The sequence below is a fragment of the Streptomyces sp. NPDC050658 genome (assembly GCF_044457025.1).
Taxonomy (GTDB): domain Bacteria; phylum Actinomycetota; class Actinomycetes; order Streptomycetales; family Streptomycetaceae; genus Streptomyces.
On record NZ_JBITGM010000016.1, the window covers coordinates 114167 to 170407 of the forward strand.

The 56241-nt window shown below is 71.4% G+C and carries 50 protein-coding genes (2 of these 50 only partly in view); 24 read left to right on the forward strand and 26 right to left on the reverse strand.

Annotation, left to right across the window (positions count from 1 at the left end; genetic code table 11):
• A protein-coding gene (locus ACIBKX_RS38090) for a PDZ domain-containing protein (protein WP_363272200.1) crosses the window boundary here: on the forward strand, positions 1 to 635 show its 3' portion. Its footprint begins 109 nt before the window's first position; only the last 635 of its 744 coding nucleotides appear in the window; its start codon lies beyond the left edge, outside the window; it ends in the stop codon at positions 633 to 635.
• A gap of 134 nt (positions 636 to 769) precedes the next feature.
• On the forward strand, positions 770 to 1903 hold the full coding sequence (locus ACIBKX_RS38095) for an aminopeptidase P family protein (RefSeq protein WP_363272199.1): 1134 nt from the start codon (positions 770 to 772) through the stop codon (positions 1901 to 1903).
• A 17-nt stretch (positions 1904 to 1920) separates the two neighbouring features.
• On the opposite strand, the gene treZ is transcribed toward ACIBKX_RS38095, so the two are convergent.
• Entirely contained in the window at positions 1921 to 3666 is a 1746-nt protein-coding gene (gene treZ / locus ACIBKX_RS38100; RefSeq protein ID WP_363272198.1) for a malto-oligosyltrehalose trehalohydrolase, read from the reverse strand.
• Positions 3667 to 3863: 197 nt separating this feature from the next.
• On the opposite strand from treZ, the gene ACIBKX_RS38105 reads away from it, so the two are divergent.
• Positions 3864 to 4415, forward strand: coding sequence for a DUF1707 and FHA domain-containing protein (locus tag ACIBKX_RS38105; RefSeq protein ID WP_363272197.1), 552 nt, complete (start codon positions 3864 to 3866; stop codon positions 4413 to 4415).
• Positions 4416 to 4489: 74 nt separating this feature from the next.
• Here ACIBKX_RS38105 and ACIBKX_RS38110 read toward each other — a convergent pair whose 3' ends face one another.
• Complete coding sequence (locus ACIBKX_RS38110; protein WP_363272196.1) at positions 4490 to 5737, reverse strand: M14 family zinc carboxypeptidase; 1248 nt, start codon at positions 5735 to 5737, stop codon at positions 4490 to 4492.
• Between the two features lie 205 nt (positions 5738 to 5942).
• On the opposite strand from ACIBKX_RS38110, the gene ACIBKX_RS38115 reads away from it, so the two are divergent.
• Positions 5943 to 7034, forward strand: coding sequence for a cytochrome P450 (locus tag ACIBKX_RS38115; protein WP_363272195.1), 1092 nt, complete (start codon positions 5943 to 5945; stop codon positions 7032 to 7034).
• Here the strand turns inward: ACIBKX_RS38115 and treY are convergent.
• The gene (gene treY, locus ACIBKX_RS38120; protein WP_363272194.1) at positions 6970 to 9462 is read right to left on the reverse strand and encodes a malto-oligosyltrehalose synthase; all 2493 of its coding nucleotides are present in this window, start codon (positions 9460 to 9462) and stop codon (positions 6970 to 6972) included. The two genes, ACIBKX_RS38115 and treY, sit on opposite strands and share 65 nt — an antisense overlap.
• 81 nt (positions 9463 to 9543) lie before the next feature.
• On the opposite strand from treY, the gene ACIBKX_RS38125 reads away from it, so the two are divergent.
• Entirely contained in the window at positions 9544 to 10809 is a 1266-nt protein-coding gene (locus tag ACIBKX_RS38125) for an MFS transporter (protein WP_363272193.1), read from the forward strand.
• On the opposite strand, the gene glgX is transcribed toward ACIBKX_RS38125, so the two are convergent.
• Positions 10763 to 12871, reverse strand: a complete 2109-nt coding sequence (gene glgX, locus ACIBKX_RS38130) for a glycogen debranching protein GlgX (protein ID WP_363272192.1) — start codon at positions 12869 to 12871, stop codon at positions 10763 to 10765. The two genes, ACIBKX_RS38125 and glgX, sit on opposite strands and share 47 nt — an antisense overlap.
• Before the next feature lie 195 nt (positions 12872 to 13066).
• Here glgX and ACIBKX_RS38135 point away from each other — a divergent pair, with 195 nt between their 5' ends.
• The 4 genes from ACIBKX_RS38135 (at position 13067) to ACIBKX_RS38150 (ending at position 17404) form a co-directional block, all read left to right on the forward strand.
• The gene (locus ACIBKX_RS38135; protein WP_363272191.1) at positions 13067 to 13834 is read left to right on the forward strand and encodes a Tat pathway signal sequence domain protein; all 768 of its coding nucleotides are present in this window, start codon (positions 13067 to 13069) and stop codon (positions 13832 to 13834) included.
• Between the two features lie 61 nt (positions 13835 to 13895).
• Positions 13896 to 15221, forward strand: coding sequence for a copper amine oxidase (locus tag ACIBKX_RS38140; RefSeq protein WP_363272190.1), 1326 nt, complete (start codon positions 13896 to 13898; stop codon positions 15219 to 15221).
• Positions 15222 to 15324: 103 nt separating this feature from the next.
• Entirely contained in the window at positions 15325 to 16566 is a 1242-nt protein-coding gene (locus tag ACIBKX_RS38145; protein ID WP_363272189.1) for an SAV2148 family HEPN domain-containing protein, read from the forward strand.
• 112 nt (positions 16567 to 16678) lie between these two features.
• Positions 16679 to 17404 (forward strand): 3'-5' exonuclease, encoded by a 726-nt coding sequence (locus tag ACIBKX_RS38150; RefSeq protein ID WP_363272188.1) that lies wholly within the window; start codon positions 16679 to 16681, stop codon positions 17402 to 17404.
• Positions 17405 to 17411: 7 nt separating this feature from the next.
• On the opposite strand, the gene ACIBKX_RS38155 is transcribed toward ACIBKX_RS38150, so the two are convergent.
• The gene (locus ACIBKX_RS38155) at positions 17412 to 18266 is read right to left on the reverse strand and encodes an aminoglycoside phosphotransferase family protein (protein ID WP_363272187.1); all 855 of its coding nucleotides are present in this window, start codon (positions 18264 to 18266) and stop codon (positions 17412 to 17414) included.
• A 190-nt stretch (positions 18267 to 18456) separates the two neighbouring features.
• On the opposite strand from ACIBKX_RS38155, the gene ACIBKX_RS38160 reads away from it, so the two are divergent.
• The 5 genes from ACIBKX_RS38160 (at position 18457) to ACIBKX_RS38180 (ending at position 23993) form a co-directional block, all read left to right on the forward strand.
• Positions 18457 to 19377 (forward strand): sugar ABC transporter permease, encoded by a 921-nt coding sequence (locus ACIBKX_RS38160; protein ID WP_363272301.1) that lies wholly within the window; start codon positions 18457 to 18459, stop codon positions 19375 to 19377.
• On the forward strand, positions 19374 to 20216 hold the full coding sequence (locus ACIBKX_RS38165; RefSeq protein ID WP_363272186.1) for a carbohydrate ABC transporter permease: 843 nt from the start codon (positions 19374 to 19376) through the stop codon (positions 20214 to 20216). The genes ACIBKX_RS38160 and ACIBKX_RS38165 overlap by 4 nt, the downstream gene beginning before the upstream one ends.
• Positions 20216 to 21505: a sugar ABC transporter substrate-binding protein gene (locus ACIBKX_RS38170; RefSeq protein ID WP_363272185.1), complete on the forward strand. Its 1290-nt coding sequence runs from the start codon at positions 20216 to 20218 to the stop codon at positions 21503 to 21505. The genes ACIBKX_RS38165 and ACIBKX_RS38170 overlap by 1 nt, the downstream gene beginning before the upstream one ends.
• A 77-nt stretch (positions 21506 to 21582) precedes the next feature.
• On the forward strand, positions 21583 to 22806 hold the full coding sequence (mgt, locus tag ACIBKX_RS38175) for a macrolide-inactivating glycosyltransferase (RefSeq protein WP_363272184.1): 1224 nt from the start codon (positions 21583 to 21585) through the stop codon (positions 22804 to 22806).
• A 224-nt stretch (positions 22807 to 23030) separates the two neighbouring features.
• Positions 23031 to 23993 (forward strand): CDP-alcohol phosphatidyltransferase family protein, encoded by a 963-nt coding sequence (locus tag ACIBKX_RS38180; RefSeq protein WP_363272183.1) that lies wholly within the window; start codon positions 23031 to 23033, stop codon positions 23991 to 23993.
• On the opposite strand, the gene ACIBKX_RS38185 is transcribed toward ACIBKX_RS38180, so the two are convergent.
• The 3 genes from ACIBKX_RS38185 to ACIBKX_RS38195 form a co-directional block, all read right to left on the reverse strand.
• A complete protein-coding gene (locus ACIBKX_RS38185) occupies positions 23941 to 25086 on the reverse strand; it encodes a hypothetical protein (protein WP_363272182.1) in 1146 nt (381 codons plus the stop codon). The two genes, ACIBKX_RS38180 and ACIBKX_RS38185, sit on opposite strands and share 53 nt — an antisense overlap.
• A gap of 64 nt (positions 25087 to 25150) precedes the next feature.
• A complete protein-coding gene (locus tag ACIBKX_RS38190; protein ID WP_363272181.1) occupies positions 25151 to 26191 on the reverse strand; it encodes a hypothetical protein in 1041 nt (346 codons plus the stop codon).
• A gap of 81 nt (positions 26192 to 26272) precedes the next feature.
• Positions 26273 to 28528 carry an MMPL family transporter gene (locus ACIBKX_RS38195; protein WP_363272180.1) on the reverse strand — a complete coding sequence of 752 codons (2256 nt, stop codon included), beginning with the start codon at positions 28526 to 28528 and terminating at the stop codon, positions 26273 to 26275.
• A 394-nt stretch (positions 28529 to 28922) separates the two neighbouring features.
• On the opposite strand from ACIBKX_RS38195, the gene ACIBKX_RS38200 reads away from it, so the two are divergent.
• The 5 genes from ACIBKX_RS38200 (at position 28923) to ACIBKX_RS38220 (ending at position 32992) form a co-directional block, all read left to right on the forward strand.
• Positions 28923 to 30131, forward strand: coding sequence for a S8 family peptidase (locus ACIBKX_RS38200; RefSeq protein ID WP_363272179.1), 1209 nt, complete (start codon positions 28923 to 28925; stop codon positions 30129 to 30131).
• A gap of 116 nt (positions 30132 to 30247) precedes the next feature.
• A complete protein-coding gene (locus tag ACIBKX_RS38205) occupies positions 30248 to 30811 on the forward strand; it encodes a DUF1697 domain-containing protein (protein ID WP_363272178.1) in 564 nt (187 codons plus the stop codon).
• The gene (locus tag ACIBKX_RS38210; protein WP_363272177.1) at positions 30804 to 31187 is read left to right on the forward strand and encodes a nuclear transport factor 2 family protein; all 384 of its coding nucleotides are present in this window, start codon (positions 30804 to 30806) and stop codon (positions 31185 to 31187) included. Before ACIBKX_RS38205 ends, ACIBKX_RS38210 begins: the two co-directional genes overlap by 8 nt.
• Positions 31188 to 31261: 74 nt before the next feature.
• Complete coding sequence (locus tag ACIBKX_RS38215) at positions 31262 to 32290, forward strand: 2-dehydropantoate 2-reductase N-terminal domain-containing protein (RefSeq protein ID WP_363272176.1); 1029 nt, start codon at positions 31262 to 31264, stop codon at positions 32288 to 32290.
• A gap of 96 nt (positions 32291 to 32386) precedes the next feature.
• On the forward strand, positions 32387 to 32992 hold the full coding sequence (locus ACIBKX_RS38220; protein WP_363272175.1) for a DsbA family protein: 606 nt from the start codon (positions 32387 to 32389) through the stop codon (positions 32990 to 32992).
• Here the strand turns inward: ACIBKX_RS38220 and ACIBKX_RS38225 are convergent.
• The 13 genes from ACIBKX_RS38225 to ACIBKX_RS38285 form a co-directional block, all read right to left on the reverse strand.
• Complete coding sequence (locus ACIBKX_RS38225) at positions 32985 to 33515, reverse strand: GNAT family N-acetyltransferase (protein ID WP_363272174.1); 531 nt, start codon at positions 33513 to 33515, stop codon at positions 32985 to 32987. The genes ACIBKX_RS38220 and ACIBKX_RS38225 overlap by 8 nt on opposite strands.
• A gap of 179 nt (positions 33516 to 33694) precedes the next feature.
• Positions 33695 to 34552, reverse strand: a complete 858-nt coding sequence (locus ACIBKX_RS38230; RefSeq protein ID WP_363272173.1) for a hypothetical protein — start codon at positions 34550 to 34552, stop codon at positions 33695 to 33697.
• A gap of 11 nt (positions 34553 to 34563) precedes the next feature.
• Positions 34564 to 35310, reverse strand: coding sequence for a sirohydrochlorin chelatase (locus ACIBKX_RS38235; protein ID WP_363272172.1), 747 nt, complete (start codon positions 35308 to 35310; stop codon positions 34564 to 34566).
• 5 nt (positions 35311 to 35315) lie between these two features.
• Positions 35316 to 36227 carry an ABC transporter permease gene (locus ACIBKX_RS38240; protein ID WP_363272171.1) on the reverse strand — a complete coding sequence of 304 codons (912 nt, stop codon included), beginning with the start codon at positions 36225 to 36227 and terminating at the stop codon, positions 35316 to 35318.
• Entirely contained in the window at positions 36214 to 37011 is a 798-nt protein-coding gene (locus tag ACIBKX_RS38245; protein ID WP_363272170.1) for an ABC transporter ATP-binding protein, read from the reverse strand. The genes ACIBKX_RS38240 and ACIBKX_RS38245 overlap by 14 nt, the downstream gene beginning before the upstream one ends.
• Positions 37012 to 37047: 36 nt before the next feature.
• The gene (locus ACIBKX_RS38250) at positions 37048 to 38178 is read right to left on the reverse strand and encodes an aliphatic sulfonate ABC transporter substrate-binding protein (RefSeq protein WP_363272169.1); all 1131 of its coding nucleotides are present in this window, start codon (positions 38176 to 38178) and stop codon (positions 37048 to 37050) included.
• A gap of 234 nt (positions 38179 to 38412) precedes the next feature.
• Entirely contained in the window at positions 38413 to 39786 is a 1374-nt protein-coding gene (locus ACIBKX_RS38255) for a GTP-binding protein (RefSeq protein ID WP_363272168.1), read from the reverse strand.
• Positions 39787 to 39788: 2 nt separating this feature from the next.
• A complete protein-coding gene (gene cysD / locus ACIBKX_RS38260) occupies positions 39789 to 40727 on the reverse strand; it encodes a sulfate adenylyltransferase subunit CysD (RefSeq protein ID WP_363272167.1) in 939 nt (312 codons plus the stop codon).
• A gap of 91 nt (positions 40728 to 40818) precedes the next feature.
• The gene (gene cysC, locus ACIBKX_RS38265) at positions 40819 to 41391 is read right to left on the reverse strand and encodes an adenylyl-sulfate kinase (RefSeq protein WP_363272166.1); all 573 of its coding nucleotides are present in this window, start codon (positions 41389 to 41391) and stop codon (positions 40819 to 40821) included.
• On the reverse strand, positions 41391 to 42104 hold the full coding sequence (locus ACIBKX_RS38270; protein WP_363272165.1) for a phosphoadenylyl-sulfate reductase: 714 nt from the start codon (positions 42102 to 42104) through the stop codon (positions 41391 to 41393). Before ACIBKX_RS38270 ends, cysC begins: the two co-directional genes overlap by 1 nt.
• Positions 42101 to 42280 (reverse strand): hypothetical protein, encoded by a 180-nt coding sequence (locus ACIBKX_RS38275; RefSeq protein ID WP_344518628.1) that lies wholly within the window; start codon positions 42278 to 42280, stop codon positions 42101 to 42103. The genes ACIBKX_RS38270 and ACIBKX_RS38275 overlap by 4 nt, the downstream gene beginning before the upstream one ends.
• On the reverse strand, positions 42277 to 43974 hold the full coding sequence (locus ACIBKX_RS38280; protein WP_363272164.1) for a nitrite/sulfite reductase: 1698 nt from the start codon (positions 43972 to 43974) through the stop codon (positions 42277 to 42279). The genes ACIBKX_RS38275 and ACIBKX_RS38280 overlap by 4 nt, the downstream gene beginning before the upstream one ends.
• 136 nt (positions 43975 to 44110) lie before the next feature.
• Positions 44111 to 44194, reverse strand: a complete 84-nt coding sequence (locus ACIBKX_RS38285) for a putative leader peptide (RefSeq protein WP_323178717.1) — start codon at positions 44192 to 44194, stop codon at positions 44111 to 44113.
• Positions 44195 to 44425: 231 nt separating this feature from the next.
• Here ACIBKX_RS38285 and ACIBKX_RS38290 point away from each other — a divergent pair, with 231 nt between their 5' ends.
• Entirely contained in the window at positions 44426 to 47512 is a 3087-nt protein-coding gene (locus ACIBKX_RS38290) for an NACHT domain-containing protein (protein WP_363272163.1), read from the forward strand.
• Here ACIBKX_RS38290 and ACIBKX_RS38295 read toward each other — a convergent pair.
• From ACIBKX_RS38295 to ACIBKX_RS38305, 3 genes are all read right to left on the reverse strand, one after another.
• Entirely contained in the window at positions 47472 to 48047 is a 576-nt protein-coding gene (locus tag ACIBKX_RS38295; RefSeq protein WP_363272162.1) for a GNAT family N-acetyltransferase, read from the reverse strand. The genes ACIBKX_RS38290 and ACIBKX_RS38295 overlap by 41 nt on opposite strands.
• Before the next feature lie 228 nt (positions 48048 to 48275).
• Positions 48276 to 49568 (reverse strand): GAF domain-containing protein, encoded by a 1293-nt coding sequence (locus ACIBKX_RS38300; protein WP_363272161.1) that lies wholly within the window; start codon positions 49566 to 49568, stop codon positions 48276 to 48278.
• A gap of 244 nt (positions 49569 to 49812) precedes the next feature.
• The gene (locus ACIBKX_RS38305; protein ID WP_363272160.1) at positions 49813 to 51450 is read right to left on the reverse strand and encodes an acyl-CoA dehydrogenase family protein; all 1638 of its coding nucleotides are present in this window, start codon (positions 51448 to 51450) and stop codon (positions 49813 to 49815) included.
• A 17-nt stretch (positions 51451 to 51467) separates the two neighbouring features.
• Between ACIBKX_RS38305 and ACIBKX_RS38310 the strand changes: the two genes are divergently transcribed.
• Positions 51468 to 52613, forward strand: a complete 1146-nt coding sequence (locus tag ACIBKX_RS38310; protein ID WP_363272159.1) for a YihY/virulence factor BrkB family protein — start codon at positions 51468 to 51470, stop codon at positions 52611 to 52613.
• 165 nt (positions 52614 to 52778) lie between these two features.
• Here ACIBKX_RS38310 and ACIBKX_RS38315 read toward each other — a convergent pair whose 3' ends face one another.
• Positions 52779 to 53645, reverse strand: coding sequence for an NAD(P)H-binding protein (locus ACIBKX_RS38315; protein ID WP_363272158.1), 867 nt, complete (start codon positions 53643 to 53645; stop codon positions 52779 to 52781).
• A gap of 80 nt (positions 53646 to 53725) precedes the next feature.
• On the opposite strand from ACIBKX_RS38315, the gene ACIBKX_RS38320 reads away from it, so the two are divergent.
• From ACIBKX_RS38320 to ACIBKX_RS38330, 3 genes are read left to right on the forward strand one after another with little or no spacing between them, the layout of a single operon-like run.
• Positions 53726 to 54664, forward strand: a complete 939-nt coding sequence (locus ACIBKX_RS38320) for an AraC family transcriptional regulator (RefSeq protein WP_363272157.1) — start codon at positions 53726 to 53728, stop codon at positions 54662 to 54664.
• A gap of 10 nt (positions 54665 to 54674) precedes the next feature.
• Complete coding sequence (locus ACIBKX_RS38325; RefSeq protein ID WP_363272156.1) at positions 54675 to 55394, forward strand: helix-turn-helix domain-containing protein; 720 nt, start codon at positions 54675 to 54677, stop codon at positions 55392 to 55394.
• A gap of 38 nt (positions 55395 to 55432) precedes the next feature.
• Positions 55433 to 55975: a DUF1707 domain-containing protein gene (locus ACIBKX_RS38330; RefSeq protein ID WP_363272155.1), complete on the forward strand. Its 543-nt coding sequence runs from the start codon at positions 55433 to 55435 to the stop codon at positions 55973 to 55975.
• A gap of 6 nt (positions 55976 to 55981) precedes the next feature.
• Here ACIBKX_RS38330 and ACIBKX_RS38335 read toward each other — a convergent pair whose 3' ends face one another.
• Positions 55982 to 56241 carry the 3' portion of a VOC family protein gene (locus tag ACIBKX_RS38335; protein ID WP_363272154.1) on the reverse strand. The gene runs 172 nt beyond the window's last position, so only the last 260 of its 432 coding nucleotides appear in the window; the start codon falls outside the window, past its right edge; the stop codon is at positions 55982 to 55984.

The following is a 56241-nucleotide window of genomic DNA, read 5'->3' on the forward strand; positions in this document are numbered from 1 at the left end:
GCCGTGGCTCCGGGCCGAGCGGCGGCTCCGGGGCAGGTGGCGGTCCCGGAGCGGGTCGGCGGCCGCACGCCGCGCGCAAGCGCGGACGGCGGCTGCGGACCCTGCTCTTCGGGCTGCTGGTCTCGACGGTCCTCGTCCTCTCGGGCGTGGGCCTCGGCACCGTCAGCGCCACCGTGATCGGCATGAGCAAGCTCGCCGAGCTGCAGAAGGCTGCGGGCCCGCCGGGCGCGGGGCCAGGAGCGCCAGGAGCGCCAGAAGCACCCGGCGGCCCCTCGGCACCGACCGCGCCCAAGCCCAGCCCTCCGGCGAAGCCGCCACAGCCCGACACGGGCAGCACGGGCGGCACGGGCAAGGGACAGTCCACCGCGCGCCCCACCCTCGGCGTGGAGGCCGTCGACGCCCCAGGAGGCCCCGGCGCGCTGCTCGTCGGCGTGCACAGCCCCGGACCGGGCTTCACGGCCGGTCTCGTCCGCGGTGACGTGCTGCTCGCCTTCGGCAGGACCCGCATCGGCTCGGCGAAGGCCCTCGCCGGCGCCGTGGCCGACGCGCGTCCGGGACGGAACGTCACACTCACCGTCCGCCACGAGAACGGCGACCGGCAGATCCTGTCGGTCACGCCCGGCTTCGTGACGTGAGCGCGGCGGCGGTGGAGGGCACGGACAGCGGTTGAGGGCACGGACAAACGCCTCGCGGACGCGCGCCGGTGCGGGCAGGATCGGCGGGAGCAGCACGCCGTACGCACGCAGCGAGCCCGCCCTGGAGGCGTCCCATGACCGGCACCACCGCCACCCCCGCGCCCTTCACCGCCGACGACTACCGGGCCCGCATGGACCGCGCCGCGGCCGACGCGGCGGACGCGGGGCTCGCGGGGGTGCTTGTCGCACCGGGCCCGGACCTCACCTGGCTCACCGGCTACCGGCCCACCGCGGCGACCGAGCGGCTCACCGTCCTCGTGCTCGCCGCCGGGCAGGACCCGGTGCTCGTGGTGCCCACCCTGGAGGCACCGGACGCGGCACGGTCCGCCGGCGCGGGTGCGCTCACCCTGCGCGACTGGACCGACGGCAAGGACCCCTACGCCGTCACCGCGCCGCTGCTCGACGTCGACGGCCGCTTCGGGATCAGCGACAACGCCTGGGCGATGCATCTCATCGGCTTCCAGAAGGAGCTGCCGGGCACCTCGTACGTCTCCCTCACCGAGGCCCTGCCGATGCTCCGCGCGGTCAAGGACGCGGCGGAACTGGAGCGCCTCACGGCCGCGGGCGCCGCCGCCGACGCGACGTACGAAGAGATCCTGAAGGTGGCCTTCGCGGGCCGCAGGGAGACCGACGTCGCCGCCGATCTCGCCGATCTCCTCCAGCAGTTCGGGCACTCCCAGGTCGACTTCACCGTCGTCGGCTCGGGGCCCAACGGCGCCAATCCGCACCACGAGGCCGGCGACCGCGTCATCGAGCGCGGCGACATGGTCGTACTCGACTTCGGCGGTCTCCTCGACGGCTACGGCTCGGACACCTCGCGCACGGTGCACGTCGGCGGGCCCACCGCGGAGGAGCAGCGCGTCCACGACCTCGTGCGGGCCGCGCAGGAGGCTGGCTGCGCGGCCGTGCGGCCCGGCGCCGCCTGCCAGGACGTCGACCGGGCGGCCCGCGCGGTGATCGCCGACGCCGGGTACGGCGAGTACTTCATCCACCGCACCGGGCACGGCATCGGCGTCACCACACATGAACCGCCGTACATGATCGAGGGTGAGGAACTGCCCCTCGTACCGGGAATGTGCTTCTCCGTAGAGCCCGGCATCTATCTGCCGGGCCGCTTCGGAGTGCGCATCGAGGACATCGTGACGGTCACCGAGGACGGCGGCCGACGGCTCAACACCACGGCGCGCGAGCTGGCGATCGTCGACTGACCCGGGCTTCGGGCGAGCTACGACACCGCGAGGACCGCGCACGACTCGGCGGGCAGCCGCAGGATGCCGTCCGCGCCCGGCGCCTCCACAGGGCGCCACGCGGCGAGCACCCGCGCTCCCCGGCCGCCCACCGGGACGTCGGCCTCCTCCTTGCCGATGTTCACGGCGATCCGCAGATCGCCGCGCCGGACCGCGAACCAGCGCGCCTCCTCGTCGTACGCGACCCGCAGCGCCGCCAGATCGGGGTCAATGAGGTCGCCGCGCGTGCGCCGCAGGGCGATCAGCTCGCGGTACCAGGAGAGCACGCGCGCGTGCGGGTCGGTCAGCGGCTCGGCCCAGTCGAGACAGGAGCGCTTGCGGGTGGCCGGGTCCTGCGGATCCGGTACGTCCGACTCGGCCCAGCCGTGCGCCGCGAACTCCCGGCGCCTGCCCCGGCGTACGGCATCCGCCAGGTCGGGGTCGGTGTGGTCGGTGAAGAACTGCCAGGGCGTCGCGGCGCCCCACTCCTCGCCCATGAACAGCATCGGCGTGAACGGCCCGGTGAGGGTGAGCGCGGCCGCGCAGGCGAGCAGACCGGGCGAGAGCGACGCGGAGAGCCGGTCGCCCTGGGCGCGGTTGCCGATCTGGTCGTGGGTCTGCGCATAGCCGAGGAAGCGGTGGCCGGGGGTCTTCGCGCGGTCCACGGGGCGGCCGTGCCGGCGGCCCCGGAACGTCGAGTACGTGCCGTCGTGGAAGAAGCCGCCCGTCAGGGTCTTGGCGAGCGCGGCGAAGGGCGCCTGCGCGAAGTCCGCGTAGTAGCCGTGCGATTCACCGGTGAGCGCGCAGTGCAGCGCATGGTGGAAGTCGTCGTTCCACTGCGCGTGCAGACCGAGTCCGCCCTGCCCGCGCGGGGTGACGAGCCGCGGGTCGGCCTGGTCCGACTCGGCGATCAGCGCGAGCGGCCTGCCGAGTTCGACGGCCAGTTCGTCCACGGCCGTGGACAGCTCCTCCAGGAAGTGGCACGCGCGCGTGTCCCGCAGCGCGTGCACCGCGTCGAGCCGCAGCCCGTCCAGGCGGTAGTCGCGCAGCCAGGCGAGCGCGCTGCCGATGAAGTAGGCGCGCACCTCGTCCGAGCCGGGGGCGTCCAGGTTCACCGCGGCGCCCCACGGGGTGTGGTGGGTGTCGGTGAAGTAGGGCCCGAACGCGGGCAGATGGTTGCCCGAGGGGCCGAGGTGGTTGTGCACCACGTCGAGCACGACGCCGATGCCGTGCGCGTGCGCGGCGTCGACAAATCGTTTCAGCGCCTCCGGGCCGCCGTAGGGCTCGTGCACGGCCCACGGTGACACGCCCTCGTACCCCCAGCCGTGCCGCCCCGGGAACGGGCACAGTGGCATCAACTCCACATGAGTGACGCCCAGTTCAGCGAGGTGGCCGAGCCGCCCGGCGGCCGAGTCCAGGGTGCCGTCCGGCGTGTACGTCCCCACGTGCAGCTCGTACAGGACGGCGTCCCGCACCCCGCGCCCCGCCCAGGGCGCGCGCCACGCGTACCGCTCGTGGTCGACGACCGCGCTCAGCCCGTCGGGCCCGTCCGGCTGCCGCCGCGAGCGGGGATCGGGCAGGACGGGGCCCCCGTCGAGCGAGAAGCCGTAGCGTGTCCCGTCGGCCGCGTCAACCTCCGCCGTCCACCAGCCGCCTTGGCCCTCGGCGCGCTCCATCGCGTGCGTGGCGTCCGCGCACCGCAGCGTGACCCGCTCGGCCTCCGGCGCCCACACCTCGAACTGCATTGACGTTCCCCCTCGTCCGTCTCGTCCGTCTCATCCGTCTCGTCCGGCCGGCTGTCGTCCGGCGTCCTGCGCCGCCGGCCCGCCCGTCCGTTCGTTCGTTCGTTCACACGCTCGACCATCGTGCTCCAGAAGTGATCGGCCCGCGGTCGTTCCGCGTTTTCTGGACACCCCGGCCGACCTGCCCGACAATCACCAGGGTGACGTCGTCCTTCGAGATCCACACGTACCCCGCGCGGCTGACCGACGCCGAGCGCGACAGGGCGCTTGAGGTGCTCAGGGAAGGCGCCGCCCTCGGCAAGCTGTCGCACGACACGTTCGTACGGCGCATGGAGCTCGCGCTCGCCGCCCGGCAGCCCGACGAACTCGCCGCGCTCACCGCCGACCTGCGGACCGAGGGACGCTTCTCGCGCCTCGTGTTCGGCACCGTCGGCGCGGTCTCCGGGTTCACCGTCAGGCTGCGCAGGGCCTGGCAGGCCGAGCGGCTCCCGAAGCTGCTGCTCCCGGTGCCCGGCAATCCGTACCCGCTGCGGATCGGCCGTGACCCCGCCAACGGCCTGCGGCTCAGCCACGAGACGGTCTCCAGGGTGCACGCCGAGCTGAGCCGCCAGGGCGGCACATGGGTCCTGCGAGACCTCGGCTCGACCAACGGCACGTCCGTGAACGGCCGTCGGGTGATCGGCGCCGCGGTCGTCCAGGACGGCGATCAGGTCAGTTTCGGGACGATGGCGTTCCGGCTGTCGGCGGAATAGGCCGTCAGCTGTCAGCCGTTGTCATCTGTCATCTGTCATCTGTCATCTGTCATCTGTCTGTCCGTCTGCCCGTTTCAGCCCGCCACGCGCGCGTGCCGGGCCGCCGCGACCGTAGTACGCGACTGGTGCTCGACCTGATGCTCCAGCGGCACCCAGCGGGCCTTGAACCGCTCGGCGAAGGTGTCGCTCCAGTGCGCCACCAGCCGTTCGAGCCGGGGTGCCGCCCGGTCGCCCGCCGCGTCGAGGACCCGGAGCGCCATCGCGGCCGCGCGCAGCGGCAGCCGCCGCCCGAACGCGTCGACGCTGCCCACGTACGCCATCGACGTCCCCGCGGGCGGCCGTCCCGCCCAGTCGTCGGCGAGGCCCGGCACCAGGTCGAGCGCCCAGCGCGCCGCGCGCAGCAGCGGACCGTCGAGGTCCGGCAGCCGGGGCAGCGCCTCGCCGAGTATCTCCTCGACGAGCAGCGCGTCGCGGCGCAGCCGCCGGGCCACCCCGCGCAGCGCGAGCGCGGGGGCGGGATGCGGGGCGGGGTCGTCGACCAGGTCGCTCGCCCACATCGGCACCTCCACGATCGCCGTCAGGCCGCCGTACCGGTGGGCGTGGTGCCAGGTGGTGTGCCGGGCGTCCTCGGGGAGGCTCGGATAGGCCGCCGCCGAGCCGGGGCCCGGCAGCACATGCACCCCGGGACCCGACACCGGCCAGCCCGCGGCGTCCGACGCCCCCGTCTCGACCGGGATGTGCAGCTCCGCCGCGGACTTCGCGAAGGGCTCGGCGAGTCCCGGGATGTCCCGCGTCAGCTGCACCCAGCTGCCGCCCAGGTCGGTGCCGTGCAGGGACACCTGCAAGTAGGGCCGCAGTTCGTCGATGACGCCGGTCAGGGCGCGCGTCTCGGGCGGCAGCCGGTCCGGCGGCAGTACCGAGGGCGACCACTCCGGCTGCTCGGGGCCCGCAGGCCGGAAGAAGTGCCGGTGGTAGTCGAACAGGGAGCGCGGCGCGGGCGTGCGGTGCAGGGCCGCGCCGTCCGGGTCGGCGCAGAGCAGGAAGTGCCAGGAGGTGTCGGCGCGCAGCTCCGCGTCCCGCAGCGTCCACTCCGCCAGGTGCAGCAGTGTCGAGCCGCCCGCCGGTTCATTGGCGTGTGCGCCCGCGACGACCAGGACGGCGTGCGGGGAGCGGCCCACGGAGAGCAGGTGCAGGGGGCGTCCCGCGCGGGAGGAGCCGACCTGGCGCAGCGTGCTGAGGGCCGGTCGGTGAGCCGCCAACTTCCTTGCGGACAGCACCAGTTCGGCCACATTGGGATAGCGCTGATCCGCCAGTTGACTCACCCCCGTCTTGTCCGCTGACGCATTCCGCAGTACGCCACGCTGCAGGGCGGGTGTCAAGCGTGCGGCGCAGGCCCTTCTCGTCGCCTCACCGCCTCACCGCCTCACCGCCTCACCTGAACGGACGTACGGAACTGCGTGCGGCGGCCCGCGATGGTCCCCTGAAGCGGTGCGAAGCCTTCCAGGCCGGAGCGGGATGCCCCCGGCGGTGCGTTCCCTGCCCGGTTCAGGCGGCCCGGCGGTGATTCCGCTGCCCAGTCTCCTGGCCCCCGGCGTCGAACGCGATCCCTATCCGCTCTACCGCGTCCTGCGCGCGGACTTCCCGCTCGTCCGGGACGAGCTCTTCGGGGCCTGGCTCGTCAGCCGGTACGTGGATGTGCGCGCCGTCATGGGCGACGTGCGGTTCGGTGCGCGCGCCCCGGGGGCCGGCCCTGTCGTGGGCCGGTGTGCCGTCGCGGTGGTCGGCGCAGCCGTCGAGCGCACCGCGTACGTCCTGGCGCGGCGCATATCCGGGCGGCGCGAGGTCGACCTCGTCGCCGAGTTCTGCGGGTGGCTGCCGGCCGCGGCGGCCGTCGCCGCGCTGGGGCTGCCCTACGGAGACGCCGCCCGTGTCCAGGAGTGGTGCCGTACGGGCCGCACCCGCGTCGGCGACGTGGACGGCCACCCGGACCTCGCGGACCTGCTGCGGCCGCTCGTCGCGCGGCGTCGCGCCCACCCCGGAGCGGACCTGCTGTCCGAGCTGTGCCGCGCGCGGGTGGACGGCCGCCCGCTGTCCGACGCGGCCGTCATTCGCCTGGCCGCGGCGCTGCTCGGTGGCGGCGGCGAGGCCACCGCCCTCGCTCTCGCCTCGTTCCTCGCCAACCTCCTGGACCATCCCGCGCAGCTCGACCTCGTACGCGCGAGGCCGGAACTGATACCGGGCGCCTGGACGGAGTCCCTGCGCCGCGATCCGCCCACACCCGTCGTGCTGCGCCGCGCGAGCGCGCCGATCGCCGTCGGCGGCAGCACGCTCCCCGCGGGCGCCGTGGTGGCCGCGCTGGTCGGAGCGGCGGGCCGCGACCCCTACCGCTTCGCCGACCCCGACCGCTACGACATCTTCCGCGCGGACCCCGGACACCTCGCCCTCGGCGGGAGCGCACGGCCGTGCCTGGGCACCGTCCTGGCCGGGCTCACCGCCGAGCTGGGTCTGCGGGCCCTGCTCGACGCGATGCCGGGACTGCGCTGGGCCCCCGGCTTCAGGCCGGTTCCCCGGGGGCTGACGACGCGGGCTCCTCGGGTTCTTCTGGTACGTCCCCGCTGACCGCCGCCGCTTCCTCGCCGCGCACCCGCTCCAGGAGCACCACCGGCAGCTCCTCGAAAAGCTCCGCCACGCGCGCGTGCCCCGTGAACTCCCGCCCCGGAGTGAGCAGATCCGCCCACCGCCCCTCCGGAAGCGGCAGCTCCGTGGCGCGCCAGCCGCCCGCGTCCATGAGCCGCAGGGAGAGCCGGGTCACCGCCGACACGACCTCTCCGGAGCGTGCGAAGGCGACACAGTGCGCCGCACCGGGGCCGCGTACCGCCAGCGGCTCGTACGTCGCGGCGCCCCCGAAGACCTCGGGCCGCCGCCCGCGCAGCCGCAGCGCCGCCGCCGTCACGGCCAGCTTCTCGTCGGAGAGGTCCCAGAGGTCACGGTGCGCCGCCAGATGCTCCAGGACGTGCGGCTCGAACCGCACCGGGCTCCGGTTGTCCGGGTCCACCAGGGCCCGGTACTCGCGCTCCGTTCCCTGGTACAGGTCCGGCACTCCCGGCATCGTCAGCTGGAGCAGCGTCGCCCCGAGGACGTCCGCGCGCACATGGGGCCGCAGGCCGGCCGCGAACTCCGCCACGGTGTAGAGCGGCGGCCCGCACGGGCCCGCCTCCACGAACGCCGTCACGGCCTTCTCGTACGCCTCGTTGGGCTCGGTCCAGCTCGTGTGCAGGCCCGCCTCGCGCACATGCTTGAGCAGCGCCTGCTGCAGCCGGTCGTCGTAGGGGAAGCCGAAGCCGACGGCCGTCTGCCAGGCGGCCCACGCCAGTTGGGGGTCGGGCGCGCGGGCCCCGCCCACGCGCGCGGTCTGCTCGGTGAGCGTGACCAGGAGGTCGGCCCAGCGCTGCGGGACCTGCGTGAGCACGGTGATGCCCGCCCGCACGTCGGCGCTGCGCTTGGTGTCGTGGGTGGTGAGCACCGTGCCCGTGTAGGGCCAGTCGCGCTGCACGCGCGCGCAGTACGCGTGAAAGGCCTCCGGAGCCACCGCGGGACGCTCCGGGGAGCCGCCCACCTCCGCCGCCGAGAGCAGCGGCGCGTGCCGGTAGAACGCGGTGTCCTCGACCGCCTTGGCGCGCAGCGCCGACGCGGTCTGCGCGCATCGCGCCCGGAAGGCGGCCACCTCCGGCCCCGTGCCGAGCCGGCCGAGCAGCAGATCCCGTACGACGTCGACGGCCTCCGCCTCCTCCCGGACGGCGAACGAGGCCTTGGCGTCGTCGGCGGCGGCGACGGTGAGCACCGAGGCGGGATCGGCGCCCCCGGAGACGTAGGGCCGGTACACGGGGAGCCGCACGAGGAGTTCCTGGAGCGCGGTGCGCAGCGCCCACGGGGCGTGGTCGCGCAACACGGGGTCCGGGGCGCACAGCGCGGCCGCCTCGCGGGTCAGCCGGTCGGTCTCGGCGGCCAGTTCATGCGTGACGACCTTGTACGCGGCCCGCCGCACCGTGGCCTCCCAGTCGCCGCCCCGGTCGGGCGGCGGCGCCGTGAACCTGCGGTACTGGCCGAGGAGTTCACCGGCGCCCGCCGGGTCCGTGAACAGGCCGTCCAGGTGGCGCAGCGCGTCGTACCCCGTGGTGCCCGCGACGGGCCACGCGGCGGGCAGCCGCTCCCCGTCGGCGAGGATCTTCTCCACGACCGTCCAGCGCCCGCCGGTGGCCTCGTGCAGCCGCTGGAGATACGCGCCGGGGTCCGCGAGTCCGTCGGGGTGGTCGACGCGCAGCCCCTCCACGACGCCCTCCCGAAGGAGCGCGAGCACCTTCCCGTGGGTGGCGTCGAAGACCTCCGGGTCCTCCACCCGCACCCCGATGAGGTCCGAAATGGTGAAGAACCGCCGGTAGTTGAGCTCGGTGCGGGCGAGCCGCCACCATCCGAGCCGGTACCACTGCGCGTCCAGGAGCCGCGGCAGCGGCAGCTGTGCGGTGCCTTCCCGGAGCGGGAACGCGTGCTCGTGGTAGCGCAGTACGTCCCCGTCGACGCGCAGCCGCTCCAGCTCGTCCCCGATGCCGCGCCCGAGGACCGGAAGCAGCACCCGGCCGCCGCCCGCCTCCCAGTCGATGTCGAACCACCGCGCGTAGGGCGAGGAGGGCCCCTCCCGGAGCGTCTCCCACAGGGCGTGGTTGTGCCGGGGCACCGCCGCCATGTGGTTCGGCACGATGTCCACGACCAGGCCGAGACCGTGCGACCGCGCGGTGCGCGACAGCGACCGCAGCCCCTCCTCGCCGCCCAGCTCCCCGCGCACGCGCGCGTGGTCCACGACGTCGTAGCCGTGCGTGGACCCCGGAACGGCTTCGAGGACCGGCGACAGATGCAGATGCGAGACACCCAGGGAGGCCAGATACGGCACGGCCGCCTCGGCGGCGGAGAAGGGGAACTCCGGCTGGAGCTGCAGCCGGTAGGTGGCGGTCGGCGGCGGCGGAACCACGGGCTCGGAGCGCTCTGGCGTCATGCGAACGTACGTACCCGCCTGACGGGCTTTCGTGCCATCGACTCATGCGCGTGTCCGGCGGGGCGTGGCTAGCTTCGGACGATGGTTACGAAGGCGCAGGCCACACCGGACACACAGGGCGCACGAGGACTCCTGGACACCTACCGGGAAGTGATCGGGCACACCGGAGCGGCCCTTCCGGTGATCTCGTTCCTCGGCAGGCTCCCCGTGGCCATGATCCAGTTCGGCAGCGTCCTGCTCGTCACGGAGACCAGCGGATCGCTCGCCACCGGCGGCATCGTGGCCTGTGCGCTCGCCCTCGGCCAGGTGACCATGGGCCCGTTCGTCGGCCGTCTCGCCGACCGGCGCGGTCAGCGCCCGGTGGTGCTCGCGTTCTCGCTGCTCAACGCCGTCGCGATCGCGGCGTACACACTGGGTGCCCTCATGGACCTGCCCACCCCAGCGCTGATGGTGCTCGCGGTCCTGGCCGGTGCGAGCATCCCGGGGATCGGCCCGCTGGCCCGCGCGCGTGCCGTGCCGCTGGTCCGCCGCGCGGGCGGCGACGACCGCCTGGTGAACACCGTGCTCTCCCTGGAGAGCACCATGGACGAGCTGTCCTTCGTGCTCGGCCCCGCCCTGGTGGGCCTCGCCGCCGTCGCCGCCCACCCGGCGTACGCCTTCGGGACGGCCGCGCTCCTGGTCGCCGTCTGCGGCACGGGATTCGCGCTGCACCCCACCGGCCGGACGGTGCGGGCAGCCGCGGAGCCGGCGCCACGCGCGCGTGGGGAGCGTTCGCGGCTGCCGCGCGAGGTCTACGTCGTACGCGTCGGACTGGTCTTCCTGGGGGTGCTCCTGGGCGCCTGTGGAGCCGGGATCACGGCCCTCACGCAGGAGTTGGGGCAGCCGGGCCAGGCCGGGCTCGTCTACGCCGCCATGGGCGTCATGAGCGCCGTCGTGGGGCTCTCCATGGCGGCGCTGCCCGAACGCTTCGGCCTGCACGCCCGCTGGAAGGCCGCCACGGCCGCCGCTGCGCTGCTCTCGCTGCCGCTGGTGTGGACGGACAGCCTGACCGGCCTCTACCTCGTGGTGACCGTGTTCGGCGCCGTCTACGCCCCAAATCTCATCACCGGCTTCGCGCTGACCGAGCGGTCCTGCCCGCAGGAGCGGCTCGCCGAGGGCATGACGTTCGCCGCGAGCGCCTTCGTCGGCGGGCAGGCGGTCACGCTGGCCGTGGCGGGACGCCTGGCCGAGTCGCACGGACCCGGCGCGGCGTTCGCCCTCGGCAGCGCGGCCGCCGCCCTCGCGTTCCTCGTCGCTTTCGTCACGCCGGCCGTCGCAGGACCGTCAGGCTCCGGTCCGCGAGCGTGAGACGCTCACCGGCGCCCGCCTTGGGCCCGGTGTCCGGCGGGATGCCGTCCGCGCACGCGGTGTCGACGACGACCTGCCACTGCCGGCCGTGATTGACGGGCACGACGAACTCCAGGGGCTCGGCCGACGCGTTGAACATGAGCAGGAACGAGTCGTCGGCGATCCGCTCGCCGCGCGTGCCCGGCTCCGAGATCGCGTTGCCGTTCAGGAACACCGTCAGCGCCCGCGCCTGCGAGGCGTCCCAGTCCCGCTGCGTCATCTCCTCGCCCTCCGGGGTGAACCAGGAGATGTCGGACAGCTCGTCGTGCGTGCCCTCGACCGGCCGCCCGTGGAAGAACCGCCTGCGGCGGAAGACGGGATGGTCGCGGCGCAGCCACGCCATCGCGCGCGTGAACTCCAGCTGGGTGCAGCCGTCCTGCGGCCAGCGCACCCAGGCGACCTCGTTGTCCTGGCAGTACGCGTTGTTGTTGCCGCCCTGGGTACGCGCGAACTCGTCGCCGTGGCTGAGCATCGGCACGCCCTGGGAGAGCATCAGCGTCGCGATGAAGTTGCGCATCTGCCGCTCGCGCAGCTCCAGGACCGCAGTGTCGTCCGTCGCGCCCTCGGTGCCGCAGTTCCAGGAGCGGTTGTGGCTCTCGCCGTCCCGATTGCCCTCTCCGTTGGCGTCGTTGTGCTTGTCGTTGTACGCGACCAGGTCGTGCAGGGTGAAACCGTCGTGGCAGGTGGTGAAGTTGATCGACGCGAGCGGGCGCCGCCCGTCGTCCTGGTAGAGGTCCGACGAACCGGTGAGCCGGGACGCGAACTCCGCGAGCGTGCGCGGCTCGCCGCGCCACAGGTCGCGCACCGTGTCGCGGTACTTGCCGTTCCACTCCGTCCACATCGGCGGGAAGTTGCCCACCTGATAGCCGCCCTCGCCGACGTCCCACGGCTCGGCGATCAGCTTCACCTGGCTCACCACCGGGTCCTGCTGCACCAGGTCGAAGAAGGACGAGAGCCGGTCCACCTCGTGGAACTGCCGCGCCAGTGTGGCCGCGAGGTCGAACCGGAAGCCGTCCACATGCATCTCCGTGACCCAGTACCGCAGCGAATCCATGATCAGTTGCAGTACGTGCGGGGAGCGCATCAGGAGCGAATTGCCCGTCCCCGTGGTGTCCGTGTAATAGCGCTGGTCGTCCGCGAGCCGGTAGTACGACGCGTTGTCCAGGCCCCGGAAGGAGAACGTCGGACCCAGGTGGTTGCCCTCCGCCGTGTGGTTGTAGACGACGTCCAGGATCACCTCGATGTCCGCCTCGTGCAGCGCCTTCACGGCCTGCTTGAACTCCAGGACCTGCTCGCCGCGGTCGCCCCAGGAGGCGTACGTGTTGTGCGGGGCGAAGAAGCCGATCGTGTTGTAGCCCCAGTAGTTGTTCAGGCCCATGTCGACGAGCCGGTGGTCGTTCACGAACTGGTGCACCGGCATCAACTCAAGCGCTGTGACGCCAAGTTGCGTGAGGTGGTCGATGACCGCCGGATGCGCGAGCGCCGCGTACGTCCCGCGCAGCTCGTCGGGCAGCTCCGGGTGGAGCATCGTCAGGCCCTTCACATGCGCTTCGTAGATCACCGTTTCGTTGTACGGCGTGCGGGGCGGCCGGTCGTCGCCCCAGTCGAAGTACGGGTTGACCACCACGGAGGTCATCGTGTGCGGCGCCGAGTCCATGTCGTTGCGCTTGTCGGGGGTGCCGAACCGGTAGCCGTACACCTCCTCGCCCCAGTTGACCCGGCCGCTGACCGCGCGCGCGTACGGATCGAGCAGCAGCTTGGCGGAGTTGCAGCGCTCCCCGCGCGCGGGCGCGTAGGGACCGTGCACCCGGAAGCCGTACCGCCGGCCAGGCATCACGCCCGGCAGATAGGCGTGCCGCACGAACGCGTCGGACTCGCGCAGCTCGACGGCGGTCTCCGAGCCGTCGTCGTGCAGCAAACAGAGCTCGACGCGGTCGGCGGCCTCGGAGAACACCGCGAAATTCGTGCCGGCGCCGTCGTACGTGGCACCCAGTGGATACGCCTGCCCTGGCCACACCTGCATGCATACGACTCTTCCACTACCGCCCCCTCGGCCCGGGGTCACTTTGGCCAGAGTCTCCCCGAAAGTGGGGCAACCACCCAGGAGTTGAGCCCGTCTAACGGATCGACCACATACTCGGTATGCCCATCAGTGGGGCATCAGGGGAAGTAGGGGGAGGATGTGCGCGAACTAGTCAGACGCCATCTCGGGAAAGTGATGGCGGGTGCCGCGGTCGCCGCAGCGGCCACCGCCGTGATGGTGGGGATCACGCTGCCGGGCGAGGCGGGCGCGGGGGACTCCGCCGACCAGGGCCGCAGCGCGGCCGCGGGAGCGGCGCAGCAGAACGCCATTCCGAAGGACGCCGTCGTGGAGGAGGCGCCCCAGGAAGGCGAGAAGGGCATCGGCAGCGACCCGCTGACCGACGCCGAGACGGAGCGCGCCGAGAAGATAGCCATGGGCGGCGGCGCCCGGCTGTCGGCCCGTGATGTCGAGGGAGACCGCGGCCCGCAGCTGCTGAGCAGCAACCTCAGCGAGGCCGACCCGACCGAGGCCGTCGACGCCGACCGGCCGCGCCGCGCGGAGATCGTCTACTACGACTACAAGGACGACGCGCTGGTCACCAAGACGGTGAACCTCGACACCGGAAAGGTCGAGGACACCGACACCTCGCACGGGGTACAGCCGCCACCCGCGCGGGACGAACTCACCGAGGCCGCCCAGCTGTTGATCGCCGACCCGCTCGGCGCGGACCTCAAGAGCGACTACAAGCGCGCGATGGGCAAGGAGCTCACCTCGCCCGACCAGCTGACGCTCAGCGCCTTCGTCTTCCACAAGGAGACCGTCGAGCAACTGCCCGACGCGCTCGCCAAGTGCGGCGAACACCGGTGCCTCAGCGTCGTCAGCAAGGTCGTCAACGGCCCCTGGATCGACACCCGTGACCTGATCGTCGACCTGAGCGCCCGCACCGTCACCCGACTCCGCTGAGCGGCCCACAGGGGCCTCTGCCAGCGTCATCTCACTTCCCGCACGAGGGAGTTCCTTGTCCATGCACGTGAACAGATTCACGCGCGCCCGCAAGCGCGCCTCCATCGGCCTTGCGGTCACCGCGCTCCTGGGCACCGCCGTGGCCGCGGCTGGACCGGCCGGTGCCACCCAGAACAGCCCGAAGGCCGCCCCGGCGGCCGCACCCGCCTGCAGCGCCGACTACCGCATCGAGCAGACCGTCGACGGCGGCACCACCTGGCGCATGTGCTGGCACTACAACACCAACGCGGGCCTCGTCCTCGACAACATCTCGTACCAGCCGAAGAACGAGCCCAAGCCCATCCCCGTCCTGACCAGCGCCCGGCTCGCGCAGGTCCACGTCCCCTACGACGACGGCGAGGACGAGTACCAGGACATCACCGGCGCCTCCTTCGGCACCGACCTGCTGCCCCTCAAGCCCTCCGAGTGCCCCGGCGGCACCGTCAAGACCGTCAAGGTCGAGGGCTCGCCCATCCCCGGCGGCAAGGTGAAGGGCCTGTGCACCACCACGCGCGCGCGTGGGCACGCGTACCGGATGACCCCGGACATCTACCAGAACCCGGAGAAGATCTACCAGGCCCAGGGCAAGGACCTGCTGATCTACACCGTCAACCAGGCGTCCTGGTACGAGTACATCACCGAGTGGCGCTTCTCCTCGGACGGCACCATCACCTCGAACGTCGGCGCCACCGGCAGCCTCTCGCCCAGCGACTTCGACGGCACCGACGGCAAGGGCTGGCCCATCGGCAAGGGCGCGAGCGACTACGCGGAGAGCCACAGCCACAACGTCTCCTGGCGGCTCAACTTCGGCCTGGACGGCTCCCCGAAGGCCAAGGTCGAGCAGTACGACTCCAAGGTCACGCCGCCCGCGGGCAACGGCAAGCCCAAGACGAAGACGACGCGTACGCCCGTCACCAAGGAACTCATCGGAGACGTCAAGGGCATGCGCTGGTGGCGCGTGGTGAGCACGGCCGGCAAGAACAAGGACGGCCACCCGCGCTCGTACGAGATCGTGCCGGGCCACACCGTCAAGCACCCCGGCCGCAACTACAGCAACCACGACGTGTACTTCACCGAGTACAAGAAGTGCGAGAAGTACACCAGCGACAATCTGTCCGAGAACTGCGGCCCCAGGAGCGTCGACAAGTGGGTCAACGGGCAGACGCTCAAGCACCCCGTCACCTGGGTCAACATCGGCTTCCACCACATCGCGCGGGACGAGGACCAGCAGCCCATGCCGGTCCACTGGCAGGGCTTCTCGCTCGCCCCGCGCGACGTGACCGCTATGAATCCGCTCACGCCCGGAGACCTCGCCGACCAGAACGGCAATACGGAAGGCGGTAGTTGAGAAAGCCACCTGTCCATCCGGCTGCACCGCCCGCCGCTCCCGGAGTACCCTTCCTTGATCGTTGAACGGGGGAGTGCTCGGGGGAGCGGAAGGGGTGCGCTGGGTGAGCTCGGGAGGGCGGGAGCTGCCCCCTGGTGACGAGGGTCACGAGGGGGGTTCCGCGGACGGCCCGCCCGGAGCGGTGTCCCTGGCGCGGCCGATGGAGATGGGATCTCAGATCGGACCCGAACTGGACTGGGGCGCCGACGCCTGGCGCGAGGTGCGTACGCGCGCGCAGCGCGCCGGGCGGGCCTACATCTGGCTGAACCTCGTGGAGCAGCGGCTGCGTGCCGTCGTGGCCGCTGTGCTCCGTCCCGTCTACGAACCGGTCCACGCCGACGACTGGGTGGTGGCCGCCGCCGGTCCGGCCGGCCAGGAGTGGGTCCAGCGGGCCGTCGCCGTACGCGAAGTGAGCCGCCGCAAGGGTTACTTGCTCGACCCGGCCGACGACAACGTCCTCAGCTTCCTCACGCTGCCCCAGCTGCGTGAGCTGATGGTGCAGCACTGGCCCTGCTTCGAGCCCTACTTCGACGACCGGCGCGACGTCGAACTGGCCCTGGACGAGCTGGAGGTCACCCGCAACGTGGTCTCCCGCAACCGGGCGCTCTCCGAAACGGTGCTCGCGCAGGCGGAGCGCGCCTCGGCCAGGCTCCTGGAGATACTCGGCGCGGGCACCGACGCGCCGTCCGCGCGCCGGCTGCCCGTGGACGCCGTCGAGTCCCTGGTCGGCGACCGGTACGCGGATGTGGTGGGCGTGCACTCGGACCGGGTGCGGCTGCTCACCCAGTTCCCCGCCGAGGACATCTTCGGCGGGGCCCGCCGGCTCGACGCGATCGGGATAGGCCTGAATCTGCTGGTGCAGAACTTCTCGGGGCGCCGTCTGGTGCGGCTCGCCGAGTCGGGCTGCCGGGTCCGGCTGCTCTTCCTCAACCCGGCGAGCAGCGCGGTGCGGCGCAGGGAGCGCGAACTGGGTCTGAAGAAGGGCGAGCTGAGCCGCAGCGTCGAGATGAACATCCTGCACATGCGCCGGGTGCGGGCCCGCCTGCGTGATCCGGGGGCCTTCGAGATCCAGGTCTTCGACGAGACGCCCCGCTTCACCGCGTACATGGTCGACGGGGACGGCGCGGACGGTGTCGCGGTCGTCCAGTCGTATCTGCGCAGGACGCGCGGGATGGAGGCGCCGGTGCTCGTGCTGCGCGGCGGACGCCGGGTGGTGAAGGCGGGTGAACCGGGCGAGAGCGGGCTCTTCGAGACGTATCGGGAGGAGTTCGAGCTGGCGTGGGCGGATTCGCGGCCGGTGTCGTGAGCTGCCCGGCAGGCCTTCCGGCGGGCTAAGCGGAACGCGCGCCTCGGATTGTCAGTGGCGCGTGGGATCGTGGTGGTCATTGGGGGAACGCACCACAGAGAAGGGGGCGGCCATGGGCTGGCACCGGGAGCTGCTGATCGGTTTCGACCTGGAGACGACAGGGACGGATCCGAGTGAGGCACGCATCGTCACGGGGGCGGTGATCGAGGTCAGGGCCTCAGAGGTCCTCGGCCGCAAGGAATGGCTGGCCGATCCGGGGGTCGAGATCCCCGAGGAGGCGGTCGCGGTCCACGGGATCTCGACCGAGCGGGCGGCCGCGGACGGCAGACCCGCCCCGGAGGTCGCCGACGCCATCGCGGGCGTCCTCACCTCGTACTGGCAGTCGGGCGTGCCGGTCGTGGCCTACAACGCGACGTTCGACCTGAGCCTGCTCTCCGCGGAGCTGCGGCGGCACGGCCTGCCGTCCCTGCGCGAGCGCCTCGGCGGCGCCGAGCCCGCCCCGGTCGTCGACCCGTACACCATCGACCGCTCGGTGGACCGCTACCGCAAGGGCAAGCGGAACCTGGAAGCGGTCTGCGGGGAGTACGGCGTGATCCTGGAGTCGGCCCACGACGCCATGTCGGACGCGCTGGCCGCGGCGCGCCTCGCGACCGCGATAGCCGACCGCCACCCCAAGGTCGCCGCCCTCGGCCCGGCGGAGCTGCACCGCCGCCAGATCGAGTGGTACGCGCAGTGGGCGGCGGACTTCCAGGACTTCCTGCGCCGCAAGGGCAACGCTGACGCGGTGGTGGACGGCGCGTGGCCGCTGCGGGAGGAGTTCAGCACGTCCGGCGTCTGAGGGCCGCTCAGAACGGATACCACCGCACGGCCGGATCCCCGTCACGCAGCGAGGCGACGCGGCGGCGGAACTCGGCGAGGGCCTTGGGGTTGGCCGGCGCGTGCTGTGCGACCCACGCGCAGCTGGCCGTCTCCCGGGCGCCCCGCAGCACCGCACAGCCCTCCCACTCCCGTACGTCCCAGCCGTACTCGGCGACGAACCCGTCGTACGCCTCGGCCGCGAGTCCGTACCGGTCCCGCGACAGCGCCATCACCACCAGATCGTGCTCGCGCAGATCGGAGGAGAACGTCTCCAGGTCCACGAGGACGGGACCGTCCGGGCCCACCAGGACATTGCGGGGCAGCGCGTCGCCGTGGACGGGGCCGGGCGGCAGCTGCGGGGTGAGCGCGGCGGCCGCCGCGGCGAAGCCGTCCCGGCGCTCGCGCAGATAGTCCGCGTCCTCGCGGTCGATCGCGTCGCCGGCGAGCCGCAGCCACCGCTCGACGCCACCGAGCAGCTCGCGCGGCGGCAGGTCGAAGTCGGGGGAGGGCAGCGCGTGCACCAGACGCAGCAGCGCGGCGAGATCGCGCGGCTCGGCGGGGCGCGCAGCCTCCGGGAGCCGGTGCCAGAGCGTCACCGGATGCCCTTCCACCGCCCGCGCCCCGGGCTCCGCCGCACGCACGGCGGGCACGCCGGACTCCTCAAGCCACCGGGCCACGCGCAGTTCACGCCGGGCCCGGTCGAGCAGCTCGGGGGCGTCCCGGCCGACCTTGACGACCAACTCGCCGCTGCCGAACACCGCGTTCTCGCCGAGCGCGAGCAGCGTCGCGTCCCGGTCGAGCCCCGCCGCGTCCAGTACGTCCCGCGCCCGTGCCTCGTCCATCCGTCGCCTCCCGCGCCCCATGCCTCGTTAGCCGACACAGTCTCGCATTCGCACAGGCCAACGGCGTGCGAGGGCGGCCCGCGAGGTGTGCGCAGCTGCTTGACGTATCAAGATCCCATCAGCACGATGACGGGGGCCGCGTGGGCGGCCAAACCCCGATGAGCCGCCCAAAGGAGCCGATTCCGTGACATTGGCGACCGCAACGACGCGGTCAGCGAAGAAGGGCGCGCCCGACCGCAGACGGGCCGACCACGGCGCCTGGTTCCTGGTGCTGCCCGCGCTGATCCCCATCCTGATCCTGAGCGTGGGCCCGCTCCTCTACGGCATCACCCTCGCGTTCACCGACTCCCAGTCGGGCCGCACCGAGCCCACCGAGTGGATCGGGCTCCTCAACTTCCAGGACCTGCTGCACGACACGCTGTTCTGGGACTCGTTCCGGATCGGCCTGCTGTGGGCGATCGGCGTGACGGTGCCCCAGTTCCTCCTGGCACTGGGCCTCGCACTCCTGCTCAACCAGAACCTGCGCTTCCGCTGGCTGGCCCGGTCGCTCGCGATCATCCCCTGGGCGATGCCCGAGGTGGTCGTCGGCATCATGTGGCGCCTGGTCTACAACCCGGACGCGGGTGTCCTGAACGAGACCTTGCGCAACCTCGGTTTCGGCGACGGTCGCGACTGGCTCACGGGCCTGGGCACCGCACTGCCCGCGGTGATCGTCGTGGGCATCTGGGCGGGCATGCCGCAGACCACCGTCGCGCTGCTCGCCGGACTCCAGAACACCCCGCGCGAACTGCACGAGGCCGCCGAGATGGACGGCGCCGGCGCCTGGCGCCGCTTCCGCACGGTCACCTGGCCGGCCCTGAAGCCGGTCGCCCTCGCCATCACGGCGCTCAACTTCATCTGGAACTTCAACTCCTTCGCCCTGGTCTACGTCCTGACCAACGGCGGCCCCGGCGGCCGCACCCGCCTCCCCATGCTCTTCGCGTACGAAGAGGCTTTCCGCTACGGCCAGTTCGGCTACGCGGCGGCGATGGGCTGCGTCATGGTCGCGGTCATCTCGGTGATCCTCGCGTTCTACCTCGTGGGCCGGCTGAAGGGGGGCGACGAGAAGTGAGTACGACACGCACCAGCAAGCCCGCACGCGCGGGGCAGTACCTCGCGCTCCTCTGCTATCTGATCTTCCTCGCCTTCCCCTTCCTCTGGCTGATCTCCACGGCCTTCAAGCCGCCGCGCGAACTGGCCAGCCTGCACCCCACCTGGATCCCCGAGGACCCGACCCTCGCCAACTTCCGCCAGGCCTTTGACGAACAGCCGCTCCTGCGCGCCGCGGGCAACTCGCTGATCGCCGCGGTCTGCGCGGCCCTCATCGCCGTACTCATCGCGACCCCCATGGCGTACGTCATGGCGCGGCACCGCACACTGCTCGCGCGGGCCGCCACCGGCTGGGTCGTGGTCAGTCAGGCGTTCCCGTTCGTCCTGGTGATCATCCCGCTCTTCCTGGTCCTGAAGAACCTCGGCCAGATCAACTCGCTGCCCGGCCTGATCATGGTGTACGTGGTGTGGGCGCTGCCCTTCGCGCTGTGGATGCTGGTCGGCTATGTGCGCGCCGTACCCACGGAGTTGGAGGAGGCGGCGGCCGTCGACGGCGCGGGCAAGCTCCGCACGCTCGTCTCGATCACCGCGCCGCTGCTCGCGCCCGGCATCGTCGCCACGGTCCTGTTCGCCTTCATCACCGCGTGGAACGAGTTCTTCTTCGCGCTCGTCCTGCTCAAGACCCCGGAGAAACAGACGTTGCCGGTCGTCCTCACGCACTTCATCGGCGCGGAGGGCGCGGCCGACCTCGGCCCGCTCGCCGCCGCCGCGTTCCTCGCGACGCTGCCCTCGCTCGTCATCTTCGCCGTAATCCAGAAGCGGATCACGGGCGGCATGCTGGCCGGGGCGGTGAAGAGCTGATGCGCGCACGCCTGGTCACCGCGGTCGCGGCCTCCCTCACCCTGCTGCTCGCCGGGTGCAGCGGCGACTCCGGCGAGTCCGACGACGGCAGGATCACCCTCCGCTTCCAGTCGCTGGCCTGGCAGAAGGAGTCGGTCGACGCCAACAAGGAACTCGTCGACGAGTGGAACGCGAGCCATCCGGACGTCAAGGTCGAGTACGTCCAGGGCAGTTGGGACAGCGTCCACGACCAGCTGCTCACCTCCTTCGAGGGCGGCGAGGCGCCCGACATCATCCATGACGCCTCGGACGACCTCGCGGACTTCGCGTACGGCGGCTATCTCGCGGATCTGGGCGAGCTGCTGCCCGAGCGGCTCAAGTCCGACATCCCGAAGCGGAGCTGGGAGACGACGACCTTCGGGGACGGCGTCTATGGAGTGCCGTTCCTCCAGGAGCCGCGCGTCCTGATCGCCAACGCGAAATGGCTCAAGGAGTCCGGGGTCAGGATCCCGACCCCCGAGAAGCCCTGGTCCTGGGACGAGTTCCGCTCGGTCACCAAAGAGCTGAGTGACGGCAAGGGCAAGTACGGAGTCGCCTGGCCGCTCAAGGAGCCGGTCTCCGCGACGCTCAACCTCTCGCTCTCGACCGGCGGCAAGATGTTCCACCGGGGCGCCGACGGCAAGGTCGACATCCGCTTCGAGAAGGCCGACGAGATCATGCCGCGCACGGTGCACGACCAGGTGAACGTGGACAAGAGCGCGTCGAGCACGACCCTCGGCATGGGCGGCTCCGACACCCTGCCCGGCTTCTTCGGCGGCAAGTACGCGATGGTGCCGCTCGGCTTCTCCTACCGCCAGCAGATCGTCCAGCAGGCGCCGAAGGGCTTCGACTGGCAGGTGCTGCCCGCCCCGGCGGGCGCGGAGGGGCTCGCGCAAGGCGTCAGCCCGCAGACCCTTTCCGTGTCGGAGGACACCGAACACAAGAAGGAGGCGGTCGAGTTCATCGACTTCCTCCTCAAGCCGCAGAACATGGTGCGGCTCGCGCGGGGCGACTGGATGCTGCCGACCGGCTCGGCGGCCCTGAAGGATCCGGCCCTGCGGACGGAGAAGAACGACTGGGCCGTGGGCACGGCCCTGGCCGCCGACCTCCGGTCGGCGCCGGCCCAGTCGGTGCGGGGCTATGCGGAGTGGAAGGACAAGGTGGCGACGCCCGCGCTGCAGGAGTACTACAGCGGGGCGATCGATCTGGACGAGCTGAGGCATCGACTGGTGGAGGACGGCAACTTGGTGCTCGCGAGGTACCAGAGGTAGGGGAGGGGCGGCGAGGGGCGGGGAGACACGAAGAAGGCGGGTTGCACGAGACGTCTCGTCTCGTCTATGGTCTCTCCATGACCACACGCCAGCGTGCCCATATCGCCATGTTCTCCATCGCCGCCCACGGGCACGTCAACCCGAGCCTCGAAGTGATCCGCGAGCTCGTCGCCCGCGGGCACCGCGTCACGTACGCGATCCCGCCGCTCTTCGCCGAGAAGGTCGCCGAGACGGGCGCCGAGGTCGTTCCCTTCACGACGACGCTGCCGGGCCCGGACGCCGACCCCGAGGCCTGGGGGACCGAGCTCATCGACAACATCGAGCCGTTCCTCGCCGAGGCGATCAGCACGCTGCCCCAGCTGGCGGCGGCGTACGAAGGAGACGAGCCCGACCTCGTCCTGCACGACATCACCTCCTACGCGGCACGTGTCCTCGCCCGCCGCTGGGGCGTGCCCGAGGTCTCGCTCTCGCCGAACCTGGTGGCCTGGGACGGCTACGAGGAAGAGGTCTCCGAGCCCATGTACGCCGACCTGAAGGCGTCCGAGCGGGGCCAGGCCTACTACGCGCGCTTCCACGCCTGGCTGGAGGAGAACGGGATCACCCAGCACCCCGACCCCTTCGTCGGCCGTCCGTTCCGCTCGCTCGTGCTCATCCCCAAGGCGCTGCAGCCGAACGCCGACCGGGTCGACGAGGGCGTGCACACCTTCGTCGGCGCCTGCCAGGGGGACCGCTCGGCGCAGGGTGACTGGCAGCGTCCCGCCGACGCGGAGAAGGTGCTGCTCGTCTCGCTGGGCTCGTCGTTCACCAAGCAGCCGGAGTTCTACCGGGAGTGCATCAAGGCGTTCGGGGATCTGCCCGGCTGGCATGTGGTCCTCCAGGTCGGCGGGCACGTCGACGTGAGCGAGTTGGGGGACGTGCCCGCGAACGTGGAGGTGCGCTCCTGGGTGCCGCAGCTCGCGATCCTCGAGCAGGCCGACGCGTTCATCACGCACGCCGGGGCCGGCGGCAGCCAGGAAGGACTCGCCACCCAGACCCCGATGGTCGCGGTGCCGCAGGCCGTCGACCAGTTCGGCAACGCCGACATGCTCCAGGCCCTCGGCGTCGCCCGGCACATTCCCATGGCGGAGGCCACCGCCGGGACGCTGCGCGAGGCGGTGCTCGCGCTGACCGGAGACCCGGAAGTGGCACGCAAGTTGAGCGAGGTGCGGGCCGGGATGGCGGGGGAGGGCGGCACGAAGATGGCGGCCGATCTCATCGAGGCGGAGCTGGCGAAGGCTGCCGGGCGGGCCGGCGGGGCGTAAGGCTCCGGGCCGCTGGAGGGTAACGCTCTGTGAAGCGTTTCGGTAACGTCCCGGTCATTCGATAACGCTCCGGTAACGCAGCCCAGTTCTGGTGAGGCCATTGACTCGCCCTGAAAGGTTGACCGTTACCCCCGGTCAAAGGTTGCACGGCCAGGTTCTTGTTCCTTGAACCAATCGGTTCTTAGCGTGAGGTGAACTTTCCACGAACGCCAGGAAGTTGACCCATGCGACGAGACATACCGCCCCTCGCCGAGGTGCGCCGCATCACCCAGAAGAAGCGTGACGCGTGGTGGACCGTGTTGCTTGTCGACCCGGTCGCCACGCCGCTCGTGCGGTTGACGGCCATGCGGACGCGGATCACCCCGAACCAGATCACGTGGGGCGCGTTCCTCCTCGGTCTCGCGTCCGCGGCGTGTTTCGCGCTCGGTGACTGGCAGTGGCTGGTGGCCGGTGCCGTGATCTATCACGTCAGCTTCATCTTCGACTGCATGGACGGCAAGATCGCGCGGCTCACCGGCACCGGTTCGGTGTTCGGGGCGTGGCTCGACTTCGTCTTCGACCGGATCCGCGTGATGGCGTGTGCGGTGGCGCTGATGTGGGGTCAGTACGACCGCACCGGCGAGTCCATCTACATCTGGGCCGCGGTCGCCGTCGTCGGACTCGACACGCTGCGCTACATCAACTCCCTGGAGATCTTCAAGATCCGGCACTCCATGCGCAAGCAGATCAAGGTGCGGATGAAGGCGGCCCGCCGGGCGGAGAACCAGGCCGAGCTCGCCTTCATGGAGGACCTGCTGCGGGACAACCCCGAGGCGGACGTCGAGCAGGACCTGCAGAAGGCGCGCTCCGAGGCGGGGATCCCTCAGGCTCCGGCCGCCGCGGCGCCCAAGGCTCAGGTCATCGACCTGCACCAGGAGTTCCGGCACAAGTTCCCCGCGTATCTGCGGGCGCGGTCGTTCCTGCTGCGGCACCGGATCCGTACGCATCTGGTGAGCGGCATCGAGTTCCAGATGGGCGTCTTCATGATCGGCCCGCTGTTCGACGTGGTGCTGCCGGCGACGATCGTCTCCGGTGCGCTGCTGCTGGTCTTCGAACTGGCCATCATCTACAAGCTGCTGCTGTCGACGCGTGACTTCACGCGGACGATCGACTCGTTCGAGGAGCGGAAGGTGGTGGCTGCGGCGTAGCCGCGGACGCCACACCGTGCAGCCGCTCCAACCGACGCTGCACCGCCTCGAGCGCACCCTGCCGCCGCCCCGGCACATGGCGGCGCAGGGCGATGAGCGTCGGGGCGAGGGCACGGGCCCGTTCCAGGTCGCCGACCTGCTCCCACTGGTGGTGGGCGCGGTCGACCGCGGCTTCGACCTCGGGGTCGTCCACGGGCTGCTGCCGGATCAGCCGGGCCTCGGCCGCCGCCGCCCACAACTCGCTGGAGCGGGCCGGGTCGTCGGCGAGACGGGCGAGGTCGGCCCTGACCTCGAGCCAGTGGAGGGCCTCGGCCGAGCCGGTGCCGTGGGTGCGCAGCGCCTCGCTCTCCCACATGGCCGCGATCGAGGCGGCCTCCCCGTGCCGGCCGTCGTGCGCCGCGGCCAGGATCGCCGGATGGGGGTCCCCGGCCACGGCAGGGCCGGGGGCCTCGACGGCCAGGAGCAGCGCGTCGCCGCCCCCGGCCTCCGCCACCGCCCGCTCGTGGAGCTGGGCCAGCGGCGGCTGCGCCCCGCTGCGCCAGATCGCCGCGCAGGCCTTCAGATAGTCGGGGGCGACGGTCGTACGGCGGGCCGGTGGCGGAACGATCCTCCCGTACAGCCGGACCCCGTGGCCGAGCGCGAGGCCGTCGGCGGTGAGCCGCTCCCAGGCACCGGCGTCGGCGACCAGGTCGACCACCACCGTCGTCGCCGCGCCCGGCCTGCGCAGCCTGAGCTCGGCGGCCAGCCAGTGCCAGGGCAGCCCGGTGTAGCGCAGGGTGGCGGGCGTGGTGCGGGCGAGCGCGAGATGGAGCAGGCGCTGTTTGTGGTCGAGGTGGAGCTGGCCGGTGACGTAGAGGGAGAGCGGGCCGGGTGTCGCGGCGGCGGCGCGGATGCGCGTGAGCACGGTCTGCGGGTCGAGCGGATCGGCGAGTTCGACCACCGTCGCCGCCGCCGTCCCGGTCAGGGCCGGCGGCGGCACCGCCGCGAGCGAGGGCAGCACCGAAGTCGCCTCGATCAGTTGCCCCTTGCCGGCCGGGGCGGCAGCGATCAGCAACGCGGTACCGGGCGCCGTCCCCTCCTCTGTGATCAGCATTCAAGAACCGTAACCGCTGCCCGGGGGTGGGACCGCCCCCGGACTGCCCCCGGACCGCCCCCGCTCAGTCCTCCCAGTCCTCCTCGTCACCGCCCCGCATGGTGCGCCAGCCGTCGAGGTCTTCCAGGGACTCCCGCGCCAACTCGGCGTAGTGCACCGGGCATTCCCACAACTCACGGGCCGCCAGCTCGGCGGGCACGGGGGTCTCTGGGTGCTCGTCCGGCGCGTACAGATGGAGCACCGCGCGATAGCGGCTCTCCGTGCTGGACTTGGCGGTGGGCCAGGGATGGCGCGGATGGTCGCACGAGACGTCCAGGTCGATGGTGCCGACCGCGGCGGCCATGTCTCGCGCGTAGGAGGGCGGCAGACCCGCGTACGTCTGGGCTATGCCCATCCACAGACAGAGGAACAGGCCGATCCGCTCCTCGTCCCGCACCTGCCCGGAGAGCCACCGGCGGGCGGACCAGAGGCCGACCGGGCCGGTGTTGTTCTCCCAGCTGCGGCGGATCGCCCCCTGCATGGCGGCGATGTCGATGCCGCCGTCCTCCCGGACGAACAGCTCGTCCAGATGGGAGACGTCGATGCCGCCGAATATCTCCTGGTACGCCTCGCGCATCCGGTCAGCGGCCTGCTCGGCGAGCTCCACGAGGTGGCTCTCGCAGTCGAACCGGGTCAACTCCTCGGGGCCCAGGCCGTAGTCCTCGGCGAACGCCGTGCGCCCGGCCTCGGTCAGCAGGTTCACTCCCACCTCGACCGCGTATTCCGAGTCCAGGTTCCCGGGATGGGCGCCGTCCGGGCAGTCGCAGGAGTCGTCGTCCAGCTCCGCGAGGATCCCCTCCAGGGCCTTTGTGTACGACGTGAAGACGGACTTGCTGAAGACGCGCGCGGCGGCGTACCAGCAAGTGGCGTTCAGGAGGATCGTGTACCCGGTCAGCGCGCGGCGGCCGTCCGGTGTGGCCGCACGGCGGACGGCATCCGCGGCGTCGTCGGCGAGGCCGGAGAGGGCCGCCTCCGGATCTACATAGGGATAGTCGCTGACGATCCCGCGCAGGTCGGAGATCAGTTCGCGGTGTTCGGCCGAGAGGCCGGGCATGGCTTCAGTCACATCCGTAACCGACGATCATGCCCGGCGGGCGGTTCCCCGTGTGTGGGGGGGCGGGGCGCGAGGCCCCGCCCCCCCACCCGGCTAGCCCGCCCGCACCCGCTCCGGCGCCGACGGCGCCCCCACCGCCCCCGGCGACGCCTCGTCATGCGTCAGGTCCGGGAGCCGCCGCAGCCACCGCGGCAGATACCAGTTCCGCTCCCCGAGCAGCGCCATCACAGCCGGAAGCAGCACTCCGCGGATCACCGTCGCGTCGATCAGGACCGCCGCCGCGAGGCCGACGCCCATCTGCTTCATCGACTGCATCGACAGCGTCCCGAAGATCGCGAAGACGGCGACCATGATGACCGCGGCGCTCGTGACGACGCCCGCCGTCGTCACCACGCCGTGGCTGATCGCGTCCTTCGTCGTACGCCCCTGGAGCCGCGCCTCCCGGATCCGGGAGACCACGAACACGTGGTAGTCCATGGAGAGTCCGAAGAGGATCACGAAGAGGAACAGGGGGAGCCAGGCGATGATCGCGCCCACGCCCTCCGCGCCCACCAACGACGCGCCCCAGCCGTGCTGGAAGACCATCACGAGGATTCCGTACGCCGCCCCGACCGAGAGGAGGTTCAGCACGATCGACGTGATCGCGATCGTCAGGGAGCGGAACGAGAGCAGCATCAGGACGAAGGCGAAGACGACCACGAACGCGAAGACCGGCGGGACGGACGACGTCAGCTGGTCGTTGAAGTCCTTCGAACCCGCCACCTGACCCGTCACCGGCGCCTCGACGCCGTCGACCTCGCCGAGCGTCGCGGGCCGCACCTTGTCCCGGATCAGGTCGAGGCTCTGCTCGGCCCGGCCCTGGTCGGATCCGCCGATCAGCGGCACGGAGAGGAACGCGACGTTCTCCCGCGCGTGCACCTTCACGTCGACCGGACCCTTGGACGCGCCCGAACTCACCGCCTGTTCACGGAAGTCCGCGATCGCCGCCCGCACCGGCGCCGCGTCGATGTCGTCGGCCTTCACCACCACCTCGGCGGGTTCCGAGCCGCCGGGAAACGCCTCGTTGACCCGCTCGTACGTCGCCACGATCGGCAGCGAGTCGCCGAACTCCTGGTCCAGGGTGAGCTGTTGGGTCTTCATGCCCAGGGCGGGCAGCGCGATCGCCGCGAGCACACCCGCGGCCACGGCCACCGAGACGACCGGGCGTTTCAGGACCCGGCCGACCACCGCACGCCACAGCCTGCTCTCGCTCGGTACGCCGCCGGCCCGCTCCCGGCGCCGCAGGAACGGCACGCGACCCTTCTCCACCCGCTCGCCGAGCAGCGAGAGCAGCGCGGGCAGCACGGTCACCGAGCCGACCATGGCGACCGCGACCACCATCAGCGAGGCGACGCCCATCGCCTCGAATTCGCCGATGCCGGTGAAGAGCATGCCCGCCATCGCCACGCACACCGTGATGCCCGAGACGATCACGGCCCGGCCGCTGGTGGCCGCCGCGACGCTCAGCGCGGTGTGGGCGTCGTGCCCCTTGGCGCGTTCCTCGCGCTCGCGCCGCAAGTAGAAGAGGCAGTAGTCGACGCCGACCGCGAGGCCCACCAGGAGCATCACGGAGTTCGCCGTCTCGCTCATCGGCTGCACCTGGCTGACCACGGCCATCAGGCCCATCGTCGCCATGATCGCGGTGATCGCGAGCGCCACCGGGAGCAGCGCCGCGACCAGCGCGCCGAACGCGATCAGGAGGATGCCGAAGGCGACCGGCACCGCGGAGTACTCCGCCTGCTGGAAGTCGTTGCCGAAGGCGTCGTCGAACGTCTTCTGCATGCTCGCGCCGCCGATCTCCTCGATCCGCAGCTCCTTGTGCCGGTCTGCGACCTCGTCGACCGCCTTCAGGACCGGTTCGACCCGGTCGCCCGCGGTCTCGTCGTCGCCGCGCATGTCGAAGCGCACCAGCGCGCTGCGGCCGTCCTTGGAGATCGAGTCGCTCTTATAGGGAGAGGTGACGGCTGTTACCTCTCCGGTGGACTCGACGGCCTCCATGACGTCGGCGACGGCCTTGCGGAAGCCGGGGTCGGTCGCCTTTGCCGCGCCCGCCCCGCCGTCCGCGGCCTGGACGAGGACCGTCTCGGCGGCCGGTTCGTCGATCCCGGCGTCGTCCACGATCCGTGTCGCCTGACTCGTCTCGCCCTTCAGGTCGCCCTGGTCGACGTCGGACCGGCCCACGGCCGAGCCCAGTGCCATCGACACCACGACGAAGAGCACCCAGATGCCCACGGCCGCCCATCGGTGCTCGGCGCTCCATCCGCCGGCCCGAGCGGCTATCCCCCGTACCCGTACGTTGTCATTCCCCATGGCCCCGAAGCTAGGGCGGGAGCGGGCGGACGCACGTCGTGCGGGCCGGTGACAAGGGCGGCCGGATCTCATCCCTTCGACCCTCACAGGGCTCCTCGCCGAGGAGGAGCAAGACGTTACAAGGCCCTTACATCTATGGGCACTTCGGCGGCTCGGCCGGCCGCGCTCGGGGGGCTTCGTGACGGGGCTGTCCGTTCTGCCGACGAGGGTCCGATTTGTTATTACGGAACCTTGTTGAACAAGTCACAGGTGTATGTAGGTATTGATCTGCGCGCGTCAATCAGTCAGGGTTTCGTCCCAACACCCGGAGATCTTCCGGAGATCAATGGGTGATGCAGTGAAGTTTTGAAATCCCCCACATCCCCCCACAATCACCACGAGGAGACCCCTCTTCATGGCAACTCACAAGCGTGCACGTTCGCTGAAGCTCACCGCGGCGATAGCCACCACCGCCACCGCGATCGGTGTGACTGTCTTCGCCACGTCCTTCGCCGGAGCGGCCACCCCCGCCGAGGGCAAGGTCTACGGCCTCGACGCCAAGGGCGCCGTCGCCGGCAGCTACATCGTGATGCTCGACGAGAAGGCCGACAAGGGCGCCAAGTCGGACCTCGCCGAGGAGTACGGCGGCTCGCTCAAGCGCAACTACTCCTCCGCGATCAACGGCTTCTCCGCCAAGGGTCTGACCGAGACCGAGGCCAAGCAGCTGGCCGCCGACCCGGCCGTGGGCAAGGTCGTCCAGTCGAAGAAGTTCACCATCGACGCCACCCAGGACAACCCGCCGTCGTGGGGCCTGGACCGCATCGACCAGGCGGACACCGCGGGCGACAAGAAGTACACGTACCCGGACGCGGGCGGTGAGGGCGCCACGGCGTACGTCATCGACACCGGTGTCCGCGTCAGCCACAAGGACTTCGGCGGCCGCGCCGTCTCCGGCTTCGACGCCGTGGACAACGACGACAACGCGGACGACGGCAACGGCCACGGCACGCACGTCGCCGGCACCATCGCCGGTGAGGCGCACGGTGTCGCCAAGAAGGCGAAGATCGTCGCGGTCCGCGTCCTGGACGACCAGGGCTCCGGCACCACCGAGCAGGTCGTCGCGGGCATCGACTGGGTCACCAAGAACCACGAGGGCCCCTCGGTCGCCAACATGAGCCTCGGCGGCGGAGCCGACGAAGCGCTCGACGCGGCCGTGCAGAAGTCGATCGCCGCGGGCGTCACCTACGGCGTGGCCGCGGGCAACGAGTCCAGCGACGCCGGCCAGGGCTCCCCGTCCCGCGTGAAGGAGGCCATCACGGTCGCCTCCTCCACCAAGGACGACGAGCAGTCGGACTTCTCCAACTTCGGCTCGGTCGTGGACATCTACGCCCCGGGCTCGGACATCACGTCCGCCTGGAACACGGACGACGAGGCCACCAAGACCATCTCCGGTACGTCGATGGCCACCCCGCACGTCGTGGGCGCCGCCGCCCTCTACGTGGCCGCCAACCCGGACGCCAAGCCCGCGGACGTCGCCAAGGCGCTGACCGACGGTGCGACCCCGGACAAGATCTCGAACCCGAGCGAGGGCACGCCGAACAAGCTGCTCAAGGTCGGCGAGTAGGCACCCCGCAGGGCATACGCCCGACCCGTTGCCCCGGGACCCCGGGCAACACCCAGTGAACCGGCGGCCGTCGCGCCCACCCCCACGGGGCGCGGCGGCCGTCTTATGGTGTGCGGATGACGGTCAAGGCGTACGCGGCGCTCCTCCGCGGCATCAACGTGGGCGGCAAGAAGAAGGTGCCGATGGGGGAGTTGCGTACGCTGCTCGCCGGGCTCGGCCTCGGCGACGTACGCACCTATCTGCAGAGCGGCAACGCGGTCTTCACCAGCGACGCGGGCGACGAGGACGCGCTCGCGGCGCGGATCGGCGGGGTGATCGAGGGGCACTTCGGCTTTCCCGTGGACGTCGTGGTGCGCGGCGGCCCCTATCTGCGGGCCGTGGCCGACGCCTGCCCGTTCCCCGCGGACACGCTGGAGGGCAAGCAACTGCACGTCACGTACTTCTCCGGGCCGGTCGACGCCGCCCGCCTCGACGGCATCGACGCGGCGGCCTTCCTGCCGGAGGAGTTCCGGCTCGGCGACCGCGCGCTCTATCTGTACGCCCCCGACGGCCTCGGCCGCTCCAAGCTCGGCGAGGTCCTGTCGCGGCCCGCCCTGTTCAAGGGCGTCATCGCCACCAGCCGCAACTGGAACACCGTCCGCAAGCTGGCCGAGCTGACCGAGGAGCCGCACCGTGGCTGACCACACACCCGCCGTGGACGCGGCCATCGAGGCCGAACTGCGGCTGCTCGCCCCCGAGGTGCGCACGTCCCCCGAACTCCTCGGGGCGCTGCTGCACCCCGAGTTCACCGAATTCGGCTCCTCCGGCACCCGCTGGGACCGCGCGTCGATCATCGCGGCGCTGACCGCGGCCGGCGAACAGGCCGCGCGCCCGGTGATGGCCTCGCGCATGCGCGGCGTACAGCTGGCGGACGACCTGGTGCACCTCACCTTCGACACCGAGAGCAATGGCCGCCTGGCGCACCGCAGTTCGCTGTGGCGGCTGAGCGGCGGCCAGTGGCTGCTCTGGTTCCACCAGGGCACCCCGTTCGGCGCGGAGCCCGAAGACGCGGCCTGATCTTTGCCGACGCGGCGCTGATCTTTACCGATGGCCTCGTGACCTGCGGGATCCGGTGTGCGAGGCTCGACCGCATGCGCTACATCATCATTGGGGCAGGAGCGATCGGCGGCACGGTGGGCGGACGGCTCGCCGAGGCCGGACATGAGGTGGTCCTCGTCGCGCGGGGCGCGCACCACGAGGCGATACGGGAGGGCGGACTGCGGGTCAGGACGCCGGACGGGACACGCGCCCACCGGCTTCCCGTCTTCCGGAACCCGGCGGAACTAGGCGAGTTGAGGGCGGACGACGTGCTCTTCCTCGCCGTGAAGACACAGGACTGCGAGGCCGTCGTCGAAGCCTGGGGCGCCCTGCCGGTGACGGGCGGCGGCACGGCGGCCGAGGTGCTCCCGCTGGTCTGCGCGCAGAACGGCGTGGAGAGCGAGCGCATCGCGCTGCGCCGCTTCCGGCGGGTGTACGCGGTGTGCGTCTGGCTGCCCGCGACCCATGTCGAACCGGGCGCGGTCGCCGCCGCCGGTGCCCCTTACACGGGCATCCTGCACATCGGCCGCTACCCCACGGGCACCGACGAAACGGCCCGGCTGATCGCCGCGGACCTGGAGAAGTCGAAGATCATCGCGCCGGTCGTGCCGGACGCGATGCGGTGGAAGTACGGCAAGCTCCTCTCGAACCTGGCCAACTCCATCGAGGCCGTCACGGGCCTGGTCACGAGCGACGAGGCCCTCGCGCTCTTCCGGCGGGCCCGCGCCGAGGGCGAGGCGGTGCTCGCCGCGGCCGGTATCGAGGCGGTCGGCGAACAGGAGCAGAAGGAGTTCCGGGGCGACCGGATCCACTTCGAGCCCTTCGACGGATCGGAACGCGGCGGCGGCTCGTCCTGGCAGAGCCTGAGCCGCGGCACGGGCACCATCGAGGCGGACTACCTCAACGGCGAGATCGCACTCCTGGGCCGGCTGCACGGTGTACCGACACCGGTGAACGACGCGCTGCAGGCCACCGCGAACGCCTTCGCGCGCGAGCGCAGGGAGGCCGGATCGATGCCGGTGGCCGAGCTGATCGAGCTGGTGGAGCGGCACGCGGAGCGGGCGGCGGGCGTCGCCCCGTAAGCGGCTGGCGTCGCCCCGTAAGCCCGGAAGTGGCCCAGCGGGCCGACGGGGAAATGGCCCACGATCGTGTGCCACTGGGCCAGTACCGTCGGCGGCATGACGACCCGCATCGACTTCTGGTTCGACCCCGCCTGTCCCTTCGCCTGGATCACCTCCCGCTGGATCCTGGAGGTCGAGCGCGCCCGCGAGCTCGACCTCCGGTTCCACGCGATGAGCCTCTACTTCCACAACGAGGGCAACGAACTGCCCGACTGGTACCGGGAGTTGGTCGACAAGTCGATCGGCCCGGCACGGGTCGCCGCCGCCGCGGCCGAGCGGCACGGCGAGGGCGTCCTGCGGGACCTCTACACCGCCTACGGCGTCCGTATCCACGAGAAGAGGCACGAGGACTTCGACCAGGTCGTCGTCGACTCCTTGGCCGAGGCGAGGCTGCCCTCCGGCCTTGCGGCCGCCGCCCGCGACTCCGCGTACGACACCGTCCTGCGCCGCAGCCACGACGCGGGCAAGGACCCGGAGGCGGACGGCTATGTCGGCACGCCCACGATCCACGTCGACGGCACCGTCTGGTTCGGCCCCGTCCTGCGGGCCATCCCGCGCGGCGAGGAGGCGGTGCGGCTCTTCGACAGCTTCCGGGTGCTCGCCGGATGCCCGGACCTCTTCGAGCTGAAGCGCACCCGCACCGGCGGCCTCGACTTCAGCTGACGTCCCTCGGCGGGGCCGGGACGCGGGAGGTCATCAGGAGTGTCGTGCGGCCGTTGTCCTCCGGGACCGCGCGGCCCTGCGTGTAGCCGAGCCGCTTGAGCACGGCGAGCGAGGCGGTGTTCTGCGCGTCCACGGTGGCGTGCACCTCGGCCAGGGAGAGGGTGTCATGGCCGTACGACGTGAGCAGTCCGGCCAGCTCCGTGCCGAGGCCGAGTCCCCAGCTGTCCCGCGAAAGCCCGTAGACGATCTCATGGCCGTCGAGCCAGCTCTCGGGCGAGGGCTTGACCTCGGCGTGGCCGACATAGCGCCCCTCGTGCCGCACCGCCCAGATCGGGAAGTGGTTCTCCGCGTACACGAGAGAGAAGATCCGCCGGAACAGCGCGTGCGTCTGCTCCGCGCTCTGCATCCCGTCCCCGAACCAGCGGCCCACGGCCTCGTCCTGGAGGAGCGCCACGAACTGCCCCTCGTCGGCGGCTACATAGGGGGACAGGCGCAGGCGCGCGGTGCGCAGTACGGGGGTCATCGGGGTGACGGTAGGGGCTGAAGTGGCGGGTGGGCAAGGGAATTCGGGGGAGGCGCGCTACCGGGCCGGGACGGACTAGCCGCCCGCCGCGGCCCTCTTGCGCGCTCGCGGCCTTCTTGGGCGATTCGTCCGCCCCGCCCTGCCTCGCCCGCGTCACCGCCCCGTCACCGGCGGGCAGTTCACCCCGCCGGGCGCGGAAGACCGATCGGGTTCGGGAAGGGCAGCATGTCCGCGGCGAGGATCTGCCGTGCGGGATGGTCGAGGGCGGCCAGGAGCCGGTCCGCCGCCCGCGCGTCGAGCGGGCGCAGCAGCCGTGCCGACAGGCGGTCCGTGGCGTCCTCGACCAACTCCCGTTCGGTGCGGCCGTGTTCGGTGATGTGGCCGCTCCCGTCGAGGAAACCCCGGCCGCGCAGCCGGTCCACCGCCCGCTCCCACTCCTCCTCGCTCCAGCCCCGGTCCTGCCGGATCGTGCCCGCGTCCACCCGCTCGGTGGCCCCGGCGAGCACCAGCGCCTCGCAGGCGTCAAGGCCGTGGTCGGCGAGCGCGGCGACATGCGCGTCACCCCGGAACTCCCGTACGCAGGTGACCAGTTGCCACAGCCGCTGCACCGGATCGGCACGCTCGCTCACGTCACGGTTCGCCGTGAAGAGGGGCCGGGCCGGTGACGGGGCGTCCTCGACCATCGCCGCGAGCGGCGGGCACAGCTCGGCCGCGCGGTCCTCGATGTCCGGGACGAGGGCACGCAGCGCCCCCGCCGTGTACGCCGCGCGCTCCTCGACGACCCGGCCCGGTGAGACGTACTGCCAGGCCGAGGGCAGCGCGCGGGCCACCATGCCGGGGGCGAAGACGCCGAGCGCGGCAGCGGCCGCACCCGGCTCGACGGTGCCCATCGGGGCCGTCCGGGCGGCGAAATAGCCCATCCAGAAGCCCTTGAGGCCGAGGGCCCTGCCGAGCGTGCGGCAGCGCTCCTCGAAATAGATCACGGCGTGCAGGGGCTCGGTCCGCAGCCAGAGCGTGCGGGATCTGGTGAGGGTCATGGACCCACAAGCTAGGCCAGCGCGGGGACCCGCGCCAGAAGTCCGGCCGCACATGACTCGTCGTAGCGCCGCAGCAGCAGCCGCGCCACCTCGGGCGCGGGCCCGAGAACCGGGGCCAGTACGTCCGCGTCGGCGGCGCCCCGCGCGATCCGGTCCGGCAGGAAACCTGGCGCGATCACATAGGGCGCGACTGCCACCCGGCGCACCCCGAGGGCGCGCAGCTCCCGCACGGCGTCCTCCGTGCGGGGAAGGGATGCGGAGGCGAACGCAGGCCGCACGGCGCACCAACCGGTGTGCCGCCACTCCCGCGCGATTTCAGCGATCACTGCGATCGCCTCCGGGTCAGATGACCCCGCCGAGGCCAGCACGACCCCGGTCGAGGACTTGTCGGCGGGCGCCAGGCCCGCCTCGTACAACCGCCGTTCCAGGGCGGTGAGCAGCAGCGGCGAGGGGCCGAGCACCTCGGCCTGCCGGATGCGCAGCCGGGACGGGGCCTGGTCGAGCACCGCCGGGATGTCCGACTTCGCGTGGAAGGCCCGCGTCAGGAGCAGCGGCAGCGCTATGACGTCGCGTACGCCCTCGGCGTCCAGGGACTCCAACACCTCGGGAACCGACGGCGAGTTGAAGTCCAGGAAGCCCGTCTCCACCCGCAGCCCCGGCCGCTGCGCCCGCACCCGTCGCACCAGCGCACGCACCGTCGCGGCGTGCCGCGGGTCGCGGCTGCCGTGGGCGATGACGAGAAGGACGGGTGCGGACATGGCGATCAGCTCTTCACGAGCAGCCCGCGGCCGCGCAGGACGCGCCGCTCAAGGGGGCTGAAGATGAGCAGGTCGATGGCGATGCCGACGACGAGGATCAGCAGGATCGCCAGGAACACCTGGGACATGCTGCTGTTGGTGCGGCCCGCCTCCAGGAGCTGGCCGAGCCCCATGCCGAGGTCCGGGGACTGCGCGATGATCTCGGCGGCCATCAGCGAGCGCCACGAGAACGCCCAGCCCTGCTTCAGACCCGCCAGATAGCCGGGCAGCGCGGCCGGCATCACGATGTGCCAGGTGTGCCGCAGGCCCGTGGCGCCCAGCGTGCGGCCCGCCCGCAGGAACAGCGGCGGCACCTGGTCGACGCCCGCGACCAGACCGTTGGCGATCGAGGGCACCGCGCCGAGCAGGATCACCGCGTACATCATCTGGTCGTTGAGACCCAGCCAGATCACGGCCGGCGGCACCCACGCCACCGACGGCAGCGACTGCAGACCCGACAGGATCGGGCCGATCGCCGCCCGCACGAAGCGGATGCGCGCGACGATCAGGCCCAGCGGCGTACCGATCACGAGCGCGAGCAGGAAGCCGAGCAGACCGCGCGAGACGGACGTCCAGATGTAGTCCAGGAGCGTCCCCTGCAGCCAGGCGTCCTTGACCTCCTGTCCGACCGCGGAGGGCGAGGGCAGCTTGTAGGAGTCGGTGACCTTCGCCCACACCAGGATCTGCCACACCACCAGGACCAGCACGATGGCGGTGACCGGCGGAAGCACCTTCTGCACGAGGGTCTTGCGGAACGGCGTACGGCCCGTGTGGACCGTCTCCAGGGCGTCGAGGCCCGCCTCCAGACCGGCCAGGTCCTGGCTGCTGTCCCGCTCGGCCTTGTCGACTGGGCCGGCCGAGGTGTCAGTCCTTGCCATGACGGCGGATCTCCCCACGCAGTTGTTCGGTGATCTCGACGGACAGTTCCGCCACGGCGGTGTCCTCGATGCGGCGCGGGTGCGGGATGTCGACCCGCCACTCGTGCGCCACCCGGCCGGGACGCGACGAGAGGAGCACGACGCGCTCGGCGAGGCGGACCGCCTCGCGCACGTTGTGCGTGACGAAGAGGACGGAGACGTTCGTCTCGCGCCAGATGCGGGTCAGCTCGTCGTGCAGCACGTCACGCGTGATGGCGTCGAGCGCGGCGAACGGCTCGTCCATCAGGAGCAGATTGCTGTCCTGCGCGAGCGCGCGGGCCAGCGCCACGCGCTGCCGCATGCCGCCGGACAGTTCGTGCACCCGCTTGCCGTGCGAGCCCTTCAGCCGTACGAGTTCGAGCAGCTCCTCGGCGCGTTCGCGCCGCTCCGCCTTGGCGACGCCGCGCAGCTTCAGGGCCAGCTCGATGTTCTTGCCCGCGGTCAGCCACGGGAAGAGGGCGTGCTCCTGGAACATCAGGGCCGGACGGCCGTCCGTGGCGATGTCGCCCGCGGACGGCTTGTCGAGCCCTGCCACCAGGTTGAGCAGCGTCGACTTTCCGCAGCCCGAGGCTCCCAGGAGGGTGACGAACTCGCCCGGAGCGACATCGAGCGTGATGTCGTCCAGGACGAGCTGCTGTCCGGCGGGCGTGCCGAAGGACTTCGAGACGTGCTCGATCCGGGCTGCGTACGCGCCGGTCTCCGTGCTGTCCGCCGCCTTGGCGAGGGTGGTGGTTGCGGTTGCCATGGTCGTCACCTCCTGGGAACTGGTCGGATTCCGGGGTTACTTGACGCCGAGACCGGCGTCGTCGACGGCGGGCCTGCCGGCCGCCTTGAGGACCTTGTTCAGCGGCCCGAGGTCGTAGATGCCCTTGAGGTCGGGCTCATCGAGAAGGCCTGCCTTGACCGCGTGGTCGGCCTCGCTGTCGAGCGTCGCGGCGAGCGGGTCGTCCGTGGTCTGGATCGACTTCCACGCCGGGTCGATGACCTCGGCGGGCAGCGCCTTGCCGGAGGCCTCCTTGAGGGCGGCGTTGGCGGAGGCCTTCGCCTTCTCCGGGTTGTCCTTGATCCACTGGTTGGTCTTCACGGAACCGCGCAGCACGGCCTCGACGACCTTCGGGTGCTCCTTGAGGAAGTCCTGCGACACGATGATGTTCGTGATCACGAACTTCTTGTCGGGCCACAGGTCGGCCTCGTCGAGGATCACCTTGCCGCCCTCGGCGACCAGCTTCGACGCGGTCGGCTCCGGGACCCAGGCGCCGTCGATGGAGCCCGACCTGTAGGCGTCCGGGGTGATCTTGTTGTCGGTACGGACCACCGACACATCGCCCTTGCCGCTCTCCGCGTCGACCTGCCAGCCCTTCTCCTTGATCCAGTTGAGGAAGGCCACGTCCTGCGTGTTGCCGAGCTGCGGCGTCGCGATCTTCTTGCCCTTGACGTCGTCCAGGGACTTGATCTTCTTGGGGTTCACCACGAGCTTCACGCCGCCGGACGCCGAGCCGCCGATGATGCGCAGGTTCTTGCCCTGGGACTTGGTGTAGCCGTTGATGGCGGGCGACGGGCCGATCCAGCCGATGTCGATCGACTTCGAGTTCAGCGCCTCGATCTCCGAGGGCCCCGCGTTGAACTGCGTGTACGTCGCCTTGGTGGCGCCCAGTTCCTTCTGGAACAGGCCCTCCTGGTCGCCGACGAGGGCGGTGGCGTGCGTGAGGTTCGGGAAGTACCCGATCTTGACCTCGTCGAGGCCCTCGATCTTCTTCGCACCGGCGGCGATGTCGGCCTTGTCGTTCTTGTCCGAGGCCTCGGAGCCGTATCCGCAGGACGTGAGCACCACGGCGAGCAGCGGCAGGGCGGCGACGGCGGCGAGGGCGCGGCGGCCGCCGGTGGTGCGTGGTGCGCGGAAGCTGGCAGGCACGGGAGGGGTTCCTCTCGTTGGCCCGGCGGTCACGCCGTCTTTCAGGTCGTGGCCGGGAGATCGGCAGGTTTTCGTCTTCGCGGGTGGAACTCGCGGGGGGTGAGGGCGCGCAGGCAGTGCGCGTACGTCTCTACGCACATCGCCCGACACCGCCGGTCCCGCTGCCGAGGGCGCCGCTGCCGATGCGGCCGCCCTCCTTCGCGAAGGTCGAGAAATAGTCGATGGGGGTCATGACTAGAAGTCCCAGCCCTCGTCGTCCGCAGCCGACTTGGCCTCGTCGGCCGCCTCGCCGCCGGTGGCGAACGCGTCGCCCGCCATGCCCGCCGCGAGCGTCGTGCCGTCCGCCGGGTCGATCAGGAGGAAGGAACCGGTGCGGCGCGAGTCGGCGTACGAGTCGAGCGCGATCGGCTCCGCCGTGCGCACCAGGACCCGGCCGATGTCGTTGGCGACGAGCTGTCCGGGTGCCGGGTGCTGCGAGAGGTCGTCGAGGGTGAGCCGCGAGGGGATCTCCTTGACGATCGCCTTGACCGTACGGGTGGTGTGCTTGAGCAGCACCCGCTGGCCGACGGCGAGCGGCTGGTCCGCCACGTGACAGACAGTCGCCTCGATGTCCTGCGTGGTCGAGGGCTGGTCGCCGCTCGGCACGATCAGGTCGCCGCGCGAGATGTCGATGTCGTCCTCAAGAAGCAGCGTGACGGACTGCGGCGTCCACGCCACGTCGACCGCCTTGCCCAGCAGGTCGATCCCGGCGACCTTCGACGTACGCCCGGACGGCAGCACTGTCACGGACTCGCCGACCCGGAACGTGCCGGCCGCGATCTGACCCGCGTAACCCCGGTAGTCCGGGTGCTCGGCGGTCTGCGGGCGGATCACGTACTGGACGGGGAGGCGCGCGTGGCAGGAGGTCAGGTCGTGGCTGACCGGGACCGTCTCCAGGTGCTCCAGGACGGTGGGGCCGCCGTACCAGTCCATGTTGGAGGACGGCTCGACGACATTGTCCCCGGCGAGCGCGGAGATCGGGATCGCGGTGATCTCCGGGACGCCGAGCCCGACGGCGTACGCGGTGAACTCCTCGGCGATCTTCGCGAAGACGGTCTCGTCGTACGCGACGAGGTCCATCTTGTTCACGGCGAGGACGACGTGCGGGACGCGGAGGAGCGCCGCGACGGCGGCGTGCCTGCGGGTCTGCTCGATGACGCCGTTGCGCGCGTCGACCAGGACCACGGCCAGGTCGGCGGTGGAGGCGCCGGTGACCATGTTGCGGGTGTACTGCACATGCCCCGGAGTGTCGGCCAGGATGAACCGGCGCCGCGCGGTGGCGAAGTAGCGGTACGCCACGTCGATCGTGATGCCCTGCTCGCGCTCGGCCCGCAGACCGTCGGTGAGCAGCGCCAGGTCGGGGGCCTCGGCGCCACGGCTCGCGGAGACGCGCTCCACGGCCTCCAGCTGGTCGGTGAGGACCGACTTGGAGTCGTGAAGCAGGCGGCCCACGAGGGTGGACTTGCCGTCGTCGACGGACCCGGCGGTGGCGAAGCGCAGCAGGGTGGTGGCGGACAGCTGCTCCGTGGAGAGCGGCTGCGCCTTGTCGGGTTCGGTGGTGCTGGTCATGGTTAGAAGTACCCCTCGCGCTTACGGTCTTCCATCGCGGCCTCGGAGAGCTTGTCGTCGGCCCGCGTCGCGCCGCGCTCGGTGAGACGGGACGCGGCGATCTCGGCGATGACGGCGTCCAGCGTCGTCGCGTCCGAGTCGACGGCTCCGGTGCAGGACATGTCGCCGACGGTGCGGTAGCGGATGAGCCGCTTCTCCACCGTCTCGTCGTCCTTGGGGCCGCCCCACTCGCCGGCGGTCAGCCACATGCCGGAGCGCTTGAACACGTCACGCTCGTGCGCGAAGTAGATCTCCGGCAGCTCGATGCCCTCGCGGGCGATGTACTGCCAGACGTCCAGCTCGGTCCAGTTGGACAGCGGGAAGACGCGGACGTGCTCGCCGGGGGCGTGCCGGCCGTTGTAGAGCTGCCACAGCTCGGGGCGCTGGCGGCGCGGGTCCCACTGCGAGAACTCGTCCCGGAGGCTGAACACCCGCTCCTTGGCGCGTGCCTTCTCCTCGTCACGGCGCCCTCCGCCGAAGACCGCGTCGAACTTCTCGCTCTGGATCTTCTCGGTCAGCGGCACGGTCTGGAGGGGGTTGCGGGTCCCGTCGGGCCGCTCGCGCAGCTTCCCGGCGTCGATGTAGTCCTGCACGGAGGCGACGTGAAGGCGCAGCCCGTGCTCGGCGACCACGCGGTCGCGGTACTCGATGACCTCGGGGAAGTTGTGTCCGGTGTCGACGTGGAGCAGCGAGAAGGGCACGGCGGCCGGGGCGAACGCCTTCAGCGCCAGGTGCAGCATGACGATGGAGTCCTTGCCGCCGGAGAACAGAATCACCGGCCGCTCGAACTCACCCGCCACCTCGCGGAAGATGTGGACGGCCTCGGACTCCAGGGCGTCCAGGTGCGACAGCGCGTAGGGGCTGTCGGTGTCCTCGGTGACGGTGGCCACGGTGGTGGTCATGCTGCACCCCTTTCGTTCGCTTCTCCGCCTGCACGGCGCAGAGGTGCGGGCATCGTCGTTGTCTGCGGCTGGGCGGCCGCGCATGCGTCGCTCACAGGACACCCCTTTCGATGAGCAGCGCGCGCACGGCCGCCGCGGACTCCTGCACGGTCTGGTCCTGGGACTCGATGCGCAGATCGGGCGACTCGGGCTCCTCGTACGGGTCGTCGACCCCGGTAAGACCGGAGATCTCGCCCGCCGCCTGCTTGGCGTACAGACCCTTCACGTCGCGTACGGAGCAGACCTCGACGGGCGTGGCCACATGGACCTCCAGGTACGGCGTACCGCCCTTCTGGTGGCGCCCCCGCACCGCCTCGCGGCTGTCGGCGAACGGCGCGATCACCGGCACCAGGACCTTCACCCCGTTACGGGCGAGCAGTTCGGCGACGAAGCCGATCCGCTGCACGTTGGTGTGCCGGTCCTCGCGGCTGAAGCCGAGGCCCGCCGAGAGGAACTCGCGGATCTCGTCGCCGTCGAGCACCTCGACCCGGTGGCCGTCCTCGCCCAGTTTCCCGGCGAGTTCGTAGGCGATGGTGGTCTTGCCCGCGCTGGGCAGACCGGTGAGCCAGATGGTGGCTCCGGTGGTCACGTGGTTCTCCTGGGTGTGTGTCTGGGTGGCCGTCATCAGTGGATCCCGCACTCGGTTTTGGCGTTGCCCGACCAGCGTCCCGCACGCGCGTCCTCGCCCTCCAGCAGGCGACGGGTGCAGGGCGCGCAGCCCACGGAGCCGTAGCCGTCCATGAGGAGCGGGTTGGTGAGTACGCCGTGCTCGGCGACGTAGGCGTCCACGTCGTCCTGCGTCCAGCGGGCGATCGGCGAGACCTTGACCTTCTGCCGCTTCTCGTCCCAGCCGACGACCGGGGTGTTCGCCCGCGTCGGGGACTCGTCGCGGCGCAGCCCCGTCGCCCACGCGGCGTACGAGGTCAGGCCCTCCTCAAGGGGCTTGACCTTCCGCATGGCGCAGCACAGGTCGGGGTCGCGGTCGTGCAGCTTCGGGCCGAACTCGGCGTCCTGCTCGGCGACGGTCTGCCGGGGCGTGAGCGTGATGACGTTGACGTCCATCACGGCCTCGACGGCGTCGCGGGTGCCGATGGTCTCGGGGAAGTGGTAGCCGGTGTCGAGGAACACCACGTCCACGCCGGGGCGGGCGCGCGAGGCGAGGTGGGCGACGACGGCGTCCTCCATCGAGGAGGTCACGCAGAAGCGCGGGCCGAAGGTGTCGGCGGCCCACCGCAGGATCTCCGACGCGGACGCGTCTTCGAGATCCCGCCCCGCCTGCTCGGCAAGCGCCTTCAACTCGTCGTTCGTACGCGTCTCTTGAGCCTGAACGGTCGTCATATCTCTTCCCCTCCACCGCTGTTGCGCTGAACTCCCTGGGCGAGCAGCCCGAGGAACTTCAACTGGAAGGCCCGGTTGCACGCCGCGCATTCCCACGCGCCGTGACCGGTCTCGTTCGGACGCAGGTCCTCGTCGCCGCAGTAGGGGCAGTGAAAGGGGGCGGCACGCTCACTCATGAGAGAGCCTCCTCGCTGGCGCGGGTGACCCAGGTGGCGAACCGCTCGCCGTCCGTACGCTCCTCCTGGAAGCGCTTGAGGACCCGCTCGACGTAGTCGGGCAGCTCGGCCGATGTGACCTTCAGGCCGCGCACCTTGCGTCCGAACCCGGCGTCGAGCCCCAGCGCGCCACCAAGGTGCACCTGGAACCCCTCGACCTGATTCCCCTCGTCATCAAGGACCAACTGGCCCTTGAGCCCGATGTCGGCGACCTGGATCCGGGCGCAGGCGTTCGGGCAGCCGTTGATGTTGATGGTGATGGGCTCGTCGAACTCCGGGATGCGGCGCTCCAGTTCGTCGATGAGCGAGGCGCCGCGCGCCTTGGTCTCGACGATCGCCAGCTTGCAGAACTCGATGCCGGTGCAGGCCATGGTGCCGCGCCGGAAGGGCGAGGGGCTGACCTTGAGATCGAGCGCTTCCAGCCCGGCGACGAGCGACTCGACCTGCGCCTCCTCCACGTCGAGCACGATCATCTTCTGCTCGGCGGTGGTGCGAAGGCGCCCCGAACCGTGCGCGGCCGCAACCTCGGCGATCTTGGTGAGGGTGGTGCCGTCCACGCGCCCGACGCGGGGTGCGAAACCGACGTAGAAGCGGCCGTCCTTCTGCTTGTGGACGCCGAGGTGGTCGCGCCAGGTGCCGGCGGGCTGCTCGGGCGCGGGCCCGTCGACGAGCTTCCGCTTCAGGTACTCGTCCTCCAGGATCTGCCGGAACTTCTCCGGCCCCCAGTCGGCGACGAGGAACTTCAGGCGCGCGCGGTTGCGCAGCCGCCGGTAGCCGTAGTCACGGAAGATGCCGATGACACCGCCGTACACGTCCGGCACCTCGTCCAGCGGCACCCAGGCGCCGAGCCGCACGCCCAGCTTCGGGTTGGTGGAGAGCCCGCCGCCGACCCAGAGGTCGAAGCCGGGCCCGTGCTCGGGGTGATTGACGCCGACGAAAGCGACGTCATTGATCTCATGAGCCACGTCGAGCTGGGGCGACCCGGAGACGGCGCTCTTGAACTTGCGGGGCAGGTTCGAGAAGTCGGGGTTGCCGATGAAGCGGCGCTGGATCTCGTCGATGGCGGGGGAGCCGTCGATGATCTCGTTCTCGGCGATACCGGCGACGGGCGAGCCGAGGATGACGCGGGGCGTGTCACCGCAGGCCTCGGTGGTGGACAGCCCCACGGCTTCGAGCCGCTCCCAGATCTCGGGAACGTCCTCGATCCGGATCCAGTGGTACTGCACGTTCTGCCGGTCGGTGAGGTCGGCGGTGCCGCGCGCGAACTCCTGCGAGATCTCGCCGATGACCCGCAGCTGCTCGGTGGTGAGCCGACCGCCGTCGATCCGCACCCGGAGCATGAAGTACTCGTCGTCCAGCTCCTCCGGCTCCAGGATCGCGGTCTTGCCGCCGTCGATGCCCTGCCGGCGCTGGGTGTAGAGCCCCCACCAGCGCATCCGCCCGCGAAGATCATTGGGGTCGATGGAGTCGAACCCGCGCTTGGAGTAGATCGTCTCAATGCGTGTCCGCACATTGAGACCGTCGTCGTCCTTCTTGAACTGTTCGTTCCCGTTGAGCGGAGTGAAGTGGCCAACGGCCCACTGGCCCTCACCACGGTGACGGCTCACCTTGCGCCGGGGCGCGGCGGTCGTGGGCTTTTCAGGGGTGGCAGCCATGGAGATACGTCCTTCAGGGCGGGCTGTGGGCGGCTCTGACCAGCACACTTCGCGCAAGGGGCGCGGCGGTGCGCAAGAAATGGGTCAGCGAGAATCAGGAAGCGTCTGTAAGAAAGGGGCGGCGGTGCTGGTGCTGTCAGCTCGCCGGACACATGGCGCTGGACATGCGGCAGAGATCGACGTGACGTCGACTCACCAAGGCAATTCCAGTGCGATCCATGGCGGAAGCGTGTCACGGGACTTTAGACGCAGTCCACCAGTGTCCGTAGTTTGGACATTCTCGTCTCGCTTTGTGGGACAGCGTGATCTGGGTCACTTCGGGCCGGGGGCGCCCTATCCTGCTGTCCAGGTGAGCGGGCCTTGGGGGGCTCTTATGTGGGGACAGGCTTGGGGGTGGCTGGCAGCCTGGGGGGTGTCCGGCCTCGCGGTGCTGGGCGCCTCGATTGTGGCCGTGGCCAATGACGCGTTCAAGGGCTGGCTGAAGGGGGTGCCGGGCAGGCTCCTCTTCGCGTGTGGCGGGGAGCGCCGATTCCTGGACCGGTATGCCGCCGATCTCCACGCTCGTCATCACGAGGTGCCGATTCCCTTCGCGGTCCCTTCCGGCCCCGACGTGAAGATCTCGGTCTCCGCCGTGTACGTCCCGCTGCGGGCGGCCGAAGGGATCTCGTCCCGAGGACCGGCGGGCACCGAGGTCCTCGGATGGGAGGCGGTGGACGCACTGCTCGCCGCGGGCAAGAAGGTGATCGTCTGCGGGGACCCGGGGGCGGGGAAGTCCATGTACCTCAGGCGGGCGGTTCTGGGGTGGGCGGAGGCGAGCAGTGCGGGCACTCGCCCGGAGCGTGTCCCCGTACTCCTCGAATTGCACGAGCTGAAGCCCGACGCGCTCAAGCCCGGCGGCATCGACGTCGTCGCGCTCCTCGCCCAGCACTTCGCCAGCCCGGCGGGACGCAACGTACCCGAGCGCTGGATCGAGAAGCAGCTCCTCGCGGGCCGCGTCACCCTCTACCTGGACGGCCTCGACGAGGTCCCGGCGGCGGACCGGCGCGACCTCGTGCGCTGGATCAACGACGTGGGGCGGAACTACCCCAAGGCGGGCATGATCGTCACCTGCCGCACGGCCGTCTACCCCGCGCACCGGGAGCATCTGAAGGAGACGGTCGACCGCTCGCTGGCGATCCAGGAGTTCACCGATCTCCACATCCACAGGTTCTTGCGCGGCTGGCGCTGGCCGCCGCGCACCCCGCCGGACTCCGTCGACCGCCTTCTGAAAGCGCTGACAGAGGTCCCGCGCCTGATGTCCCTCGCCCGCAACCCCCTCCTCCTCACGGCGATCGCCTACCTCTACAGCTACGTCTATCCGCACACCGACAAGGAGCTGCCCCGTACGCGGGCGGAGTTCTATCAGCAGGTGTCCGACGCCTTCGTGGAGGACCGGGGCCGGCCGGGCGAGTTCGGCAGCGAACTCAAGCGGGCGGTGCTGTGCCATGCGGGACTCAAGGCCCAGGACGCCCTTGCCGAGTCGGGCGGCCGCCGGGGCGCCGACGAGGGAGTGGGCCGCGAGTTCCCTGGAGGGGTACTGCTGGACTGGGTCGCGCAGACCCTGGAGAAGCAGCACGAGCTGCCGGACAGGGCCCGGAGCGTGATCGACGAGATCTGCGTACGGAGCGGTCTGCTCAGCAGGATCGAGAACGGCCGCTACTACCAGTTCGCCCACATCTCCCTCCAGGAGTACCTGGCGGCTGAGGCCCTCGCCGGTGACTGGGACGCGCTGCTCACCCGGTACGACGCCGATCCGGAGCGGTGGCGGGAGACGGTGCGGCTGTGGTGCGGGGTGACCAGGCACGATTGCTCGCCGATGATCAGGGATCTGCGGGCGCGGGATCTGCTGCTGTCGTTCCAGTGCTTGGCGGAGGCGCGGTATGTGGAGGGGGAGCTGGTCCGGGAGATGGTCATCGACGCGGGTGAGCGGCTCGGATCGGGCGATATGGGCGATGCGTCGGGCACGGCCTTGGAGGCGGCGCTGGGGGTCGCGGCGACCGGTCCGGCTGCCATGTCGGACGCGGTGTTCGCGCTGCTGGAACCGCTTGCCGGTGTTCCGGCGACTCCGGGGCCCACGCGCGGGGCGGCGATCCGGGCCCTCGCGGCGACGGGTTCCCCCGGCGCGGCTCAGTTTCTCGCTGCGCTGCTCGACCGCTACGAGGCGGCGCGTGCGGCGCTCGCGAGCATGGGTGACGTCGCGGTGCCCGTCCTGCGGGGAGCCGCGATGGAGCGGAACAGACTCGCGGTCGAGCTGCTCGGAGCGGTCGGGACGGGGCGGGCGGCGGTGGCGTTGGCGGACGTCATGATCGCTGAACTGGCCCTCGACGTGGGCGCGTCACTGAGTCGCCGATGTGCTGTCCTGCTCGGCGGGCTGATCGCGGAACCGGAGGTGGAGCAGGCGGTGCGGGAGTGGGCCCGGCAGCCGAGCTGGGCGGGCCCGAGGGAGTCGTCGCTGACCGGAGACCCGGGCGTGTGGTTCCCCTTCGCGGAAGATGCCGACGACCCGATCATCCCGGTGATGGGGTTGGTGATCAGGCTGGTCGGCAATGCCTTCGAGGCGGGCGAGCTGCCGACGGAGGCGGGGCTCGACGCGCGGCCGGCGGCCGTTCTGCTGCTGCACGCGGCGGCCGGTGCCGTGGGCGGTGAACTGCAACCGCCGGTGCCGGAACACCTGGACGAGGTCTCGGAGCGGATGCACTTTCCGACGGACCGCAGAGATCGCACGCGTGCCTATTTCCTCGGCCTGGCGGTGATCGAGATGGTGGTGCCTGTCCGGGGTGCGCCCCCGGAAGAGGAGAGCCTGAGCGCCCTGTACCAACTGTGCCGTCAGGCATGGGCTCGGACGGGGCATAGGGCTGAGGGCGTGCTGCACCTGCTCGACAGGCTCCCCGTCAGAGAACGCCTGCTGGTACTCGGCCTCCGGTGGCACCGACTTTACGTGCGTCCCCAGGTATGGGAGACCTGCGCCGACCCTCCGCAGGACACCGACTACGACGTGAACAAGAGCTGGCACTACCGTCTCGCCCTTGCGCTCCTCGTCGCCACTTCGGTGGTGGCGGGGGTCAGCGCCGTGCGCGCGGCTGTGAGCGTCGCCCCGTGGGGACCGCCATGGCTGGGATGGGTCGCCCTGGGTGCGCTCGGGTTCGGCTGGTCCATCCTGCTGGCCAGCGGGGCGCGATCCGACCTGGAGGAGGGCCGTCTGGCGACGCTCCCCTTCGCGGTGATTGTGCCCACCGGGCCGGAGGACCTCCTGTCGCTCATCAGCAGCCTGGTCTTCCTCCCCGCCACCGCCGTCTACGCCTTCGTCGCCTGGGCCGACTGGTGGGGCACCACTACGGCCGTCGCGCTCTCCGGAGCCCTCCCCGCCGTCTGCGCCGCGGCGCTGCTCCGCGGCCTGGCCCGCAAGCGCAGAGCGGACCAGGGCAAGGACATCGCCCGCCAAGTGGCCCACGAGGTGGTCACCGCCCTGCGTCGGCCCCCGGCCACGGCCCCGGAGTAGCGACATCCGGCTCCTGCTCCACCTTCGTGTCGAACAGCTTGAAGCCGCGCCGCAGATAGTTGTCCATCGCGTGCTCCCCGTCCTTGGAGCACGTGTGCAGCCACACCCGCTTCGTCGGCGGGAGGTCCGGCCAGCGGTCCGCCAGGTCCCAGGCCCGGCGTACGCCCTGGGAGAGGAGATACCCGCCGATCCGCCGCCCCCGGAAGGCGGGGATCAGACCGAAGTACACGATCTCGACCACGCCGTCCGCCTGCGCCTCCAGCTCCACGTACCCCGCAGGCGTCCCCTTGTCGTACGCCACCCACGTCTCCACGCCCGGCTTCGACAACTGCTCCTGCCACTGGGCGTAGGAGAGGGACAGCCGGTCGATCCAGTGGATGTCGCCGCCCACGGAGGCGTACAGGAAGCGGCTGAACTCGGGGGAGGGGATCTCGGCCCGGACGATGCGTACGTCGTCGCCCTCGGGCGCGGCCGCGGGGAGCAGATCGGTGGGAGCGGTCTGCTCCAGGGACCAGGTGGTGACAGTGAGGCTCATGCGGGCCAGCGAATCATGCGGCGGGAACGGCGGCCAAGGCGGGCCGGTCCGGAGTGCGGCAGGGAGGTGTCGCTCATGCCGGTGAATGTGGGGGATTCGCCTGGACCGCGTCACCCACACTGCCGGTGCCGGCGCCCTTGAGCAGGCGTGCCCATTGCGCCTGACGGGCCCCGTCCCGCCAGGCCTGCGCGACGACGGTGGTGCTGACCTCGTTCGGCAGGACGCACCTCAAGGCTCCGGAACCCGTCGCGCCCTGCGTACCGCCGGTGCCGTCGAGTGCGGCAGCAGGTTCGCCGGACAGTCGGGCAGGATCACCCGGACCTCCACGTCCTCGGGGAAACGGTACGGGCGGTGGGCTATCAGGCCGCCCAAGTAACGGCGCACACGGGAGAGTTCGGCTCGGACGGTGACCGTGCGGCCGGGGTCGCCGAACATCTCGTCCGCCAGGTCCGAGGCGCTGCGCCCCTTGGCGTCCAGGCTCAGCAGGAAGAGCAACTCGGCGTGCCGCGGGCTCAGTTCATGGGTCCAGTCGCCCGCGCCGCCGCCCTCCACGGTCACCGACCAGCGGCGCGGCGCGCTCACGTCCAGGATCACCCGCGTGCCGGTGAGCGGCCGCGGCTCCTCCTCGACGCGCACCAGCCAGCCGCCGGGCAGCGGCTCCACCGCACACGTACCGAGCGAGGGCAGCCAAGTGTGCCCGGCGGCAAGGTACTTGGGCAGCGAGAGGCGGTCCGTCGGCGGCATGCCCGTGACCGCCGCCGTCCAGCCGTCCTGGTCCACCGCGACGGCACGGCCGCCGAGACGGGCCAGGATCGGCGCCGCCACCGTCCGCAGCCGGTCGAGCGTCGTCAGATGGGTCTCCCGCAGCCGCGCCTCGGCGAGCTTGGCCACCGAGTCGACCAGGGCCAGCGTCGCCGGATGCATCGTGCTGAGCGGGCCGCTGACGTCGACGACGCCGATGAGGCGGCCGGAGCGCGGATCGGTGATGGGCGCGCCCGTGCACGTCCACGCGTGGTGGGTCTCCACGAAGTGCTCGGCGGAGAACACCTGCACGGGCCGCCGCACCACGAGCGGCGTCCCGATGCCGTTCGTGCCGACGACGCTCTCGGCCCAGTCCGCGCCCAGTTCGAAGCCGAGCGAGTCGGCCTTGCGCAGTACCGCGGCGTTCCCCTCGCGCCACAGCACCCGGCCCTCCGCGTCACAGACGACCATGATGTGGTGCGCGGCGTCCGCCACCGATACCAGGGCGTCCCGGAGCACGGGCAGGATCTCCATGAGCGGCGAGGCCTGCCGGCGTTCCTCCAGCTCCTCGATGCTGAGCAGCCGGGACCGGAAGTCGTGGTCCGGGTCCACCCCGTCGTGCAGCATGCGCACCCAGGACTCGCCGATCACCGGACGCGGCATCACCCGCGGCCGCTGTCCGGAGAGCGCCGCTTGCCGGACGCCCGCGAGGAGGCGCGCGGCCTGCGCGGCGTCCATGGCGGAGATCCTCGCGAGGTTGATCGTCGACGTCGCGGCCATCGCTGAGTCCCTCCCGAACAGACCAATGCGTCGCGGCTCGTACCCATCGTGCCCTTTCGGTGCCCGCAAGGGTATTAGTTCGGGAATGAACCGATGAAGTTGCAACCTTCTGCAACCCTCGCGAACAGTCGTGCGACGGTCGAAGCTGAGCCCAACGCCGTTCGCGCGGCGTTCACGCTCCTCAACGGGGCCTGAAAGCGGGGGTGGTGCCGTGTCGGCGCAGCACCACCCCCGTGACATGCGACTACTCGTCCCGCGGCGCGGCCCGCTCCACCACGGCCGCCAGATCCAGCGTGTGCGGCAGCGTCCCGAACGCCGTACCCCAGTCCCCGCCGAGCCGTGAGGCGCAGAACGCGTCGGCCACCTCCGACGGTGCGTACCGCACGAGCAGCGAACCCTGGAGCACCAGCGCGAGCCGCTCCACGAGCCGCCGCGCACGGGCCTCGATGCCCTCCAGATCGGCCAGTTCGGTCAGCAGCCCCTTGATCGCGCCGTCGAGCCGGTGATCGGCGCCCCGCGCGAGCCCGACCTCCTGGAGAAAGGCGTTCAGGGCCAGTGGCTCCCGCTGCAGGGCCCGCAGCACGTCCAGCGCCTGTACGTTCCCCGAGCCCTCCCAGATGGAGTTGAGCGGCGACTCGCGCAGCAGCCGCGGCATCCCCGACTCCTCCACGTATCCATTGCCGCCGAGCACTTCGAGGGCCTCCACCGCGTGCGGAGTGCACCGCTTGGTCACCCAGTACTTCGCGGCCGGCACCGCGAGCCGCAGGAACGCCCGCTCCTGCTCGCTCCCGTCGTCGTACGCCGCCGCGAGCCGCAGCGCGAGCGTCGTGGCCGCCTCCGACTCCAGGGCCAGATCGGCCAGGACGTTGCGCATCAGCGGCTTGTCGATCAGCTTGCCGCCGAACGCCTCGCGGTACGTGGCGTGGTGCACCGCCTGTGCGACGGACTGCCGCATGATCGCCGCCGAGCCGACGACACAGTCGAGCCGCGTCGCCGCCACCATCTCGATGATGGTGCGCACCCCGCGCCCCTCCTCGCCGACCCGGCGCGCCCACGTCCCGTCGAACTCCACCTCGCTCGACGCGTTCGACCTGTTGCCCAGTTTGTCCTTGAGTCGCTGAATGGCGAATGCGTTGCGCGTTCCGTCGTCGAGCACACGCGGCACGAGGAAACACGTGAGTCCGGCGTCGGTCTGCCCGAGCACGAGAAAACCGTCGGACATGGGAGCGGAACAGAACCACTTGTGGCCCGTCAGCTCATAGGTGCCTTCTTCGGCGAGGGCCCGCGCACGCGTCGTATTCGTCCGTACGTCGCTGCCGCCCTGTTTCTCCGTCATGCCCATCCCGAAGAGGGCGCCGGCCTTCCGGGAAGCGGGCCGAAGCCCCGCGTCGTACACGAGGGACGTCAGCCGGGGCTCCCACTCGGCGGCCAGCGCGGGATCGGCGCGCAGCGCGGGCACCGCCGCGTGCGTCATCGACACGGGGCAGCCGTGACCCGCCTCCACCTGCGACCACACCAGGAACCCGGCCGCCCGCCGCAGATGACCGCCCGGCCGCGACCAGGCCGCCGTCAGCCCCGACGCGACGGCCTTTCCGAGCAGCCGGTGCCAGGCGGGATGAAAGGCGACTTCGTCGACGCGATGACCGTAACGGTCATGGGTGTGCAGAACGGGCGGATTCTCATTCGCGAGAAACCCCCATTCGCGCGCCTGGGCCGAGCCCGCCGTGCGTCCGAGTTCGGAGAGTTGTTTGCGCGCTGTCCCGAGAAGGGCGGGATCGAGATGGCGTTCGACCCCCTCGACAAGCGCCCGGTCGGACGTAAAGACGTCATATCCCACCAGGGGCGGAGCCTGGTTGGTCACTGTGTGGGTGGTGGCTGCCATGCCGCTACGGTAAGGAGGTGCACCAGGCAAAAGAAACACCCGGGAGGCCGGCCGGCCGCTGGAACCGGGCCCGCGCTCTCTACAGCAACGTCTCCAAGCGCAGGACCGCCTGGCTGCTGCTCAAAGACACGGTCAACTCTTGTGTGGAATACCGGATCCTGGGGCTGGCGGCCGAGGCGGCCTTCTTCACGCTGCTCTCCGTGCCGCCGCTGCTGCTGAGTCTGATCGGTCTGCTCGCGTACGTGGACCGGTGGACGGGCGCGAACACGATCGCCAGTGTCGAGAACAACATCCTTGAGGCGTCGCGCACCGTGCTGTCCGACAAGGGCGTCACGCAGATCGCGCAGCCGATACTGGAGGACGTCATGCGGGTCGGCCGACCCGACGTCATCTCCATCGGTTTCCTCTTCGCCCTCTGGTCGGGCTCGCGCGCCGTGAACGTCTTCATCGACACGATCACCGTCATGTACGGGCTCGACGGGGCGCGCGGCATCGTGAAGACGCGTCTGCTCGCCTTCGGCCTGTTCATCGTGGCGCTGCTGATCGGGTCTGTGGCGCTGCCGTTGATGGTGGCGGGGCCTGATGCGGTGGTCCAGCTGGTGCCGGGCTCCACGACGGTGGTGCAGGTCCTCTACTGGCCGGTGGTGACCCTCCTCTCCATCGTGTTCCTGACGACCCTGTACCACGTGTCGGTGCCGGTGCGTTCGCCGTGGGTGGAGGACATGCCGGGTGCGCTGATCGCCCTCGGCATGTGGGTCCTCGGCAGCTTCCTCCTGCGCATCTACCTGACCAGCACGGTCGAAGGCCCCACGATCTACGGCTCCTTGGCGGCGCCGGTGGCGGTGCTGCTGTGGATCGGCGTATCGGCGTTCGCGGTTCTGGTCGGGGCCGCCGTGAACGCGGCGATCGACCGGGTGTGGCCGTCCGTCGCCACGGCGGCGGCGCGGGCCGCGAACGATCGGATCCGTGAGGCGCGGGCGGCGGAGGTGGTGGCCCGCGCGGCGGCCGCGAGGGAGGCGGCGCACGACCCCGACGACCCGGACATGCCGTCCGAGTTCCCCGAACGCTGGTCCAAGTTCCTGCCCCCGGACGATGTGACGTCGCGCCTGCGGACGCACGCGAAGAAGAACGGAAGCGGTCCGGAGGAAGATCCTCCGGAGTAGCGCGACCTCGCCTGCGGGGGCCTGGCCACGAGGTGACCGCCGCTGACCGGAGTCCTCTGGGGTGGCGGCGACTTCACCCCGAACCCACCGCCCGGGCACAGGAAGGGGTGGTGGGCAGGCCCCGGGTAACCGGGCGGGTGGGTGAGGCAGATCCGCCGCCGGAGGCTAACCCTTCCAGACGCCCGACTCCGCGTGTTCCCTCGCAAACGCGGAGAATTCACGCGGGGCCCGCCCCAGAACCTGCTGCACCCCTTCGGAGAGGTACGCGTTGCGGCCGTCCAGGTTCGTCTCGAAGAGTTCGATGAGGAACTCCGCCTCCTCCGCCGGCACCCCGTACTCCGTGAGGGCACCCCCGTACTCCCGAGCGGACACGGGAACGTACCGGATCTCCCGCCCGGCCGCCGCCGAGATCTCCGCCACCGCCTGGCGGAACGACAGCAGACGGGGCCCGGAGATCTCCAGGACCTCACCCGCGTAACGGTCGTCCGCACAGCCGAGCACCGCCACCACCACATCCGCGATGTCCCGCGTGTCGATGAACGGCTCGAGCACCTCCCCGCCGGGAAACACCAGCTCCCCGCCCCGCATCGAGTCCAGCAGCGGCCCCTCGCTGAGGTTCTGCGCGAACCAGCTGGCCCGCACGACCGTCCACTGCGCCCCGGACTCCCGCACCGCCCGCTCGGCCGGCTCCGCCTGGTCCTCGCCGCGAGCGGACAGCAGCACGATCCGCCGCACCCCGAGCGCCACCGCCTGCCGGGCGAACGCGCCCACCGCCTCGCCCGCGCCGGGCGCCCCGACGTCCGGCATGTACGCGAGGTACGCCGCGTCGGCGCCCCGCAGCGCGTCCTCCCACGTCGAGCGGTCGTACCAGTCGAAGCGCACCGCGCCCGAGCGCGAGGCGGCCCGCACGGTGAAGCCCGCCGCTTCGGCGGCCTGTGCGACCCGGCGCCCGGTCTTGCCGGAGGCGCCCGTGACCAACACCGTCTTGTGCTGCGTGTCCAGCTTCTGCGTGTTCACCGCGTTCTCTGTCATGCCTTCAGTGAACTGCCTTACGCCCCAAGGGAACATCCGTCAGCGGCTCACCTCCATAAGCATGCGTCTACGCTTCCGGTATGGACGTACTCGCAGGCCTGCTGGAGGGCCCGCGCGCACGGGGCGCCTTCATGATCCGTGCGTGCTTCGACCCGCCCTGGTCCGTCCGCGTCGCGGACGAGGCGCCGCTCTCTGTCATGATCATGGTCCGCGGCGACGCCTGGATCGTGCCCGCGGACGGGGCGGCACCCCAGCGGATCCGCCCCGGCGACGTGGCGATCGCCCGCGGCCCCGACCACTACACCTGCGCCGACGACCCGGCCACCGCACCGCTCGCCGAGATCCAGCCGGGCGAGCGCTGCGTGCCGCTGGGCGGTGCCGATTTCGGGCAGTACAAGGACCTCGGCCTGCGCGCCTGGGGCCAGTCGCCGGACAGCTCCGTCGAGATGCTGATCGGCACCTACCAGGCGCGCGGCGAGATCACCGGACGGCTCCTCGACGCGCTGCCCCCGCTGCTCGTGCTGCCCACCGAGGTGTGGGACTGCCCGCTCACCCCGCTGCTCGCGGACGAGATCGCCAAGGACGAGCCGGGGCAGGACGTCGTCCTGGACCGGCTGCTCGACCTGCTGATGATCGCGTCCCTGCGCGCCTGGTTCTCCCGGCCGGAGGCGGCGGCCCCCGCCTGGTACCGGGCGATGGGCGACCCGGTCGTCGGACAGGCGATCCGGCTGCTCCAGGACGACCCCGCACACCCCTGGACCATCGCCGCGCTCGCCGCGAAGGCGGGCGTCTCGCGGGCCGCCCTCGCCCGGCGGTTCACCGAACTCGTGGGGGAGCCGCCGATGGCGTACCTGACGGGCTGGCGGCTGGCGCTCGCCGCCGATCTGCTGCGCGACAGCGAGCAGACGATCGCGGCGATCGCCCGCCGCGTCGGCTACGGCAGCGCCTTCGCCCTGTCCAGCGCCTTCAAGCGGGTCTACGGAGTCAGCCCCCAGGAGCACCGCACGCGGGCCGCGTAGCCTGGGAGACGTGTCGTACGAGAAGGTCGTGTACGCCGAGCGGGCCTCCCTCGTGCCCGGCGCGGTGCTCTGGACCCGCGCCACCACGGGCGGCGGCCCCGGCCCCGTGCGCCCCGTCCTGCCCGACGGCTGCATGGACCTGCTCTGGTCCGGCGGCCGGCTCATGGTGGCGGGCCCGGACACCCGCGCCTACCGGCCGGCCCCCGACCTCGCCGCCGCCCGGTTCGTCGGCATCCGCTTCTACCCCGGCACCGCCCCCGCCTTCCTCGGCGTACCGGCGCACGAACTGCGCGACCGGCGGGTCGACCTCGCCGACCTGTGGCCCTCCGCCGAGACCCGCCGGCTGACCGAACGGATGGCCGAGGCCCCGGACCCGGTGGCCGCCCTGGAGTCCCTCGCCCTGGAGCGCGCCGACCGCGCCGAGCCGCCCGACCCGCTGCTCGCGCACATCGTGAAGTCCCTCGACGCGGGCCGCAGCATCGCGGCCACGGCGGCGGAGGCGGGCGTCAACACCCGCCTCCTGCACCGGCGTTCACTCGCCGCGTTCGGCTACGGCCCCAAGACCCTGGGCAGGGTGCTGCGGTTGCAGCGTGCGCTCGCCCTGGCCGCGGACGGCATGCCGTACGCGGCGACGGCGGCCGTCGCGGGCTTCGCCGACCAGGCCCATCTGGCCCGCGACGTCAAGGAGTTGACAGGAATGGCGCTGGGCGAGCTGCTGCGCGGCCACTGAGCCGGGAGCCGGGCGGGCCAGGCATTACAGTGACCCCCATGACCCCCACGCCGCCGGACGGGCTGACACGGATCAATCAGGACGACCGCGACACCGCAGCGCGCCGACTGCAAGAGGCGTACGCCGACGGGTACATCTCGCACGACGAGATGGAGGAGCGCCTGCACCAGGCACTCACCGCCAAGACGCGCGGCGAGCTGGTGGTGGCCCTCGACTCGCTCCCGGCGGGCAGCGAACCCCGCACGGCCACGATCGCCGCCGCCGGCGGCCGGATCAAGCGGAGCGGCGCCTGGCGGGTGCCGCGGACCCTCAAGGTCGAGTCCGCTCTCGGCAGGGTGTATCTGAACCTGGCCAAGGCGGAGTTCGAGCATCCGGAGGTCGACATCGAGCTGGCGCTCGGCACCGGCCGCGCCAAGATCGTGGTGCCGCGCGACGCGACCGTCGACATCGAGGGCCTCACCGCCGGGTGGAAGGACACCGCCTACCGGCTCCCGCGCAGCCCCCGCTCCGGCGGTCCGACCATCCGCATCACCGGGACCATGGGGTTCGGGCGGCTGCGGATCCGCCACGCGCGGCGCTGAGGGGCCTCACCGGGCCAGCGGGGCGAACAGGTCGACGCCGTTGCCCTCCGGGTCGAGGACGGTGGCGTACCGCTGACCCCACGGGGCGTCGAACGGCTTGAGCTCGACGGGCGCGCCGGCGGCCGTCAGCTCCGCGAACACGGCGTCGACCCCCTGCGGCGTCCCGCAGTGGAACGCGAGGCCGATCCGCCCGCCGCCCGTGGGCGGCTGCCAGCCGGGGTGGAAGGAGCGGATGGTCGCCTCCGGGTCGAACGCGATCCGCAGAC

Excerpts from the sequence above, each read along its gene's own strand:
- ACIBKX_RS38095 (WP_363272199.1), top strand. The coding sequence starts at position 770 with ATGACCGGCACCACCGCCACCCCCGCGCCCTTCACCGCCGACGACTAC.
- treZ (WP_363272198.1), bottom strand. The coding sequence starts at position 3,666 with ATGCAGTTCGAGGTGTGGGCGCCGGAGGCCGAGCGGGTCACGCTGCGG.
- treY (WP_363272194.1), bottom strand. The coding sequence starts at position 9,462 with ATGACGCCAGAGCGCTCCGAGCCCGTGGTTCCGCCGCCGCCGACCGCC.
- ACIBKX_RS38125 (WP_363272193.1), top strand. The coding sequence starts at position 9,544 with ATGGTTACGAAGGCGCAGGCCACACCGGACACACAGGGCGCACGAGGA.
- glgX (WP_363272192.1), bottom strand. The coding sequence starts at position 12,871 with ATGCAGGTGTGGCCAGGGCAGGCGTATCCACTGGGTGCCACGTACGAC.
- ACIBKX_RS38135 (WP_363272191.1), top strand. The coding sequence starts at position 13,067 with ATGGCGGGTGCCGCGGTCGCCGCAGCGGCCACCGCCGTGATGGTGGGG.
- ACIBKX_RS38140 (WP_363272190.1), top strand. The coding sequence starts at position 13,896 with ATGCACGTGAACAGATTCACGCGCGCCCGCAAGCGCGCCTCCATCGGC.
- ACIBKX_RS38150 (WP_363272188.1), top strand. The coding sequence starts at position 16,679 with ATGGGCTGGCACCGGGAGCTGCTGATCGGTTTCGACCTGGAGACGACA.
- ACIBKX_RS38155 (WP_363272187.1), bottom strand. The coding sequence starts at position 18,266 with ATGGACGAGGCACGGGCGCGGGACGTACTGGACGCGGCGGGGCTCGAC.
- ACIBKX_RS38170 (WP_363272185.1), top strand. The coding sequence starts at position 20,216 with ATGCGCGCACGCCTGGTCACCGCGGTCGCGGCCTCCCTCACCCTGCTG.
- mgt (WP_363272184.1), top strand. The coding sequence starts at position 21,583 with ATGACCACACGCCAGCGTGCCCATATCGCCATGTTCTCCATCGCCGCC.
- ACIBKX_RS38180 (WP_363272183.1), top strand. The coding sequence starts at position 23,031 with ATGCGACGAGACATACCGCCCCTCGCCGAGGTGCGCCGCATCACCCAG.
- ACIBKX_RS38185 (WP_363272182.1), bottom strand. The coding sequence starts at position 25,086 with ATGCTGATCACAGAGGAGGGGACGGCGCCCGGTACCGCGTTGCTGATC.
- ACIBKX_RS38195 (WP_363272180.1), bottom strand. The coding sequence starts at position 28,528 with ATGGGGAATGACAACGTACGGGTACGGGGGATAGCCGCTCGGGCCGGC.
- ACIBKX_RS38200 (WP_363272179.1), top strand. The coding sequence starts at position 28,923 with ATGGCAACTCACAAGCGTGCACGTTCGCTGAAGCTCACCGCGGCGATA.
- ACIBKX_RS38205 (WP_363272178.1), top strand. The coding sequence starts at position 30,248 with ATGACGGTCAAGGCGTACGCGGCGCTCCTCCGCGGCATCAACGTGGGC.
- ACIBKX_RS38215 (WP_363272176.1), top strand. The coding sequence starts at position 31,262 with ATGCGCTACATCATCATTGGGGCAGGAGCGATCGGCGGCACGGTGGGC.
- ACIBKX_RS38220 (WP_363272175.1), top strand. The coding sequence starts at position 32,387 with ATGACGACCCGCATCGACTTCTGGTTCGACCCCGCCTGTCCCTTCGCC.
- ACIBKX_RS38225 (WP_363272174.1), bottom strand. The coding sequence starts at position 33,515 with ATGACCCCCGTACTGCGCACCGCGCGCCTGCGCCTGTCCCCCTATGTA.
- ACIBKX_RS38230 (WP_363272173.1), bottom strand. The coding sequence starts at position 34,552 with ATGACCCTCACCAGATCCCGCACGCTCTGGCTGCGGACCGAGCCCCTG.
- ACIBKX_RS38235 (WP_363272172.1), bottom strand. The coding sequence starts at position 35,310 with ATGTCCGCACCCGTCCTTCTCGTCATCGCCCACGGCAGCCGCGACCCG.
- ACIBKX_RS38240 (WP_363272171.1), bottom strand. The coding sequence starts at position 36,227 with ATGGCAAGGACTGACACCTCGGCCGGCCCAGTCGACAAGGCCGAGCGG.
- ACIBKX_RS38245 (WP_363272170.1), bottom strand. The coding sequence starts at position 37,011 with ATGGCAACCGCAACCACCACCCTCGCCAAGGCGGCGGACAGCACGGAG.
- ACIBKX_RS38255 (WP_363272168.1), bottom strand. The coding sequence starts at position 39,786 with ATGACCAGCACCACCGAACCCGACAAGGCGCAGCCGCTCTCCACGGAG.
- cysD (WP_363272167.1), bottom strand. The coding sequence starts at position 40,727 with ATGACCACCACCGTGGCCACCGTCACCGAGGACACCGACAGCCCCTAC.
- cysC (WP_363272166.1), bottom strand. The coding sequence starts at position 41,391 with ATGACGGCCACCCAGACACACACCCAGGAGAACCACGTGACCACCGGA.
- ACIBKX_RS38270 (WP_363272165.1), bottom strand. The coding sequence starts at position 42,104 with ATGACGACCGTTCAGGCTCAAGAGACGCGTACGAACGACGAGTTGAAG.
- ACIBKX_RS38275 (WP_344518628.1), bottom strand. The coding sequence starts at position 42,280 with ATGAGTGAGCGTGCCGCCCCCTTTCACTGCCCCTACTGCGGCGACGAG.
- ACIBKX_RS38280 (WP_363272164.1), bottom strand. The coding sequence starts at position 43,974 with ATGGCTGCCACCCCTGAAAAGCCCACGACCGCCGCGCCCCGGCGCAAG.
- ACIBKX_RS38285 (WP_323178717.1), bottom strand. The coding sequence starts at position 44,194 with ATGGATCGCACTGGAATTGCCTTGGTGAGTCGACGTCACGTCGATCTC.
- ACIBKX_RS38295 (WP_363272162.1), bottom strand. The coding sequence starts at position 48,047 with ATGAGCCTCACTGTCACCACCTGGTCCCTGGAGCAGACCGCTCCCACC.
- ACIBKX_RS38300 (WP_363272161.1), bottom strand. The coding sequence starts at position 49,568 with ATGGCCGCGACGTCGACGATCAACCTCGCGAGGATCTCCGCCATGGAC.
- ACIBKX_RS38305 (WP_363272160.1), bottom strand. The coding sequence starts at position 51,450 with ATGGCAGCCACCACCCACACAGTGACCAACCAGGCTCCGCCCCTGGTG.
- ACIBKX_RS38315 (WP_363272158.1), bottom strand. The coding sequence starts at position 53,645 with ATGACAGAGAACGCGGTGAACACGCAGAAGCTGGACACGCAGCACAAG.
- ACIBKX_RS38320 (WP_363272157.1), top strand. The coding sequence starts at position 53,726 with ATGGACGTACTCGCAGGCCTGCTGGAGGGCCCGCGCGCACGGGGCGCC.
- ACIBKX_RS38330 (WP_363272155.1), top strand. The coding sequence starts at position 55,433 with ATGACCCCCACGCCGCCGGACGGGCTGACACGGATCAATCAGGACGAC.